Origin of the sequence: Kitasatospora sp. NPDC086801 (assembly GCF_044745805.1) — a bacterium.
GTDB lineage: Bacteria > Actinomycetota > Actinomycetes > Streptomycetales > Streptomycetaceae > Kitasatospora.
Genome location: NZ_JBIVAX010000007.1, coordinates 1 through 57,671, shown reverse-complemented (window position 1 = coordinate 57,671; position 57,671 = coordinate 1). Strand labels below are relative to the sequence as shown.

The 57,671-nt window shown below is 74.1% G+C and carries 23 protein-coding genes and 2 pseudogenes (1 of these 25 running past the window's edge); 17 read left to right on the top strand and 8 right to left on the bottom strand.

What is annotated here, in order from left to right:
* The 9 genes from ACIPLC_RS11325 to ACIPLC_RS11285 all read left to right on the top strand — a co-directional run.
* Nucleotides 1–21,611: the 3' portion of a non-ribosomal peptide synthase/polyketide synthase gene (locus ACIPLC_RS11325; protein WP_400472715.1), read on the top strand. Its footprint begins 2,362 nt before the window's first position; only the last 21,611 of its 23,973 coding nucleotides appear in the window; its start codon lies beyond the left edge, outside the window; its stop codon occupies nucleotides 21,609–21,611.
* 3 nt (nucleotides 21,612–21,614) lie between these two features.
* Complete coding sequence (locus tag ACIPLC_RS11320; RefSeq protein WP_400472714.1) at nucleotides 21,615–21,830, top strand: MbtH family protein; 216 nt, start codon at nucleotides 21,615–21,617, stop codon at nucleotides 21,828–21,830.
* A gap of 11 nt (nucleotides 21,831–21,841) precedes the next feature.
* Nucleotides 21,842–23,089, top strand: coding sequence for a cytochrome P450 (locus tag ACIPLC_RS11315; RefSeq protein WP_400472713.1), 1,248 nt, complete (start codon nucleotides 21,842–21,844; stop codon nucleotides 23,087–23,089).
* Nucleotides 23,090–23,118: 29 nt separating this feature from the next.
* The gene (locus ACIPLC_RS11310; RefSeq protein WP_400472712.1) at nucleotides 23,119–23,877 is read left to right on the top strand and encodes an SRPBCC domain-containing protein; all 759 of its coding nucleotides are present in this window, start codon (nucleotides 23,119–23,121) and stop codon (nucleotides 23,875–23,877) included.
* Nucleotides 23,877–24,077, top strand: a complete 201-nt coding sequence (locus ACIPLC_RS11305; RefSeq protein WP_400472711.1) for a hypothetical protein — start codon at nucleotides 23,877–23,879, stop codon at nucleotides 24,075–24,077. The genes ACIPLC_RS11310 and ACIPLC_RS11305 overlap by 1 nt, the downstream gene beginning before the upstream one ends.
* A 603-nt stretch (nucleotides 24,078–24,680) precedes the next feature.
* Complete coding sequence (locus ACIPLC_RS11300) at nucleotides 24,681–25,424, top strand: SDR family oxidoreductase (RefSeq protein WP_400472710.1); 744 nt, start codon at nucleotides 24,681–24,683, stop codon at nucleotides 25,422–25,424.
* Nucleotides 25,425–25,784: 360 nt separating this feature from the next.
* A complete protein-coding gene (locus tag ACIPLC_RS11295; protein WP_400472709.1) occupies nucleotides 25,785–27,065 on the top strand; it encodes an MFS transporter in 1,281 nt (426 codons plus the stop codon).
* A 161-nt stretch (nucleotides 27,066–27,226) separates the two neighbouring features.
* On the top strand, nucleotides 27,227–40,792 hold the full coding sequence (locus ACIPLC_RS11290) for a MupA/Atu3671 family FMN-dependent luciferase-like monooxygenase (RefSeq protein WP_400472708.1): 13,566 nt from the start codon (nucleotides 27,227–27,229) through the stop codon (nucleotides 40,790–40,792).
* Nucleotides 40,789–42,282: a condensation domain-containing protein gene (locus ACIPLC_RS11285; protein ID WP_400472707.1), complete on the top strand. Its 1,494-nt coding sequence runs from the start codon at nucleotides 40,789–40,791 to the stop codon at nucleotides 42,280–42,282. Before ACIPLC_RS11290 ends, ACIPLC_RS11285 begins: the two co-directional genes overlap by 4 nt.
* 300 nt (nucleotides 42,283–42,582) lie before the next feature.
* On the opposite strand, the gene ACIPLC_RS11280 is transcribed toward ACIPLC_RS11285, so the two are convergent.
* Both ACIPLC_RS11280 and ACIPLC_RS11275 read right to left on the bottom strand, forming a co-directional pair.
* Nucleotides 42,583–43,254 carry a DUF4232 domain-containing protein gene (locus ACIPLC_RS11280; protein ID WP_400472706.1) on the bottom strand — a complete coding sequence of 224 codons (672 nt, stop codon included), beginning with the start codon at nucleotides 43,252–43,254 and terminating at the stop codon, nucleotides 42,583–42,585.
* Between the two features lie 445 nt (nucleotides 43,255–43,699).
* Nucleotides 43,700–44,254, bottom strand: coding sequence for a hypothetical protein (locus ACIPLC_RS11275; RefSeq protein ID WP_400472705.1), 555 nt, complete (start codon nucleotides 44,252–44,254; stop codon nucleotides 43,700–43,702).
* Nucleotides 44,255–44,410: 156 nt separating this feature from the next.
* On the opposite strand from ACIPLC_RS11275, the gene ACIPLC_RS11270 reads away from it, so the two are divergent.
* The 3 genes from ACIPLC_RS11270 (at nucleotide 44,411) to ACIPLC_RS11260 (ending at nucleotide 46,595) form a co-directional block, all read left to right on the top strand.
* Nucleotides 44,411–45,154: a glycosyltransferase gene (locus tag ACIPLC_RS11270; RefSeq protein ID WP_400472704.1), complete on the top strand. Its 744-nt coding sequence runs from the start codon at nucleotides 44,411–44,413 to the stop codon at nucleotides 45,152–45,154.
* Between the two features lie 665 nt (nucleotides 45,155–45,819).
* The gene (locus ACIPLC_RS11265; RefSeq protein WP_400472703.1) at nucleotides 45,820–46,401 is read left to right on the top strand and encodes a hypothetical protein; all 582 of its coding nucleotides are present in this window, start codon (nucleotides 45,820–45,822) and stop codon (nucleotides 46,399–46,401) included.
* On the top strand, nucleotides 46,398–46,595 hold the full coding sequence (locus ACIPLC_RS11260; protein WP_400472702.1) for a hypothetical protein: 198 nt from the start codon (nucleotides 46,398–46,400) through the stop codon (nucleotides 46,593–46,595). Before ACIPLC_RS11265 ends, ACIPLC_RS11260 begins: the two co-directional genes overlap by 4 nt.
* Nucleotides 46,596–47,026: 431 nt before the next feature.
* On the opposite strand, the gene ACIPLC_RS11255 is transcribed toward ACIPLC_RS11260, so the two are convergent.
* The 3 genes from ACIPLC_RS11255 to ACIPLC_RS11245 are packed head-to-tail and all read right to left on the bottom strand — an operon-like array spanning nucleotide 47,027 to nucleotide 48,023.
* Nucleotides 47,027–47,377, bottom strand: coding sequence for a hypothetical protein (locus ACIPLC_RS11255; RefSeq protein ID WP_400472701.1), 351 nt, complete (start codon nucleotides 47,375–47,377; stop codon nucleotides 47,027–47,029).
* Nucleotides 47,374–47,742, bottom strand: a complete 369-nt coding sequence (locus tag ACIPLC_RS11250) for a hypothetical protein (protein ID WP_400472700.1) — start codon at nucleotides 47,740–47,742, stop codon at nucleotides 47,374–47,376. Before ACIPLC_RS11250 ends, ACIPLC_RS11255 begins: the two co-directional genes overlap by 4 nt.
* Nucleotides 47,739–48,023, bottom strand: a complete 285-nt coding sequence (locus ACIPLC_RS11245) for a hypothetical protein (RefSeq protein WP_400472699.1) — start codon at nucleotides 48,021–48,023, stop codon at nucleotides 47,739–47,741. The genes ACIPLC_RS11250 and ACIPLC_RS11245 overlap by 4 nt, the downstream gene beginning before the upstream one ends.
* A 916-nt stretch (nucleotides 48,024–48,939) precedes the next feature.
* On the opposite strand from ACIPLC_RS11245, the gene ACIPLC_RS11240 reads away from it, so the two are divergent.
* From ACIPLC_RS11240 to ACIPLC_RS11220, 5 genes and pseudogenes are all read left to right on the top strand, one after another.
* Nucleotides 48,940–49,359, top strand: a complete 420-nt coding sequence (locus ACIPLC_RS11240; RefSeq protein ID WP_400472698.1) for a Rieske 2Fe-2S domain-containing protein — start codon at nucleotides 48,940–48,942, stop codon at nucleotides 49,357–49,359.
* 27 nt (nucleotides 49,360–49,386) lie between these two features.
* Complete coding sequence (locus tag ACIPLC_RS11235; protein WP_400472697.1) at nucleotides 49,387–50,415, top strand: polyprenyl synthetase family protein; 1,029 nt, start codon at nucleotides 49,387–49,389, stop codon at nucleotides 50,413–50,415.
* Between the two features lie 232 nt (nucleotides 50,416–50,647).
* Nucleotides 50,648–51,532: pseudogene (locus ACIPLC_RS11230) on the top strand (flavodoxin-dependent (E)-4-hydroxy-3-methylbut-2-enyl-diphosphate synthase); the annotation flags it as partial.
* A gap of 571 nt (nucleotides 51,533–52,103) precedes the next feature.
* Nucleotides 52,104–53,348 (top strand): phosphatidylserine decarboxylase, encoded by a 1,245-nt coding sequence (locus ACIPLC_RS11225; protein WP_400472696.1) that lies wholly within the window; start codon nucleotides 52,104–52,106, stop codon nucleotides 53,346–53,348.
* A gap of 26 nt (nucleotides 53,349–53,374) precedes the next feature.
* Nucleotides 53,375–54,820, top strand: coding sequence for a hypothetical protein (locus ACIPLC_RS11220; RefSeq protein WP_400472695.1), 1,446 nt, complete (start codon nucleotides 53,375–53,377; stop codon nucleotides 54,818–54,820).
* A 373-nt stretch (nucleotides 54,821–55,193) separates the two neighbouring features.
* Here ACIPLC_RS11220 and ACIPLC_RS11215 read toward each other — a convergent pair whose 3' ends face one another.
* The 3 genes and pseudogenes from ACIPLC_RS11215 to ACIPLC_RS11205 all read right to left on the bottom strand — a co-directional run.
* On the bottom strand, nucleotides 55,194–56,168 hold the full coding sequence (locus tag ACIPLC_RS11215) for a 4-(cytidine 5'-diphospho)-2-C-methyl-D-erythritol kinase (protein ID WP_400472694.1): 975 nt from the start codon (nucleotides 56,166–56,168) through the stop codon (nucleotides 55,194–55,196).
* Nucleotides 56,165–57,406: a 1-deoxy-D-xylulose-5-phosphate reductoisomerase gene (gene dxr, locus ACIPLC_RS11210; RefSeq protein WP_400472693.1), complete on the bottom strand. Its 1,242-nt coding sequence runs from the start codon at nucleotides 57,404–57,406 to the stop codon at nucleotides 56,165–56,167. The genes ACIPLC_RS11215 and dxr overlap by 4 nt, the downstream gene beginning before the upstream one ends.
* Before the next feature lie 55 nt (nucleotides 57,407–57,461).
* A pseudogene (locus ACIPLC_RS11205) lies at nucleotides 57,462–57,671 on the bottom strand (2-oxoacid:ferredoxin oxidoreductase subunit beta); the annotation flags it as partial.

Genomic DNA, 57,671 nt, shown 5'->3' with positions numbered 1-57,671 from the left:
ACGTGCTCGACAGCGCGCTGCGGCCGCTGCCCGCCGGTGTGCCGGGCGAGCTGTACATCGCCGGTGCCGGGCTGGCCCGGGGCTACCTGAACCGGCCGGTGCTGACGGCCGGGCGCTTCGTGGCGGACCCCTTCGGGCCGGCTGGTTCGCGGATGTACCGCACCGGGGACCTGGTGTGCTGGAACCCGGACGGGAACCTGGAGTTCCTCGGCCGCACCGACGACCAGGTCAAGATCCGCGGCTTCCGGGTCGAGCTCGGCGAGATCGAGGCCGTGCTCGCCGAACACCCCCAGGTCGCCCGGGCCGCCGTGACGGTGCGCAACGAGGAGGAACCCCGGCTGGTCGCCTACGCCGTTCCCGTGGCGGGGCAGGTCGTCCAGCCGGACGACCTGCGGGCCCGGCTGCGCGAGCGGCTGCCGGCGTACATGGTGCCGTCGGCGTTCGTGGTGCTGGACGCACTGCCGCTGACGCCGAACGGCAAGCTGGACCGCCGGGCCCTCCCCGCGCCGGAGCAGACCGCCGCCGTCTCGGGCCGCGCCCCGCGCACCGCCACCGAGCACCTGCTCGCCGGGCTGTTCGCCGAGGTCCTCGGGGTGGCCGACGTCGGCTCGGACGACAGCTTCTTCGACCTCGGCGGGCACTCGCTGCTGGCCACCCGGCTGGTCGCCCGGGCGCGGACGACCTTCGGCGTGGAACTGCGGCTGGGCGACCTGTTCGACGCGCCGACGGTGGCGGAACTGGCAGCGGCGGTGGACGCCGCCGGCCGGGCACGGCCGGCCCTGGGACGGCGGGAGCGGCCCGAGGCGGTCCCGCTGTCCTTCGCGCAGCGCCGGCTGTGGTTCCTGCACCGCATGGAGGGCCCGAGTGCCACGTACAACATCCCGCTGACGCTGCGGCTTACCGGAGAGCTGGACCAGCGGGCCCTGGCGGCCGCCCTCGCGGACCTGGTCGAGCGGCACGAGAGCCTGCGCACGGTGTTTCCGGCGGTCGACGGCGTGCCGTACCAGCGGGTGCTGGACCCCGACGCGGCCCGGCCGCGGCTGCGGATGACCGAGGTCGGCGAGCGTGACCTGCCGGACCGGCTGGCCGAGGCGGCCCGGCGCGCATTCGACCTCGCCGCGGAGCCGCCGCTGCACGCCGAACTGTTCCGGCTGGGACGGGAGGAGCACGTGCTCCTCCTGGTGGTGCACCACATCGCCGGTGACGGCTGGTCGACGGGGCCGCTCTCGCAGGACCTGACGACCGCCTACGCGGCCCGCGCCGAGGGCGCGAAACCGGACTGGGCGCCGCTGCCCGTCCAGTACGCCGACTACGCCCTGTGGCAGCGGGACCTGCTCGGCGACGGCTCGGACCCGGACAGCCTGCTGAACGGCCAACTCGCCTACTGGCGCGCGCAGCTGGCGGACCTGCCCGAGCAGGTGGAGCTGCCGTTCGACCGGCCCCGGCCGACGGCGATGTCCTACCGGGGCGCCCAGCTGCCGGTGCGGATCGACGCCGAGCTGCACCAGGGCCTGCGCGCGCTCGCCCGGGACGGCGGGGCCAGCCTGTTCATGGTGCTCCAGGCCGGGCTGGCCGCGCTGCTGGGCAAGCTCGGCGCCGGTACCGATGTCCCGATCGGAACGCCGATCGCCGGACGCACCGACGAGGCGCTGGACGACCTGGTCGGCTTCTTCGTCAACACCCTGGTGCTGCGCACCGACCTGTCGGGCGACCCGTCCTTCACCGAACTGCTCGGCCGGGTGCGCGCCGACGCGCTCGCCGCGTACGCGCACCAGGACGTGCCGTTCGAGCAGCTGGTGGAGGCACTGAACCCGTCCCGGACGCTGGCGCACCACCCGCTGTTCCAGACCATGCTCGCCCTGCAGAACGCTCCGCTCGGCGCGTTCGAGCTGCCGGGGCTGCGGGTGGCGACCGATCTGGTCCCGACCGGGACGGCCAAGTGCGACCTGACCTTCGTCCTGGCCGAACAGCCCGACGGCCTCTCGGGCGTCCTGGAGTACAGCACCGACCTGTTCGACGAGGCCACCGCCTCCGGGATCGTCGAGCGGTGGCTGCGACTGCTGCGGGCCGTGGTCGCCGACCCCGGCCGGCGGATCGGCCGGGTGGACGTGCTGTCCGCCGACGAGCTGAGCGCCTTGCTGACGGCCGGCGAAGGCCGGGACGGCGAGCTGCCGGAGACCGGCATCCCCGCGCTCTTCGAGCGGCAGGTCCGGGCGAACCCGGCCGCCGTCGCCCTCAAGGACGGCGAAGTCGCCCTGAGCTACGGCGAGTTGAACGCCCGGGCCAACCGGCTCGCGCACGCCCTGATCGGCCGGGGCGTGGGGCCGGAGCGGCTGGTGGCGGTGGCGCTGCCGCGCTCGGCCGAGCTGGTGGTCGCGATCCTCGGGGTGCTCAAGGCCGGCGCCGCGTACGTGCCGGTGGACCCGGAGTACCCCGCGGCCCGGATCTCCTACCTGCTCCAGGACGCCCGGCCCGCGCTGCTCGTGACGACCGGCCGGACCGGCGACCTGCCCGGAGCGGACGGCGTGGACCGGCTGCTGCTGGACACCGCCGACCTGGACGGGAGGCCGGACACCGACCCGGCGGTCGCGGTCGACCCCGCCCACCCCGCCTACGTCATCCACACCTCCGGCTCCACCGGCGACCCCAAGGGCGTCGTGGTCCCGCACCGGAACGTGGTGCGGCTGTTCGACACCACCCGGGAGCTGTTCGGCTTCTGTGCCGAGGACGTCTGGACGCTCTTCCACTCCTACGCCTTCGACTTCTCGGTGTGGGAGCTGTGGGGCGCGCTGCTGCACGGCGGCCGGCTGGTGGTCGTGGACCACGAGACCAGCCGCTCGCCCGGCCGCTTCCTGGAACTGCTCGCCCGCGAGCGGGTGACGGTGCTCAACCAGACCCCGTCCGCCTTCCACCAGCTGATCCAGGCGGATCAGGAGGCGAGGCCCGAACTCGCCCTGCGCACCGTGGTGTTCGGCGGCGAGGCGCTGGAGCCCGCCCGCCTCGCGGGCTGGTACGAGCGGCACCCGGACGACGCGCCGCGGCTGGTCAACATGTACGGCATCACCGAGACCACGGTGCACGTCACCCACGCGGCGCTCGACCGGTCCGGCACCCCGGCCGGCCAGATCGGCACGGCGATCCCGGACCTGCGGACGTACGTCCTCGACGACGGCCTGCGTCCGGTCGCCCCGGGCGTCGCGGGCGAGCTGTACGTCGCGGGCCCGGGCCTGGCACGCGGCTACCTGAACCGGCCGGGCCTGACCGCCGGGCGGTTCGTGGCCGACCCGTTCGGGCCGGCCGGCTCCCGGATGTACCGCAGCGGCGACGTGGTGCGCCGGGCTGCGGACGGAAGCCTGCGCTACGTCGGCCGGGCCGACCAGCAGGTGAAGGTGCGCGGCTTCCGGATCGAGCTCGGCGAGATCGAGGCGGCCCTCGCCGCGCACCCCGGCGTCGCCCAGGTCGCCGTGCTGGCGCGGCAGGACCGCGCCGACGACACCCGGCTGGTCGCCTACCTGGTGCCCGCCACCGGCACCGCACCGCGCGCGGCCGACCTGCGCGCGCACCTGGCCGGGCGGCTGCCCGAGCACATGCTGCCGTCGGCCTTCGTGGTGCTGGACGCGCTGCCGCTGACCGCCAACGGCAAGCTGGACCGCCGGGCCCTGCCCGCTCCCGACCTCGCCCCCGCGGGCACCGGCCGCGCGCCGCGCACCCCGCAGGAGCAGGTCCTGTGCGAGCTGTTCGCCGAGGTCCTCGGCGCGGCGCCGGTGGGTGTCGAGGACGGCTTCTTCGACCTGGGCGGGCACTCGCTGCTGGCGACCCGGCTGGCCGCCCGGATCCGTGCCACGCTCGGCGTGGAGATGCCGCTGCGGACCCTGTTCGAGTCGCCGACCCCGGCCGCCCTGGCCGCCGCCCTGGCGGCGGCCGGACCGGCTCAGGCCGCCCTGGTACGGCGCGAGCGCCCCGAGGTGATCCCGCTGTCGTTCGCGCAGCGGCGGCTGTGGTTCCTGCACCAGCTGGAGGGCGCCGGCGCCAACTACCACATCTCCCTGGCCTGGCGGCTGTCCGGGGCCCTGGACCGGCGGGCCCTGGAGGCCGCCCTGGCGGACGTGGTCGGGCGGCACGAGAGCCTGCGGACCGTCTTCCCGGCCGTCGACGGCGTCCCGTACCAGCAGGTGCTGGACATCGCGGCGGCCCGCCCGCGGCTGCTCGTGAGCCGGACCACCGAGGCCGAGCTGCCCGCCCTGATGGCGGCGGCGAAGGACCGGCCGTTCGACCTGGCGGGCGATGCGCCGCTGCGGGTCGACCTGTTCGAGCTGGCGCCGGACGAGCACGTGCTCCAGGTGGTGCTCCACCACATCGCGGGTGACGGCTGGTCGCTGGGTCCGCTCGCGCAGGACCTGACCGCCGCCTACGCCGCGCGCTGCCGCGGCGAGGAACCGCAGTGGGAGGAACTGCAGGTCCAGTACGCCGACTACACCCTCTGGCAGCACGAGCTGCTCGGTGGATCCGCCGAGCCGGACAGCCTGCTCGCCCGCCAGGCGGCCTACTGGACACGGCAGTTGGCCGATCTCCCGGAGCGGATCCAGCTGCCCGCCGACCGGCCCCGCCCGGCGGTCGCCTCGCACCGGGGCGGCTTCGTGCACGTCGGACTGGACGCGGAGCTGCACCGCGGTCTGCGCGAGCTCGCCCGGGAACACGGCACCAGTCTGTTCATGGTCCTCCAGGCCGGACTGGCGGCACTGCTGAGCAAGCTCGGCGCGGGCGACGACATCCCGGTCGGCAGCCCGGTCGCCGGCCGGACCGACCAGGCACTGGACGAGCTGGTCGGCTACTTCGTCAACACCCTGGTCTTCCGCACCGACACCTCGGGCGATCCGACCTTCGCCGAGCTGCTGGCGCGGGTCCGGGACACCTCGCTGGCCGGGTACGCTCACCAGGACCTGCCGTTCGAGCACCTGGTCGAAGCCCTCAACCCGGCGCGGTCGCTGGCGCACCACCCGTTGTTCCAGGTGATGCTGGCGCTGCAGAACGCGCCCCGGGCCGACTTCGCCCCGCCCGGGCTGCACGTCGACGACATGCCCCTGGCGACGACCACCGCCAAACTCGACCTGATCTTCACCATGTCCGAGCGGCAGGCGCGGGACGGTTCCCCGGAGGGAATCGACGGGATCGTCGAGTACGCCGACGACCTCTACGACCCGGCCACCGTCGAGACGATGTTCGGGCGCCTGGAGCGACTTCTCCGCGCCGCGGTCGCCGACCCGCGGCGGCGGCTGAGCCGGTACGGCCTTCTCTCCGCGGAGGAGCGCGATGAGCTGACGGCACTGGGCACCGGACCGGAGGTGGAGCTTCCGGCCGCGAGCGCGCCGGAGCTGTTCCGGGCACAGGTGCGGGCGACGCCGGACCTGGTGGCCTTGGTGTGCGGTGACGTCTCGCTGACGTACGAGGAGTTGGACGAGCGGGCGAACCGGTTGGCGCACGCCCTGATCGTGCGGGGCGCGGGGCCGGAGCGGCTGGTGGCGGTGGCCCTGCCGAGGTCGGCCGAGCTGGTGGTGGCGATCCTCGCGGTGCTCAAGACCGGGGCGGCCTACGTCCCGGTCGATCCCGAGTACCCGGCCACGCGGATCGGGCACATGATGGACGACGCCGGCCCGGTCCTGGTGGTGACCGATGCCCGGACCCGGGACCGGCTGCCGGAGGCCCGCCCGGCCGGGTGGCTGGTGCTCGACGACCCGGCGACAGCCGCGCTGGTGGCCGGCTGCCCCGCGACGGACCCCCTGGTGGCCGTCGAACCGAGGCACCCGGCCTACGTGATCTACACCTCCGGCTCCACCGGCCGGCCCAAGGGCGTGGTGTCGACCCACGGCGGCCTGCTCAACCTGTTCGTCAGCCAGCGTCCGCTGCTGTTCCCCCGGGGGACGAAGGAGCGGCTGCGGATCGGGCTGACCACCTCGGTGTCCTTCGACGCCTCTTGCGACCAGCTGTCCAGCCTGTACGCGGGCCACGAGCTGCACGTCCTGGACGAGGCGACCTGGTCCGACCCGGACGCCTTCGTCGACTACGTCAAGCGCGCCGGCCTGGACTACGTCAACGCCACCCCGTCCTATCTGCAAGTGCTCGTCGGACGGGGGCTCCTGGACGACCCGGGGCGCCGTCCCGCGGTGGTCTCGATGGGCGGGGAGGCCGTTCCGGACCAGCTGTGGGAGCGGCTGCGGGCCGTCGACCGCGTGTCCTGCCTGAACTACTACGGGCCGTCCGAATGCACGGTGGACGCCGTCGTCGCACCGCTGGAATCGAGTCCGCGCCCGGTGATCGGCCGGCCGCTCGGGGGTATCCGGCTGTACGTCCTCGACAGCACGCTGCAGCCCGTGCCCGCGGGCGTGGCGGGTGAGCTGTACCTCGCCGGCGCGGGCCTGGCCCGCGGCTACCTGAACCGGCCGGCGCTCACCGCGGCACGGTTCGTGGCGGACCCGTTCGGTCCGCGCGGTACGCAGATGTACCGCACCGGCGACCTGGTGCGCTGGGGCGCCGACCGGAACCTGGAGTTCCTCGGCCGGACCGACGGCCAGGTCAAGGTGCGCGGCTTCCGGATCGAACTCGGCGAGATCGAGGCGGCATTGGCGGAACATCCGCAGGTCGCCCAGGTCGCGGTGACCGTCCGGGAGGACCGCGCAGGGGACGTGCGGCTGGTCGCCTACCCGGTGGCCGTCGCCGGGGCGGAACTCCGGCCGGACGAGCTGCGGGCCCACCTGCGCGAGCGACTGCCGGACTACATGGTCCCGGCTGCCTTCGTGCCCCTGGGGAGCCTGCCGCTGACCGCCACCGGCAAGCTGGACCGGCGCGCGCTGCCCGCACCCGTCCACACCGCGCCGAGGACCGGCAGGGCCCCGCGCACCCCGCAGGAGCAGGTCGTCGCAGAGGTGTTCGCCGAGGTGCTGGGCGTGGCCGAGGTCGGGGTCGACGACGACTTCTTCGAGCTCGGCGGACACTCGCTGCTGGCGACCCGGCTGGTGGCCCGGGCGCGCGCCGCCCTGGGCGTGGAACTGGAACTGCGCAGCCTGTTCGAGACGCCGACGGTGGCCGGGCTGGCCGCCGGACTCGGCCGAGCCGGCCGGGCGCGGCTCGCAGTGCGCCGCGTTGAGCGGCCCGACCGGGTCCCGCTGTCCTTCGCGCAGCGCCGGCTGTGGTTCCTGGACCAGCTGGAGGGCGCAGGTTCCGTCTACAACATGCCGCTGGCGTGGCGGCTCTCCGGCCCGCTGGACCGGGCGGCCCTGGAGGAGGCGCTGGCTGACGTCGTCAACCGGCACGAGACCCTGCGCACGGTCTACCCGCAGGTCGACGGGGTGCCGTACCAGGACGTGCTGGACGCGCGGACGGTCCGGCCGCAGCTGCCGGTCACCAGGACCGGCGGGACGGACCTGCCGGAGCTGCTGGTGGCGGCCGCGGCGCGCGGATTCGACCTCGCCACCGAACCACCCCTGCGTGCCGAGCTGTTCGAGACGGCACCGGACGAGCACGTGCTGCTGGTGGTGGTCCACCACATCGCCGGTGACGGCTGGTCGCTGGGCCCGTTGTCGACCGACCTGGCCACCGCGTACGCGGCGCGCTGCCGGGGCGAGGAACCGCAGTGGGCGCCGCTGCCCGTCCAGTACGCCGACTACACCCTGTGGCACCACCAGCTGCTTGGCGACGCGGCCGACCAGGACAGCCTGTTCGCCCGCCAGACGGCCTACTGGACACGGACGCTGGCGGACCTGCCCGAGCAGATCCGGCTTCCCGTCGACCGCCACCGCCCCTCCGCACCCTCATATGCCGGCGGCCACCTCGCGATCGACCTGGACGCGGAACTGCACGGCGCACTGGTACGCCTGGGCCGGGAGCACGGGGCCAGCGCCTACATGGTCCTCCAGGCCGCGCTGGCGGCGCTGCTGGACAAGCTCGGCGCGGGCGACGACATCCCGGTCGGCAGCCTGATCGCCGGCCGGACGGACCAGGCGCTGGACGACCTCGTCGGCTTCTTCGTCAACACCCTGGTGCTGCGGACCGACACCTCGGGCGACCCGTCGTTCGCCGAGCTGCTGGGCCGGGTCCGGGAGGACGCGCTCGGCGCGTACGCCCACCAGGACCTGCCGTTCGAGCACGTCGTCGAGGCCCTCAACCCGTCCCGGTCGCTCGCCCGTCAGCCGCTGTTCCAGGTGCTGCTCGCGCTGCAGAACGTGCCCCGCGCGGAGTTCGAGCTGAGCGGTCTGGGCGCCGAGATCCTCCTGGTCCGCACGCCCACGGCGATGTTCGACCTCGGCTTCCACCTGCTGGAGCGCGGCGGCACCGGCGGGCCGGCCGAGGGCATCGTCGGGCGGGTCGAGTACAGCACCGACCTGTTCGACCACGCCACGGTGGAGGCGCTGGTCGCCCGGTGGCTGCGCCTCCTGGCGGCGGTGGTCGCCGAGCCGGACCGCCCGCTGAGCCGGATCGACGTCCTCACCGCCGAGGAGCGGCACGAGCTGCTGGTGGCGCGCAACGACACCGCTCGACCGGTTCCCGCCGACGGCCTGCCGGCCCTGTTCGAGGCGCAGGTCCGGGCGACCCCGCAGGCCCCGGCGGTGGTGTTCGAGGACACTGTGCTGACGTACCGCGAGCTGAACCGCCGGGCCAACCGCCTGGCGCACGCGCTGATCGCGCGCGGGGTGGGGCCGGAGCAGGTCGTCGCCCTGCGGCTGCCGCGCTCCGCCGAGCTGGTGGTCGCCGTCCTCGCCGTGCTCAAGACGGGCGCGGCGTACCTGCCGGTCGACCCGGACTACCCGGCCGCCCGCATCGCGTACATGCTGGAGGACGCCCGGCCGGTCGTCGTCCTGGACGACCTCGCGGCCGTCACCCCGGCAGAGGAGCGGCCGGAGCACGACCCGGCCGTCGCCGTGGACGCGCGGCACCCGGCCTACGTCATCTACACCTCCGGCTCCACCGGCCGGCCCAAGGCCGTGGTGATGCCCGCCGCAGGGCTGTTGAACCTGCTGGCGTGGCACCACGAGGCCGTCGGCGGCGAACCCGGCACCCGCACCGCGCAGTTCACCGCGATCAGCTTCGACGTCTCGGTGCAGGAGGTGCTCTCCGCGCTGCTGTACGGCAAGACCCTGGTGGTGCCGACCGAGGAGCAGCGCCGCAGTGCCGAGCTGTTCGCGCGCTGGCTCGACCGGCACGAGGTGGGGGAGCTGTTCGCCCCCAATCTGGTGGTCGAGGCGCTGGCCGAGGCCGCCGAGGAGGCCGGGCTGGAGCTGCCGCACCTGCGGCTGGTCGCCCAGGCCGGCGAGGCGATGCGGCTGAGCGGCGCGGTGCGCCGCTTCCAGGCCCGCCGACCGGGCCGGACGCTGCACAACCACTACGGGCCCGCCGAGACCCATGTGATCACCGCCTACCCGCTGCCGGCCGACCCGGCGGACTGCCCGCTGCCGGTGCCGATCGGCCGGCCGATCGCCAACTGCCGGGCGTACGTGCTGGATCAGGCCCTGCGGCCGGTCGCCCCCGGGGTGACGGGCGAGCTGTACCTGGCCGGGGCGGGGCTCGCCCGCGGCTACCTGAACCGGCCCGGGCTCACCGCCACGCGGTTCGTCGCGAACCCGTACGGCCCGGCGGGCGCGCTGATGTACCGCACCGGCGACCTGGTCAGGTGGTCGGCCGACGGCGAGCTGGAGTTCGCGGGCCGGGTGGACCACCAGGTGAAGGTGCGCGGCTTCCGGGTCGAGCCCGGCGAGATCGAGGCGGAGCTGGCCGCGCACCCGGGCGTGGCCCAGGTCGCGGTGCTCGCCCGCGAGGACCGGCCGGGCGAGACCCGGATCGTCGCGTACGCGGTGGCCTCGACGCAGGACCCGGCCACCGCGGCGGCACTGGCGGCGTACCTGCGCGAGCGGCTGCCGGACCACCTGGTGCCGTCGGCCTTCGTGCTCCTGGACGCACTGCCGCTGACGCCGAACGGGAAGCTGGACCGGGCGGCGCTGCCCGCGCCCGACCTCGGCCCGGCCGGAGCCGGGCGCGCGCCGCGCACCCCGCAGGAGCAGATCCTGTGCGAGTTGTTCGCCGAGGTCCTGGGCGTGCCGCGGGTCGGGGTCGACGACGACTTCTTCGACCTGGGCGGGCACTCCCTGCTCGCCACCCGCCTGATGTCGCGGGTCCGGGCGACCCTCGGCGTCGAGCTGGAACTGCGCAGCCTGTTCCGGACGCCGACGCCCGCCGGGCTCGCGGCCGGGCTGAACGGCGCGGGCACCGCGCGGCAGGCCCTGGTGCCCCGGCCGCGCCGTGAGCCGATGCCGCTGTCGTTCGCCCAGCGCCGGCTCTGGTTCCTCCAGCAGTTCGGCGCACCGAGTGCCACCTACCACCTGCCGCTGGCCCTGCGGCTGTCCGGCCGCCTCGACCGGGCCGCCCTGAGCGCCGCGCTGGTGGACGTGGTGGCCCGGCACGAGACCCTGCGCACGGTCTTCCCGCACACCGGCGGAGTCCCGCACCAGCGGGTGCTGGAGGCCGCCGAGGCCGTCGTCCCGTTGACGGCGCGCGCGGCCGGCGAGGCGGAGCTGCCGGCCCTGCTGCGCGAGGCGGCGGTGCGCGGCTTCGACCTGACCTCGGAGGTGCCGCTGCGGGCCGAGCTGTTCGCGGTGGCGCCGGACGAGCACGTGCTGCTGCTGGTGATGCACCACATCGCCGGTGACGGCTGGTCCATGGGCCCGTTGGCCCGCGACCTGGCCGCCGCCTACACCGCCCGGCAGGGCGGTGGGGCACCGGAGTGGCCTCCCCTGCCGGTGCAGTACGGCGACTACACCCTGTGGCAGCACGAGATCCTCGGCGACGAGCACGACACCGACAGCGTGTTCACCCGCCAGGTCGCCTACTGGACGCAGGCGCTGGCCGGGCTGCCCGAGCAGCTGCAGCTGCCCGCCGACCGGCCGCGCCCGGCCGCCATGACCTACGGCGGCGACCTGCTCGAACTCCGGATCGACGCCGAACTGCACGCCGCGCTGGTGGAGTTGGCGCGGCGATCGGGTGCGACGCTGTTCATGGTGCTGCAGGCGGCGCTCGCGGCGCTGTACACGCGGCTGGGCGCGGGCACGGACATCCCGATCGGCAGCCCGATCGCCGGTCGCACCGACGAGGCGCTGGACGACCTGGTCGGCTTCTTCATCAACACGCTGGTACTGCGTACCGACACCAGCGGGGACCCGTCCTTCACCGAGCTGCTGGGCCGGGTGCGGGAGACGGCGCTGTCCGCGTACGCGCACCAGGACGTGCCGTTCGAACACCTGGTGGAGGCGCTGAACCCGTCCCGCTCGCTCTCCCACCACCCCCTGTACCAGACCGGTCTGGTCGTGCAGAACGCGCCCGGCGGCGACTTCGACCTCCCCGGCGTGCGGGTCTCCGGGATGGCCGTGCTCACCGGGACCGCCCGCCTCGACCTGACCTTCGGGTTCGCGGAGGAGCACGGGCCCGACGGCGCGCCGGCCGGGCTCGGCGGTGCGGTCGAGTACAGCACCGACCTGTTCGACCGCGCGACGGTCGAGACGTTGGTCGCCCGCTGGACCAGGTTGCTGGCCGCGGTCGCCGCGGCTCCGGAACGGCGGATCGGCGGGATCGACCTGCTGTCCGCCGAGGAGAGCGGTGAGCTGCTCGCCGCCGTGGAGGAAGGGGAGGCCGCGGCGAGCCTGCCGGCGCTGTTCGCGGCGCGGGTGGCGGCGGCACCGGATGCGGTCGCGCTGGTCTCCGGCGGTGTCGAGCTGACGTACCGTCAGCTGGGCTCCCGGGCGAACCGGTTCGCGCATGCCCTGATCGCCCGGGGTGTGGGGCCGGAGCAGGTGGTGGCGGTGGCGCTGCCGCGGTCGGTGGAGTCGGTGGTGGCGGTCCTGGGTGTGTTGAAGGCCGGGGCGGCGTATCTGCCGGTGGATCCGGTGTACCCGCAGGCGCGGATCGCGTTCATGCTGGCGGACGCCCGTCCGGCGCTGGTGGTCGACGATCCGGCGCTGGTGTCCGAGGGTGACTGGCCGGACACCGATCCGGTGGTCGTGCCCGACGTCCGGCACCCGGCGTACGTGATCTACACCTCCGGCTCCACCGGCCGCCCCAAGGGCGTGGTGGTGAGCCACAGCGGCGTGTCGGGCCTGGTGGCGGCGCAGGTCGAACGGCTCGGCATGGCGCCGGGCAGCCGGGTACTCCAGTTCGCCTCGCCCAGCTTCGACGCGTCCTTCTGGGACCTGTGTAGCGCGCTTCTCACCGGTGCCGCCCTCGTCCTGGCCCCGGCGGACGCCCCGCTGGAGGCGCTGACGGACCACCGGCTCGGCGTCACCCATGTGACGCTGCCGCCCTCGGCCCTGGCCGCGCTGGACGGCGCCGACCTCACGGCCACCACCCTGGTGGTGGCGGGTGAGGCGTGCCCGCCGGAGCTGGTGGCACGCTGGGCGCCCGGGCGCCGGATGGTCAACGCGTACGGTCCGACGGAGACCACGGTGTGCGCGACCATGAGCGACCCGCTGTCCCCGGGAGCGGGCGGTGTGCCGCCGATCGGCCGTGCGGTCGCCGGCTTCCGGGTCTACGTGCTGGACGAGCGGCTGCGCATCGTGCCGCCGGGGGTGGCGGGAGAGCTCTACGTCACCGGCCCCGGCCTGGCCCGCGGGTACCTCGACCGGCCGGGACTCACCGCCGAGCGCTTCCTCGCCTGCCCGTTCGGGGCGGTCGGCGAGCGGATGTACCGCACCGGAGACCTGGTGCGCCGGCGTGCCGACGGGGAGCTGGAGTACGTCGGCCGCGCCGACGACCAGGTGAAGGTCCGTGGCTTCCGGATCGAACTCGGCGAGATCGAGGCGGCCCTGGCGGGGCACTCCGCCGTCGCGCAGTCCGCGGTCCTGGCCCAGGACGACCGGCTCGTCGGCTACGTCACGGCTCGTCCGGACACGACCGTCCGTCCGGCGGAGTTGGCGGCGTACCTGCGCGAGCGCCTGCCGGACTACCTGGTGCCGTCGGCGTTCGTGGTGCTGGAGGTGCTGCCGCTGACGCCGAACGGGAAGCTGGACCGGGCCGCGCTGCCCGCGCCCGAGGCCGTGACCACGGCTGTGGGTCGGGCCCCGCGCACCCCGCAGGAGCAGGTCCTGTGCGAGCTGTTCGCCGAGGTGCTGGGTCGCCCGCAGGTCGGGATCGACGACGACTTCTTCGACCTCGGCGGGCACTCGCTGCTCGCCACCCGGCTGGCCGCCAGGGTGCGTTCGGTGCTCGGCGCGGAGCTGGGGCTGCGCGCGCTGTTCCAGGAGCCCACGGTGGCGGGTCTGGCCGGGGCGTTGATGGAGGCCGGCAACGCCCGCCCGGCGCTGACCGCGCGGGAGCGGCCGCAGGCCGTGCCGCTGTCCTTCGCCCAGCGCCGGCTCTGGTTCCTGCACCGCATGGACGGTGCGGCCGCGACCTACCACATCCCGCTGGCGCTCCAGCTGACCGGGACGCTCGACCGGGCGGCGCTGGACGAGGCGCTGGCCGATGTGGTGGCCCGGCACGAGAGCCTGCGGACGGTGTTCCCGGAGGTGGGCGGCGTCCCGTGCCAGCGGGTCCTGGACCCGGCCGAGGCCCGGCCCCGGGCCGGGTTGACCGAGGTCTCGCTGGCCGAACTGCACCACCGGCTCGCCGAGTTCGCCCGGCAGCCCTTCGACCTGGCGGCGGAGCCGCCGCTGCGGGCGGAGCTGTTCGCGGTGGCGCCGGACGAGCACGTGCTGCTGCTGGTGATGCACCACATCGCCGGTGACGGCTGGTCGACCGGCCCGCTGGCCCGCGACCTGGCCGAGGCGTACGCCGCCCGGAGCGAGGGCCGTGCGCCGAGTCGGTCGAACCTGCCGGTGCAGTACGCCGACTACACGCTGTGGCAGCGCGAGCTGCTCGGCGACGCCGCCGACCCGCAGAGCCGGTTCGCCGAGCAGCTCGGCTACTGGAAGCGCCAGCTGTCCGACCTGCCGGAGCTGCTCCGGCTGCCCGCCGACCGGCCGCGGCCGGCCGTCGCGGGCTGGCACGGGGACCACGTCGGCCTGGAGCTGAGCCCCGAACTGCACGCCGCTCTGACCGAGCTGGCGCGGAACACCGGCACCAGTCTGTTCATGGTGCTGCAGGCGGCGCTGGCGGCGCTGTACACGCGGCTGGGTGCGGGGACGGACATCCCGATCGGCAGTCCGATCGCCGGTCGCACGGACGAGGGGCTGGACGACCTGGTCGGGTTCTTCGTGAACACGCTGGTGCTGCGTACCGACACCAGCGGTGATCCGAGCTTCGCCGAGCTGCTCGGGCGGGTGCGGGAGACGGCGCTGTCCGCGTACGCGCACCAGGACGTGCCGTTCGAGCACCTGGTGGAGGCGCTGAACCCGTCCCGCTCGCTGTCCCACCACCCCCTGTTCCAGACCGTCCTGGCCGTGCAGAACGCGCCGATGGGCCGGTTCTCGCTGCCGGGCCTGGACGTCACCACCTACGCGGTCGCGACCGGAACCGCCAAGTTCGACCTCGGCCTGAGCATGGTCGAACAGTTCGGCCCGGACGGGAACCCGGCCGGGATCGTCGGCGCGGTCGAGTACGCCACCGACCTGTTCGACCGCTCGACGGTCGAAGCCCTGGTGCGGCGCTGGACGCTCCTGCTGGAGGCGGTCACCGCCGACCCGGACCGGTCGATCGGTCGGATCGACCTCCTCGACGTCGACGAGCGGCACCGGCTGCTGGAGAAGGGCAACGCGACAGCCCGGGACGTGGGCGCCGTCCCGGTGCCGCAGGCCTTCGCGGCGCAGGTGGCGGCGACGCCGGACGCGGTCGCCCTCGTCCGCGGCGACGTCGAGTTGACGTACCGGGAGTTGAACGCTCAGGCGAACCGGTTCGCTCACGCGCTGATCGCTCAGGGGGTGGGCCCGGAGCGGGTGGTGGCGGTGGCCCTGCCGCGGTCGGTGGAGTCGGTGGTGGCGGTCCTGGGCGTGTTGAAGGCCGGGGCGGCGTACCTGCCGGTGGATCCGGTGTACCCGCAGGCGCGGATCGACTTCATGTTGGAGGATGCCCGCCCGGCGGTGGTGGTCGACGACCCGTCCATGGTGTCCGAGGGCGACTGGCCGGACACCGACCCGCAGGTCGCCCTCGACGTCCGGCACCCGGCGTACGTGATCTACACCTCGGGCTCGACCGGCCGCCCCAAGGGTGTCGTGGTCGGCCACGGCGGTGTGGCGAGCCTGGTCGCCGCCCAGATCGAGCGGTTCGCGATCGAACCCGGCAGCAGGGTGCTCCAGTTCGCCTCGCCCAGCTTCGACGCCTCGGTGTCGGAGATCTACACCGCGCTGCTGCGCGGCGCGGCCCTGGTGCTGCCCCCGGCGGCGGACCCGGTGGCCGCGCTGACCGACCCGGGCCTGGCGGCCACCCACGCGACCGTGCCGCCGTCCGTCCTGGCCGCCGTGCCGGAAGGCTCGGTGGCGGTGTCGACACTGGTCGTGGCGGGGGAGGCCTGCCCGCCGGAGCTGGTGGCCCGGTGGGCGCCGGGCCGGCGGATGATCAACGCGTACGGTCCGACCGAGACGACGGTGTGCGCGACCATGAGCGACCCGCTGTCCCCGGGGGCGGGCGTACCGCCGATCGGCCGACCGATCACCAACGCCCGGGTGTACGTCCTGGACGACCGGCTGCGACCGGTGCCGCCCGGCGTTCCCGGCGAGCTCTACGTCGCGGGCGCGGGCCTCGCACGCGGGTACCTGAACCGGCCGGGCCTGACGGCCGGGCGGTTCGTCGCCTGCCCGTTCGGCCCAGCCGGTGCTCAGATGTACCGCACCGGTGACCTGGTGCGCTGGCTCGGCGACGGGCAGCTGGAGTACGTCGGCCGTGCGGACGACCAGGTGAAGGTACGCGGCTTCCGGGTCGAGCCGGGCGAGGTCGAGGCCGCGTTGGCCGAGCACCCGGCCGTCGCCCGGGTCGCGGTCCTCGCCCAGGACGACCGGCTCATCGGCTACGTCGTCCCGCGCCAGGACGCTGCCCGGGACGGCGCGTTGGAGGCGGACCACGTGGGCGAGTGGCAGGACATCTACGACGCCCTGCCCATCGCCCCGGAGGAAGCGGCCTTCGGGCAGAACTTCGTGGGCTGGAACAGCAGTTACGACGCGAGCCCGATCCCGGTCGAGCAGATGCGGGAGTGGCGGGACGCGACCGTGGCCCGCATCCTGGCCCTGCGCCCGCGCCGGGTGCTGGAGGTCGGCGTCGGCACCGGTCTGCTGCTCTCGCAGGTCGCGCCGCACTGCGAGACGTACTGGGCGACCGACTTCTCCGCCACCGCGATCGAGGCGCTCACCGCCCAGGTGGCCGGGCAGGAGGACCTGGCCGGGCGCGTGGTGCTGCAGACCCGGCCGGCGCACGACACCGACGGGCTGCCGGCCGGGGAGTTCGACACCATCGTGATCAACTCGGTGGTGCAGTACTTCCCGTCCGCCGACTACCTCGCCGACGTGATCGGGAAGCTGATGCGCCTGCTCGCCCCTGGCGGCGCGCTCTTCGTCGGTGACGTCCGCAACCTGCGGCTGCTGCGTCCGCTGGCCACCGCCGTCCAACTGCACCGGACCGGCGACGACGCCGACCTCGCGGCGGTGCGACGCGCGGTGGAGCAGGCCGTCCGGGTGGAGAAGGAGCTCCTGGTCGACCCGGACTTCTTCACCGCCCTGCGGGAGCACGGTGCGGACATCGGCGCGGTGGCTGTGGAGGTCAAGCGCGGCCGCCACCACAACGAGCTGACCCGCTACCGCTACGACGTGACGCTGCACAAGCCCCCGCTCGCCCTGGCGGCCCCGAGCCGGCCTGTCGAGCTGCGATGGGGGCGGCAGGTCGCCGGCCTGGCCGGGCTGCGCGAGCTGCTCGCCCGGCCGTCCGGCGGCGTGCTGCGGATCACGGGGGTGCCGAACCGCCGCGTGGCGCGGGAGGCCGCCCTGGCCCGCGCCGTGCAGAACGGGGACGGCTCGCTCGCCGAGCTGCTGGAACGGCTGCACGCCCCGGAGGACGGCGACCTCCCCGACCCGGAGGACTTTCACGCCCTCGGGCGGGAGTTCGACCGCGCGGTGGCCGTCACCTGGTCGGCCACCGAGGCGGACGCCGTGGACGTCGTCTTCACCGACCCCCGGGCGCTCCACGGCTCCCCGGTCGAGGCGTACCGGCCGGCCCGGGCCACGGGATCGTCGCTGTCCTCGCTGACCAACCGCCCGACCGGCAACCGGGGCGCCGGCGCCCTCCTGGGCGAACTCCGCGACTGGCTGCGGGACCGGCTGCCCGACTACCTGGTCCCCTCGGCGTTCGTGGCGCTGGAGGCGCTGCCGCTGACGGCCAATGGCAAGCTCGACCGCCGTGCGCTGCCCGCACCGGACCTCGGCCCGGTCGCGGCCGGACGGGCGCCGCGCACCCCGCAGGAGCAGCTCCTCGCCGAGCTGTTCGCCGAGGTGCTCGGCCTGGCCCAGGTCGGCGTCGACGACAGCTTCTTCGACCTGGGCGGGCACTCCCTGCTGGCGACCCGCCTGGCCTCCCGGGTCCGGGCGGTCCTCGGCGCGGAGCTGGAGGTCCGGACGCTGTTCGAGACCCCGACCGTGGCCGGGCTGGCCGCCAGCCTGGAGGGCTCCGGAGCTGCGCGGCCCGCACTGACCGCCCAGGCCCGCCCCGACCGGGTGCCGCTCTCCTTCGCCCAGCGCCGCCTGTGGTTCCTGCACCGGATGGACGGGCCGAGCGCCACCTACAACATGCCGCTCGCGCTCAGCCTGACCGGCGAACTGGACCGCCCGGCCCTGCACGCCGCGCTCGCGGACGTGGTCGCCCGGCACGAGAGCCTGCGGACGGTCTTCCGCGAGATCGACGGCGTGCCGTACCAGGTCGTGCTGAGCGCCGCTCAGGCGCGCCCCGCACTGCCGGTGATGGAGATCGACGAGAGCGCACTGGCCGAACGGCTGGCGGAGACGGCCCGGCGCGGCTTCGACCTGGCCGCGGAGCCGCCCGTCCGGGCGGAGCTGTACGCGCTCGCCCCCGACCGGCACGCGCTGCTGGTCGTGGTGCACCACATCGCCGCCGACGGCTGGTCGATGGGCCCGCTCTCCGGTGACCTCGCCGCGGCCTACGCGGCCCGCTGCCGGGGCGAGGCCCCGCCGTGGTCCCCGCTGCCGGTGCAGTACGCCGACTACAGCGCCTGGCAGCGCGACCTGCTCGGGGACGCCGCCGACCCGGACAGCCTGTTCGCCCGCCAACTCGCCTACTGGAAGGACGAGCTGGCCGGCGTCCCGCAACAACTGCAGCTGCCCGCCGACCGGCCCCGGCCGCCGGTGGCCTCCCAGCGCGGCGACCGGGTCGTGGTCCGGCTGGACGCCGACCTGCACCAGGCCCTGCGGGATGTGGCCGCCGCGCGCGGCGCTAGCATGTTCATGGTGCTCCAGGCCGGACTCGCCGCCCTGCTCACCCGGCTCGGCGCCGGCACGGACATCCCCATCGGCAGCCCGATCGCCGGCCGCACCGACCAGGCGCTGGACGAGCTCGTCGGCTTCTTCGTCAACACCCTGGTGCTGCGCACCGACACGACCGGCGACCCCGGCTTCGCCGAACTGCTCGGCCGGGTCCGGCAGAAGGCGCTCAGCGCGTACGACCACCAGGACGTGCCGTTCGAGTACCTGGTCGAGGTGGTCAACCCCGCGCGGTCGCTGGCCCACCACCCGCTGTTCCAGGTCATGCTGGCCCTGCAGAACGCGCCGCTCGGCGAGTTCGCCCTGCCCGGCCTGGAGACCGGCCACCTGGAGGCGCCGACCGGGACCTCCCGGGTCGACCTGACCTTCAGCCTGGCCGAGCAGTTCCGCCCGGACGGCACCGCCGACGGCCTGGTCGGCGCCGTGGAGTACGCCACCGACCTGTTCGACGCGCCCACCGTGGAGCTGCTGTTCGAGCGCTGGGCCCGCCTGCTGCGCGCGGCCGTCGCCGACCCGGACCGGCCGATCAGCCGGATCGACCTGATGTCCGGCGCGGAACGCCACCGCCTGCTGCACGGCTTCAACGACACGGCCGCACCGCTGTCCACAGCCTCGCTGCCGGAGCTGTTCACCCGCCAGGTGCGGGCCACCCCGGACGCGGTCGCGGTCGTGGCCGGCGGCACCGAGCTGACCTACGCGGAACTCGACCGGCGGGCCGACCGCCTGGCCGGGGCACTGATCCGCCAGGGCGTACGGCCGGAGACGCCGGTCGCGGTCATGCTGCCCCGCTCGGCGGAGCTGGTCGTGGCGATCCTGGCGATCATCAAGGCCGGCGGCGCCTACGTGCCGCTGGACTCGCGCTTCCCCTCCTCCCGCATCGACCTGATCATGCGGGAGAGCGGAGCCGCCCTGGTGCTCACCACGGAGGTGCTCGCCGCACTGGTGCGGTCCGAGGCCGCCGATCCGTCCGACGTCGAAGTCCCCTGCGAACCCGGGCAGTTGGCGTACATCATGTACACCTCCGGCTCGACCGGCCGACCGAAGGGCGTGGCCGTCACCCACCGCGACGTGGCGGGCCTCGCCCTGTCCCCCGAATGGCGGGGCGGTGGACACGAGCGGGTGCTGATGCACTCCCCGACGGCCTTCGACCTCTCCACCTACGAGCTCTGGGTGCCGCTGCTCAACGGCGGCCGGGTCGTCGTCGCCCCGCCGGAGCAGCTCGACCTCGACCTGCTCCAGCACACGATCGCCACCCACGGCGTGACCGGACTCTGGCTGACCGCCGGCCTGTTCCGGCTGGTCGCCGAGGAACGCCCGGGCCTGCTCGCCGGAGTGCGCGAGGTGTGGACCGGCGGCGACGTGGTCTCCCCGGCCGCCGTCGCCCGGGTGCTGGCGGCCTGCCCCGGCATCGAGGTGGTCAACGGCTACGGGCCCACCGAGGCCACCACCCTGGCCACCCGCCACCCGGTGGGCGACCTCCCCGAGAACGCCGCGACCGTGCCGATCGGCCGGCCGATGGCGAACATGCGCGCCTACGTGCTCGACGACCGGCTGCAACCGGTGCCCACCGGCATGGTCGGCGAGCTGTACCTCGCGGGAACGGGCGTGGCCCGCGGCTACTTCGGCCGCCCCGGCCTGACGGCGGAGCGATTCACGACCGACCCGTACGGGCCGTCCGGCAGCCGGATGTACCGCACCGGCGACCTCGCGTCGTGGCGGACCGACGGCACGCTGGACTTCGCCGGACGCGCCGACCACCAGGTCAAGCTGCGCGGCCTGCGGATCGAGCCCGGCGAGATCGAGGCCGTCCTGGCGGCCTGCCCCGACATCGCCCAGGCCGCCGTGGTCGCCCGCGAGGACCGGCCGGGCGACAAACGCCTGGTCGCCTACCTGGTGCCCGCCCCCGAGGGCGCGCCCGAAACGGCGGAACTGTCCGCCCGGCTGCGCCGCGACCTGCCCGACTACATGGTGCCGGCGGCGTTCGTCACCGTGGACGCGCTGCCGCTGACCGCCAACGGCAAGCTCGACCGGGCCGCCCTGCCCGCCCCCGAGTACGGAGCCTCGGACGCCGGACGCGGCCCCCGGACGCCGCAGGAGCAGCTGCTGTGCGGTCTCGTCGCCGAGGTCCTCGGCCGGGAGCAGGTGAGCATCGACGACAACTTCTTCGACCTGGGCGGGCACTCGCTGCTGGCCGCCCGCCTGGCCTCCCGCGTCCGCGAGACCCTCGGCCTGGAGCTGGGGCTGCGGATGCTGTTCGAGGCACCGACCGTGGCCGGTCTCACCGAGCGCCTGGCCATGAACGACCCGGCCGACGCGCTGGATGTCCTGCTGCCGCTGCGCTCGACCGGGACCGGCACACCGCTGTTCTGCGTCCACCCCGGCGGCGGCATCAGCTGGTCGTACAGCGGGCTGCTGAACCACCTCGGCCCGCAGCACCCGGTCTACGCGCTCCAGGCGCGCGGCCTCGGCCGGCCCGAACCCCTGCCGGCCTCCTACGAGGAGATGGCGGCCGACTACGCCGACCACGTCCAGAAGATCCAGCCCGAGGGCCCGTACCTGCTCCTCGGCTGGTCCGCCGGCGGGCTGATCGCCCACGCGCTCGCCTGCGAACTGCAGGCGCGCGGCGAACGGACCGCACTGCTGGCGATCCTCGACGCCTACCCGGTGAAGGACGTGCGCTTCGAGGAAGAGCCCGTACCCACCGTCCGGGACGTGCTCGTCGGCGTGCTCGACGTCGACCCGGCCGAGCTGGGCGACCGGGAGATCACCTACGCCGAGGTCGCCGAGGTCCTGAACCGGCGCGGCAGCGCGCTGGCCGGCCTGAACGAGCGACAGATCGAGGTGATCGTCCAGATCATGATCAACAACGCGAAGCTGGCGGTCGACTTCGTCCCCGGCCGGTACGACGGGGACCTGCTGCTGTTCAACTCCACGATCGACCGGGCCGAGGACAACGCGGGGCCCGCAATCTGGCGCCCGTACGTCGCCGGCCGGATCGAATCCCACGAGATCACCACCCGGCACGACCAGATGACCCAAGCCGGCTCGCTCGCCCAGATCGGACCGATCCTGGCCGCCAGGATCGCCGGGGCCACCGGCGACGCCCACGACTCCGAGGCCACCGGTGACACCGGTGCCGCCACCCTTTCCCACCAGGAGGACTGACCCATGACCAACCCCTTCGACGACCAGGACGGCACCTTCCTCGTGCTCGTCAACGACGAGAACCAGCACTCGCTCTGGCCCCAGTTCGCGGACGTCCCGGCCGGCTGGACCGTCGCCCACGGCCCCGACACCAACGCCGCCTGCCTGGAGTACGTCGAGAAGTCCTGGACCGACATGCGGCCCAGGAGCCTCGCCGACGCCATGGACTCCCAGCGGTAGCGCGGCCCGTAGTGAATCCGACCGACACCACGGACGAGGCCCGCCCCGCGGCGGGCCTCGCCCCGCCCCACGACTTCGCCGCGGACCTGCTCACCCCCGAGGCCCGGCGGGACCCGTACCCGTTCTACGCCCGCATGCGGCGTGAGAGCCCCGTCCACCGCAGCGCCCAGGGCATCTGGTACCTCACCCGGTACACCGACGTCGAGGCGGCCCTGAGCGACCTGCGGCTGTCCAACGACCGGGACCGGATGACCCGCGCCTACGGAGCGCTCGGCGGCGACCTCAAGGCCTTCAGCCGGCTCACCGACCGACTCGGCCGGGTGATGACCAACACCGACCCGCCCGACCACGCCCGGCTGCGCAAGCTCGCCAACCGCGCGTTCACCGCCCGGCGCGTCGAGGCCCTGCGCGACGGCGTCCAGCGCATCGTCGACCGGCTCATCGACGAGGCGCTCGCGGCGGGCCCGGCCATGGACCTGATCGAGGCGGTCGCCTCCCCACTGCCGATGTCCGTCGTCTGTGAGCTCTTCGGCATTCCGGACGAGGACCGCCCGCAGGTCAAGACCTGGTTCCGCCGCTTCGGCCGGCTGGGCGAGGACATCGACAAGTCCGAGGAGGCGATCGGGCAGTACGAGGAGTACCTGTCCGGGCTCATCCGGCAGCGCCGGCGCGAACCGGGCGACGACCTCATCAGCGCCCTGGTCGCCACCCAGGCGCAGGACGACCGGCTCACCGACTCCGAACTGCTGTCCACCTGCTTCGTCCTGATCACCGCCGGCGACGAGACCACCACCCACCTGATCAGCAACGGCACGCTCGCCCTGCTGCGCCACCCGGACCAACTGGCCCGGCTGCGCGCGGACCCGCACCTGATCCGCGACGCCGTCGAGGAACTGGCCCGCTACGACACGGTCACCCAGGCGATCGTCCGGGTCGTCGCGCAGGACCTGGAGATCGGCGGACGGACGCTGCGGGAGGGCGAGTTGGCGTACCTGTTCCTCGGCGCGACCAACCGCGACCCCGAACGCTTCGAGGACCCCGACCGGCTCGACCTGACCCGCCCCGGCAACCGCCACCTGAGCTTCGGCCACGGACCGCACTTCTGCCTCGGCGGCCCACTGGCCAAACTCCAGGCCGAGGTCGCCATCGGCACGCTGGTGCGCTGGCTGCCCGGACTGCGGCTCGCCGCCGGGGCGGAGCTGGACTGGCGGCCCAACCCGCTGCAACGGCGGTTGTGCACCCTCCCCCTCACCTACTGACCATGAACCACGACGAAGGAGAACCGACGATGGCCCGAGAGTTCGAGGTCCGCCGGGAACAGGACCTGCCCGCCACGCCCGAACAGGTCTGGGACGCGGTCGCCACCGGCGCCGGCAACCTCGGCTGGCTGTACCCGATGGAGGTCGAGCCGCGCGTCGGCGGAAAGGCCACCCGGGGCGACGCCACCGTCGTGGCCTGGGAGCCGCCGCGGCACTTCGCCGTCCGCGCGACCCAGGACGGCGGGTTCTCCAACACGCTCAGCTACCACATCGAGCCGGCCGACGGCGGAACGAGCCACCTGCGGATGGGAATCCACTGGGTGCACACGGGCGTCGTCGACGAGGCCTGGAGGTGGGACGCCAAGTCGGACGCGGCCGAGAAGCACGTCGACTTCTACCAGCACGGCCTCGCCGAGTACCTCCGGCACTTCGCCGGCCGCCCCGCTACCTACGTCAAGGCCCAGCAGCCCGAACCCACCGCCGACCCGGCCGACTTCGCCGCCCTGCGCCGCCGCCTCGGCCTCCCCACCGACGCAACCGTCGGCGACCGGCTCACACTCCGCGCCCCCGGCCAGGAGCACGACCCCGAGGAGGTGGTCGTCGACTGGATCAGCACCGACTTCCTCGGCCTGCGCGGCCCGGACGCGCTCTACCGCTTCTTCAACGGCAGCACCTGGAACGTGCCGACCTGGCTCGGCCACCACCTGTTCGGCGCGGACACCGACGAGCAGCGGGCCACCGAGGCATGGACCGCCTGGCTCAACGACACCCATGCCCAGGAGCGTTGATGGAAACCTCCACAGAAACCCTGCTCTACGCCGCCGAACTCGTCGAGGAGAACGGCACCTACAGGCTCGTCGTCCAGGACGTGCGGCGGGACACCGTCCAGACCACCCCGGTCCCCAAATCCATGGTGGACAAGCTCCCGACCTTCCTCGCGGCGCTCGCCTCCAGACTCAACTCCGCACCCTCGCGCAGCCGTTGGTAGCCGTAGGACAGTCGGCCACCGAGCTCTCACCCGGCAGGAGGAGCCCCTGCGCCTGCCCCTGTCCGGCCGCAGGGCGCGCTCGGCGGTGGCCCACGCGGTCGCCCTGCGGCTTGACGGCCGAGGCCTCACGCCCACCCGGCTCCTGGTCTCCGGCCGCGGCGCGCCGCACCGAGCCGCACGCCGGCGACGACGAGACGCTGATCGCGGACGTCCGGCAAACCAGTCGGCCTCGGGACAGCGGCCTACGACGACCCGGAGCTGCGCTCGCTCACCCTCCCGGAGCCGCGCGTCGACCACCGGCTCATCGAGGCGTACCTCCCCGGCAGGCGGATCCCCTGTGCACGCCCATCACCGCGTACGCGGGGGAGATGGACCCCGACCGCCCGCCGGACGGCATCCGCGTCCGGTGCCGGGGAGTGGCTTCGCGAAGGGGGTGGGTGCGCCAGCGGTTGCCGGCCGTCCACCTCCTGGTCCTGGGAGCCGCCTGATCCTAGGAGCGGCGCACCGGGGAAGAGCCGTCCTGCCGCCGGTGCGCGATCGGGCACATGCTGGCAGCAGCGGCCGCCGCACCACGCGGCCGTCGACATCGCGAAGGGGCAGCACATGACTCACCCGTCCACGCCGGCCGTCCCGAGGGTGGTCCTGATCACCGGGGCCAGCAGCGGCATCGGCGAGGCCACCGCCAGACGGCTCGCCGCCGCGGGCCACCACGTGGTTCTCGGGGCACGGCGCACCGACCGCCTCGCTGCCCTCGCCGAAGACATCGGGGCCCGGGCGGGCAGCGCCTTCCCGCATGCCCTGGACGTGACCGATCCGGCGAGCGTCCGGTCCTTCGTCGCGGCCGCGCAGGAGCGGTACGGGCGCGTCGACGTCCTGGTCAACAACGCCGGGGTGATGCCGCTGTCGCGTCTGGACGCGCTGCGGGTCGACGAGTGGAACCGCATGATCGACGTGAACCTGCGCGGGGTCCTGTACGGCATCGCCGCCGTCCTGCCGGTCATGCGGGCCCAGCGCAGCGGGCACGTCGTGAACATCTCCTCCGTCTCCGGGCTGAGGGTCGACCCGACCGCGGCCGTCTACAGCGCCACCAAGCACGCCGTCCGCGCCCTGTCCGAGGGCCTGCGCCAGGAGAGCCGGGAGCTGCGGGTCACCGTGATCAGTCCGGGCCTGACCCGGAGCGAGCTGACCGGGTCCATCGCCGACACGGGCGTCAAGGAGGCGGTGGAGGAGCAGATGGGCATCGCGATCCCGGCTGCCGCGATCGGCGAGGCCGTCCTCTACGCCATCACCCAGCCGGCCGAGGTGGACGTCAACGAACTCGTCGTCCGGCCCACGGCCCAGGGATGAGCGCACGCACACGCGTCCCGTAGGAAGAGGGGGCAACCAGGTCTGAGCCGTCTCCGGCCGCCGGGAACAGGCGCTCGGGCGCCACCCGGCCCGGCGGGCGCAGGATCCACGCTCCCCTCACCCGCACGCCCTGCTCGCGCGCGACGCCGGCACCGGGCCCGCCCCGGTTCCCTACCGCCGGGTGATGGGGCGTACCGACAGCAACTCGCCAGTCTGGCCGGAAAGATGGTTCCGGGTCGGCCGAACTTTCGATCTTTCGGACAAGCAGGCGATCAAGGTCTTGATCTACTGCCCGGATCACCCCTAGATTGCGGTGCAATGTCACACTGAACCGACCGACACGGCGTGCCTGGGGGACCGGTGCCGGACACTGCACAGCAAGTACCGCACCAGACCACCGAGAAGCTGCCCCGGGTGTTCTACCGGCTGGCGCTGGGCGACGCCCTGTCCACGTACGGGAGCCAGCTCGACCTGGTGGCGCTCAGCCTGTTCGCGTACGAGGCGGCCGGGAACGCGCTCGGCACGGCCGGGTACCTGATCATCCGACTGGCCGGTGGCCTCGTCGGCGGGCTGGTCTCCGGGCGCCTGGTGGCCCGGACCGACCGGCGGCGGCTGATGACGGGCTGCGCGCTGGCCCAGGCACTGGCCCTGGTCGTGGTGGCCTTCGCCCCGGTCTCCGCGCGCATCCCGGTGCTCTACTCGCTCGCGCCGGTCTTCGGCGGCGCGGCCGCGGTGTGCGCCGTCGCGCTGCGGACCAGCATCCCGGAGATGGTCGGCTCCGAGCGCCGGGCCCGCGCCAACAGCCTGATGGCCAGCTGCCGTTCGGCCGCCATGGTGCTCGGCTTCGCCTCCGCCGGCGTGGTGGTGGCCTGGGCCGGGTTCCGCGCGGCGCTGCTCATCGACGCGTCCAGCTTCCTGGTGTTCGCGGCGGTGGTGGTCCGGCTGCCGCTGCGCACCCGGGCCGAGCCCGTCGAGCAGCCCGCCGCGGACCCCGCCGATGCCGCGGACCCCGCCGGTGCCGCCGGGGGGACGAAGCGGCGCGGGAGCCGGTGGCAGGCGCTGATCGTCCTGCGGGCCGCCCCGGTGGTCGGCGCGATGGCGGCGATCCGGCTGCTGGACGCCTTCGGCTCGGCCGCGCACAACATCAGCCTGCCGGTCTTCGCCAACCAGCACTCTCCCGGCAACCCGGCCGCGCTGCTGGGCATGTTCTGGGCCACCTGGGCGGTGGGCAACCTCGGCGCCCAGCAACTGGTCTCCCGGCTCCTGCTGCGCCGGGGCATCGAACCGGGCGAGCGCGCCTTCGCCCTGGGCACCTGTCTGATGTCCGGCTGTTTCATCCTGGTCTTCACCGGGTTGCCGACCCCGCTGTTCCTGCTGGTGGCGATCGGCGCCGGGCTCGGCGACGGCTTCACCGAGATCTCGTACACCACCCGGATCCAGGCCCTCGCCGACGAACGGCGCGGCCAGGCCTTCGGGTTGCTGACCTCCGCCGAGAACGTCGGCATGGGCACCGGGATGCTGCTGAGCGGATCACTGCTGGCGCTGCTCAGCCCGCTGACCGTGGTCGGCGTCTCGCACGCCGTCCCGATCGTGCTGGCGCTCGGCTTCCTGGTCCTGGTCGCCCGGTCCCGCAAGCGCTGACCCCCACCCCGCCGTAGTCACCCCACCCCACCCCGTCGCAAGCACCGCGCCACCGGATCCGCCGGCGCCCACCGGGCCGCAGGCACCACCCGATCCGCTCACCCTCCGCACCCCGGGGCGGCCGTACCCGCGCCCCGGCACCGATCCGAAAGGTGCCGTACTTGACGAGCTCCACCGGTCCCGACCGCGCCCGGCTGCGTGCCCTGGAGGCCCGGCTGCTGCTGCGTCCCGAGGTCGCCGACTGCGCGCTGCTGCCGGTCGAGCGCGCCGACGGCCGCCGCGGGCTGCTGGCCCACCTGGTGCCCGCCGCCGACACCGACACCGTCGCGCTGCGCCGCCGGGCCACCGCAGCCCTGCTGGACGCCGACCCGAGCGCCGAGGTGCACCTCCTGGACGGCATCGTCCGCACCTCGGAGGGCGAGCCCGACCGCGCCGCACTGGCGGCCGCCGCCGCCCGGCCGCCCGCCGAGCCCGGTCCCGCCCTGCGTCACCTGCGCGAACTCACCGCGCAATGGCGGCCGTTCGGCGACGCCGGGGCGGCGACGGGCCCCGCCCCGGACGGCCCGACGGCCGCCCCCGAGGGCGCCGGGACGGAGGCGGTCGGCGCCCCGCTGCCCGACCCGGCGCCGGACGCGCCCCGGACGCTGCCCGAGGCGCTGCTGCGCGCCGCCGAGCGGCACCCCGGGCGCGGCCTGCACCTGGTCCGGGCCGACGGCGGGGCGACCCGGCTGACCTACCGCCGGCTGCTGGAACAGGCCCGGGAGACCCTCGCCCTGCTGACCTCCGCCGGGCTGCGGGCGGGCGACCGGGTGATCCTCCAAGTCCCCGACCCGGAACGCTACTTCCCCACCCTGTGGGCCTGCCTGCTGGGCGGGGTGCAGCCGGTCACGGTGGCTCGCCCGCCGGCCTACGACGAGCGCAACCCCGTACTGGAGAAGCTCTGGCACGCCTGGCAGACCCTGGAGGAGCCGCCGGTACTCGCCTGCGGCCCGGCCGTGGCGGGCCTGGCACGGCTCGGGGAGCTCTACCCGGCGCCCGGGCTGCGGGTCATCGCGGTCGACCACCGGCCCGCCGATACCGGTGCCGCCACCGTCACCGGCCCCGCGCTCGACACCATCGGCGTGCCAGGCGCCGAGCACGCCCCGGACCCCGGCGACGTCGCGATCCTCCAGCTGTCCTCCGGCAGCACCGGCCGGTCCAAGGCGGTGCAGATCACCCACCGCGGCATCCTGGAGTACGTGGCCGGAGCCACCTCCCAGGGCAGCTCGCCCGAGGACGTCACCGTCAACTGGCTGCCGCTGGACCACGTCGCCGGGCTGCTGATGTTCCACCTGCGGGACGTTGCGCTGGCCGCCGACCAGGTGCAGGTGCCCACCGAACTGGTGCTCGCCGACCCGCTGGTCTGGCTGGACACGCTGGAGCGCTACCGGGGCGCCCACTCCTGGTCGCCCAACTTCGGCTTCCGGCTGGTCGCCGAGGCGGTCCGGGCCGCCGGCCCCGGCCGGCACTGGGACCTCTCCGCGCTCAAGTCGCTGATCAACGCCGGGGAGCAGTGCACCGAGGCGGTGCTGGACGAATTCCTCGCCGCCACCGGGCCGTTCGGCGTTCGCGCGGACCACGTCCTGCTCGGCTGGGGCATGGCCGAGACCTGCACCGTGATCACCTACAAGCGCTACCACGAGGACGGCGCCCGCCGCCTGGTGCGCACCGACTCGCTGACCGGACGGCTGGAGCCCGCCGACCCGGCCTCGCGCGAGCGCGGCACCGGCTTCCTCAGCATGGGGCGTCCCGCGCCCGGCACCCGGATGCGGGTGGCGGGCGAGGACGGCCGGGCCCTGCCCGAGCACTGGGTCGGCCGGCTCCAGGTCAACTCCGGCCGGGTGACCCCCGGTTACCTGAACAACCCGGCCGCCGACCGGGAGTCCTTCGTCGGCGAGGGCTGGTTCGACACCGGGGACCTGGCCTTCCTGGCCGACGGAGAGGTGGTGCTCACCGGCCGTCGCAAGGAGATCATCATCGTCAACGGGGTGCACTACTTCTGCCACGAGCTGGAGGACGTGGTCGCGTCCGTGGCGGGGGTGCGCTCCGGGCACGTCGCCGCCTTCGGGGTCCCGGACGAACGCACCGGCACCGAGCAACTGGTGATCGCCTACGTGCCGAACGACCCGGACGCCCCCGCACCGCCCGTGGCCGCCGAGGTCCGGCAGCTGCTGGCCGCCCGCCGACAGCCCGCCCCCGCCCTGGTGCTGCCGGTGCCGCCGTCGGAGTTCCCGCGCACCACCAGCGGCAAGATCCAGCGCACCGCGCTGCGCCGACGGCTGCTCGACGGCGAACTCGACGAGCACCTCGTGGCCCTGGACCTGGCGGAGGCCAACTCCCGGACCCTGCCGGACTGCGTGCGCCGACTCGTCTGGGAACCCCGCCCGGTACCGGAGACCCCCGCGGCCCGGGCGGCCCCGGTCGACGGGGCCCCGCAGGGACCGACCCTGCTGCTCGGCCCGGCCGGCCCCGGCACCCTCGCCGAGGAGCTGAGCGCCGCCCTGCCGCAGGCCGTGGTGGTGGACGGGCCGCCGACCACCGACCCGGGGGAGTGGCTGCGGGCCCTCGGCGAGGAGCGCCCCCGGCGGGTGGTGCACCTGTGGGGCGCGGTGTCCGATGGCGCGGTGTCCGAGGACGCGCTGCGGCCCTCGGACGCCGCCGCGCGGGACGAAGCGCTGCTCGCCCTGCTGCGGGCCCTGGCCGATCGGCCGCCGACCGGCGAGCTGGTCACCGTCAGTGCCGGACTGCACGCCGTGCTGCCCGGTGAACTCCCGGACCCCCGTGCGGCGTTGACGGCGGCACTGACCGCCGGAGCCCGGGCCGAGCAACTGGTGCCGGCCGCCCGGCACATCGACCTGCCGACGGGCGTACCGGCCGCCGAGCAGGCCGCCGCACTGCTCGCCCTGCTGGCCGAGCCCCGGCCGGAACCGGAGTGCGCCTGGCGCGAGGGCCGCCCGTGGGTGCCCCGGCTGGGACCGGTCGGGCCCATGACAGGGCCCGCCACCGGGAACGCCACTGGGAACGCCGCCGAGCCCGCCACTGGGAACGCCGCCGAGCCCGCCGCCGAGCCCGGCACCGAGCCCGGCACCGAGCCCGGCACCGGGAACGACACCAGGAACGACACGGGGAACGACTCCGGGCCCGCCACCGAGAGCGAGCCCCAGGGCTGCTCACTGCTCACTCCCGGCGCCCGCTACCTGGTCACCGGCGGCCTCGGCGGGATCGCCGCCGAGCTGCTGCCCGGCCTGCTGCGCGACCACGGCTCCCGGCTGCTCGTGATCGGCCGTACCGACCTGGACGCGCCGACCGCCGAGGCGGCCGAGCGCCGCGCCGCGCTGCACCGGCTGTCCTCCTACGGCGGCCGGATCGACTACCGCCGCGCCGACGTGACGGACCCCGAGCAGCTGGCGGCGGTGGTCGCCGAGGCCGAACGGGACTGGCAGGCGCCGCTGGACGGCGTGCTCCACCTGGCCGGCAACTACCGGATCGCGCTGCTCGCCGACACCGGCCCCGACGCCTGGCGCGAGGCGGTGCGCGCCAAGACGGTCGGTACGGACCACCTCGTCGAGCTGGTCCGGCAGCGGCCCGGTGCCCAGTTCGTCGGCTTCTCCTCGATGGTCGGCTTCCAGGAGGCCGTCGGCTCCACGGCGTACGCCGCCGCCAACCGCTACCTGGAGAGCGCCGTCGAGCGGCTGCACCGGGAGACCGGGGCCCCGGCCTGGACGATCTCCTGGGGCCTGTGGAGCGGGATCGGCATGAACCGCGCCACCGACCACGAGCAGGCCGCCGCCGACCGGGGCATCGCCGTGCTGAGCGCCGCGCACGGCCGCCGGCTCGCCTCGCTGCTGCTGGCCGCCGCCCCGGGCCGCTGGTACGCGGGGCCGGACCCGAGCGCCCCCGCCGCGCGCCGCCGCCTGCTGGCCACCGCGCCGCGACCGGTCCCCGAGGCGCCGGCCGGCCGGCCGGCCGGCGAGCGGGCCCCGCAGCGGGCCACCGAGCCGCCCGCAGCCGTACCGTCCGCCGCCACCGGGCCCGCCGGCCCCGTCCACCCCGCCACCCCTGCCACCGCCGAGCTGCGCCGGGCCGTCCTGGACGCCTTCGAGGCCGTCCTCGACACCCCGCTCGACCCGGGCCGCCCGCTCGCCGAACTCGGCATCGGATCGCTGCAGTTGATGCGGGTGCACGGCGCGCTCAGCGCCGCCCTCCCGGCACCCCCGGCGCCCACCGAGCTGTTCCGCCACCCCACCGTGGACGCCCTGATCGCGCATCTGGCCGAAGCGCCCACCGCGCCCACGGCCGCCACCACGGCCGCCACCACGGCCGCCGCCACCGCCGCCACCGCGCCCGGTGCCCGGGACGGCGGCCCGGACGGCGGCGACCGCCGAGTGGCCATCGTCGGCCTGGCCCTGCGCTTCCCCGGCGCCGACACCCCCGAGCAGTACTGGCGCAACATCGTCGACGGCGTCCGCAGCACCACCCGCTTCACCGAGGACGAACTGGCGGCGGCCGGCCTGCGCCCGGGGGAGTACCGCCACCCCGACTTCGTCCCGGTGACCGGGGCGCTGCCCGACACCGACCGCTTCGACGCCGAGGCCTTCGGCATCAGCGGCACCGAGGCGGCGCTGATGGACCCCCAGCAGCGCCTGCTGCTGGAGATCTGCCGCCAGGCCCTGGAGGACGGCGGCTACGACGCCCCCGACCCGCGCCGCCGGGTCGGGGTCTTCGCCGGCACCGGGATGACCCTGTACGCGCTGCGCAACTACTACCAGCACGCCCTGGCCGCCACCGCCGACCCGGCCGAGCCGGTGGCCGCGCTGCAGACCGCGATCGGCAACCAGGCCGACTTCGCCGCCACCCGGGTCGCCTACCGGCTGGGCCTGACCGGGCCGGCGATCGGCGTGCAGACCGCCTGCTCCACCTCGCTGGTCGCGGTGCACCTGGCGGTGCAGTCGCTGCTGGCGGGCGACTGCGACCTGGCCCTGGCCGGGGCCGCCGCCCTGCACATCCCGCAGGCCGCCGGTTACCGCTACGAGGAGGGGTCGATCCTCTCCCCGGACGGCGCCTGCCGGGCCTTCGACGCGGCGGCCGGCGGCACCGTCGGCGGCAACGGCGTCGCGGCCGTCCTGCTCAAGCGCCTGGACCGGGCGCTGGCGGACGGCGACACCGTGCACGGCGTGATCCTCGGCTCGGCCGTCAACAACGACGGCGGGCGCAAGGTCGGCTACACCGCGCCCAGCGTGGACGGGCAGGCGGCGGTGGTCGGCCGGGCCCTGGACCTGGCCGGGGTGCCGGCCGAGAGCGTCGGCTACATCGAGGCGCACGGCACCGGCACCCCGCTCGGCGACCCGATCGAGTTCCGGGCGCTGGCCCAGGCGTTCCGCGCCCGGACCGAGGCCGCCGACTTCTGCTCGCTCGGCTCGGTGAAGCCCAACATCGGCCACCTGGACACCTGCGCGGGAATGGCGGGGCTGATCAAGGCCCTGCTGGTGCTGCGGCACGGCACGATCCCGCCGTTGGTCAACTTCAGCCGCCCCAACCCCGCGCTGGAGCTCGCCGGAAGTCCGTTCCGGCTCTCCGCCGAGCGCCGGGACTGGCCGCCCGGCCCCACCCCGCGCCGGGCCGGGGTCAGCGCGCTGGGCGTCGGCGGCACCAACGCCCACCTGGTGCTGGAGGAGGCGCCGGAGGCCGCGCCCGGCACCGCCGACCCGTGGCCCGCCCCGACCGTGCTGCCGCTGTCCGCCCGCACCGAGCAGGGTCTGACCGCCCTGGCCGGCCTGCTCCGCGACCGGCTGGCCGCCGGGCCCGCCCCCGCCCCCGGCGACCTGCCGCTCACCCTCGGCGGCGGCCGCCGTGCGCTGCGCCACCGCCTCGCCGTCACCGGCGCCGACCCCGACGAAATACGCCGGGGCCTGGAGGCCCACCTGGCGGGCCGCACCTCGGGCGTCACACCCGTTCACCGCGAGGCCCGGCGCGGCGACGTGCAGCCGGTGCTGCTCTTCACCGGCCAGGGCGCCCAGTACCGGGGCATGGCCGCTGAACTCCACCGCGCCTTCCCGGTCTTCCGGGCCGTGCTGGACGAGTGCGACCGGCTGCACCGCGAGGCCTGGGGCGAGCCGTTGCTGCCGCTGCTGCTCGACGCCGTGCCCGAGGGCGCCGACGACGGCTGGACCACCGAGGCGGCGCAGCCCGCGTTGTTCGCCCTCCAGGCGGCCTACCTGCGGCTCTGGCAGGAGCTCGGGATCCGCCCGGCCGCGGTCGCCGGGCACAGCGCCGGCGAGTACGCGGCCTTCCACGCGGCGGGCGCGCTCGACCTCGCCGACGGGATGTTCCTCACCGCGCTGCGCGGCCGGCTGATGCACCGGGCGACCGCGCCCGGCGCCATGACGGCGGTGATGGCCGGCCCGGAGCGGCTCACCGGACTCGGCGACTGGCTGCCCGGGGTGGAGCTGGCGGTGGTCAACGGCGCCGGCCAGTGCGTGCTGGCCGGCCCGCCGCGCGAGATCGCGGCAGCAGAGGCCGTGCTGGCCGCCGACGGCGTGACCACCGAGCGGCTCGCCACCGACCGGGCGTTCCACTCCCGCCTGCTCGACCCGGTGCTCGACCCGTTCCGCGCGCAGCTCGCCCGGCTGCGCCTGCGGCCGCTGGCCGTACCGCTGGTGAGCAACCTGGGTGGCGAGGTGCTGGCCCCCGGCACCGTGCCCACGCCCGACTACTTCGTTCGGCAGACCCGGGAGACCGCGCGCTTCGACCTGGTCCTGGCCGCTCTGGACGGGCAGGGCCACGAGCTCTTCCTGGAGCTCGGCCCGCACCCGACGCTCACCGGCATGGGCCGCCGGGAGCTGCCGCACCGCCACTTCGTGGCCGGCGCCCGGCGCGGCGCACCGCCGGAGCGGCAGTTCGACGCCGCGGCCGCCGCGGTGTGGTCCCACGGCGTCCCGCTCGACTGGGCGCGCTTCGCCGCCGCCCGCGACTGGCCGGACGGCCCGGCCAGCCGCGTCCCCCTGCCGACCACCGTCTTCCAGCGCCGCCGCCACTGGTTCACCGCCCCCGACCGGCCGACCACCGAGGACTCCGCCATGCACCAGGCACCGCCGCCCCAGCAGACCGCTCCGCCGTCGGCCGTACCCGGGGCCGTATCGACGCCAGGCCCGGTGCCCGTCGTATCGGCACCCGCCGCAGTGACGCCCGCAGCGAGCCCCGAGCAACTGGCCGAGGAGGCCGTGCTGCGCCAGGTGCTGGAGCAGACGGCCCGCCAGCTCGGCCACGACGAGGGGTCGGTCGGAGCCGACGAGCCCTTCTTCGACCTCGGCGCCGACTCGCTCTCGATGATCAACATGATCCGGGACCTGGAGCGGACCTTCCGGGTGCGGGTCTCGATGCGCGAGCTGTTCGAGGCGGCGGACACCCCGGCCCGGCTGGCCGGGCTGATCGCCGGCCGGCTGGAGCCCGCCGTCCGGGACGCGCTGGCGCCGACCGCCGGGCCCGAGCCGATAGCGGCTCCGGCTCAGGCACCGGCCCCTGCCTCCGTCCCGGCAGCGGCCCCAGCACCGGCATCGGCGCCGGCGCCCCAGGTGGTCGCGGCGGCCGCCGTCCCCGCGCCGCTCGCTCCGCCCGTCGACCTCGCTCCGCCCGTCCCGCCCGTCCCGCCCGTCCCGCTCGCCCCGCCCGCGCCTGTGGTACCGGCCGCGTTCGCCCCGGTGGCCGACGGCACCGGCCTGATCGAGCGCCAGCTCGCCCTGCTCGGCCAGTTCTCCGACCTGATGCGCGACCAGCTCGGCCTGCTGGCCGGGACCGGGGCGGCGCCGCCCGCGCTCCCCCTGGTCGCCACCCCCGCCACCCTGCCGCCCGCCGTCGCCCCCGTCGCCACGCCGGCCGCCGCCCCGACCCCCGCAGTCGCCGCCGCACCCGCGCCCGCACCCGCGCCGGCCACCCCGCAGGTGCACGGCCCCCGGGTGACCGTCTCCCGGGAGTCCGGCATGGCCTCCGGCGGCCTGACCGAGCAGCAGCGCGCCCACGTGAACGAGCTGGTCGCCCGCTTCACCGCCCGGACCGCCGCCTCCAAGGCGGTCACCCGCCGCCACCGGCGTACCCTCGCCGACAGCCGCGCCGTGGTCGGCTTCCGCTCCGCGACCAAGGAGATGCTCTACCCGCTCGCCGCCCGCCGGGCCCGGGGCTCCCGCCTGGAGGACCTCGACGGCAACGCGTACGTCGACATCACCATGGGCTTCGGCGTCCTGCTCTTCGGCCACGACCCGGAGTTCGTCTCCGAGGCCGTCCGCGAGCACCTGGCCGGCGGACTGCGGCTGGGCCCGCGCGGTCCGGAGACCGGTGAGGCCGCCGAGCTGCTGGCCGAGCTGACCGGCACCGAGCGGGTCGCGTTCGCCAACTCCGGCACCGAGGCGAACGCCGGGGCGATCCGGCTGGCCCGCGCGTACACCGGCCGGGACAAGATCGTCATGTTCGAGGGCTCCTACCACGGCCACTTCGACCACACGCTGGGCCGGACCGTGGGCCGCGGCGCCGACCGGGAGACCGTCCCGGTGTCGACCGGTATCCCCGGCAGCGCGGTCGCCGACCTGGTGGTGCTGCGGTACGGCGATCCGGAGAGCCTCCAGGTGATCGAGGAGCTCGGCGACCGGATCGCCGCCGTGCTGGTCGAGCCGGTGCAGAGCCGCCACCCGGGGCGCCAGCCGGTCGAGTTCGTCCGCTCGCTGCGCGAGCTGACCGCCCGCCGCGGCATCGTGCTGGTCTTCGACCAGATGCTCACCGGCTTCCGGCCCCACCTGCGCGGCGCCGAGGGCTTCTGGGGCGTGACCCCGGACGTCTCCACCTACGGCAAGGTGCTCGGCGGCGGCTACCCGATCGGCGCGATCGCCGGGCGCGCCGACATCCTGGACGGCATCGACGGCGGCCACTGGGACTACGGGGACGACAGCTACCCGCCCAAGGACACCACCTTCTTCGGCGGCACCTACATCCAGCACCCGCTGGCGATGACCGCGGCGGGAGCCGTGCTGCGCCACCTCAAGGAGGCCGGCCCCGGCCTCCAGGAGCGGCTGAACGCCCGCACCGACGAGCTGGCCGCGACCCTCAACGGGTTCTTCGAGGAGGAGGAGTTCCCGCTGCGGCTGGCCCACTTCGGCTCGCTGTTCCGGTTCGAGCCGCGGGCCGACATGGAGCTGCTCTTCCCGCAGTTGCTCACCCGCGGGGTCTACGTGTGGGAGTGGCGCAACTTCTTCCTCTCCACCGCCCACACCGACGGCGACCTGGAGTTCGTGGCCGACGCGGTCCGCGACTCGCTGCGCGACCTGCGGCGCGGCGGCTTCTTCCCGGCCTCGCCCGGGGTCCGGCTCCCCGCCCCGCGCCCGGCGGCCGCGCTGCCGGAGCCCGCGGCGGACGACCGCACCGGCACCGGCAGCACGGGCACCGGCCGCACCGGCACCGGCACTGGCACCGGCCGCACCGAGCCCGCCGGGACGCCGTACCACCCGGTCAGCGACCCGCAGCGCCCGGTGGACTTCAGCCTCTACTTCTTCGGCGACTACCCCCAGGACTCCCCGGAGGACGAGAAGTACCGCATCGTCCTGGAGAGCGCCCGGTTCGCCGACCGGCACGACTTCCACGCCGTCTGGCTGCCGGAGCGCCACTTCCACTCCTTCGGCGGGATCTTCCCCAACCCCTCGGTGCTGGCCGCCGCGCTGGCCCGGGAGACCACCCGGATCCGCATCAACGCGGGCTGCGCGGTGCTGCCGCTGCACCACCCCGTCCGGGTGGCCGAGGAGTGGTCGGTGGTCGACAACCTCTCCGGCGGCCGGGTCGGCCTGGGCTGTGCCAGCGGCTGGCACCCCAACGACTTCCTGTTCTTCCCCGAGAACTACGGCGGCCACAAGGAGCTGATGCACCGGCAGATCGACACCGTCCGGGCGCTGTGGCGCGGCGAGCCCTACCGGGGCCGCAACGGCAAGGGGGAGCCGATCGAGGTGACCCTGCACCCGCGCCCGTTGCAGGAGCAGCCGCCCATGTTCACCGCGATCGTCGGCAACCCGGACAGCTTCCGCGAGGCCGCCCGGCACGACCTGGGCATCATCACCAACCTGATGACCCAGGACGTCGCCCAGCTCGCCGAGAACGTCGCGCTGTACCGGCGCACCCGGGCCGAGCACGGTCTCGACCCGGAGGCCGGCCGGGTGGTCGTGCTGGTCCACACCTACCTGGGCACCGACCTCGCCACCGCCCGCGAGCAGGCGTACCGCCCGTTCTGCCACTACCTGCGCTCCTCGCTCTCGCTGTTCGGGCAGATGGCCAACAGCCTCGGCCTGACCCTGGACTTCGAGAACACCCCCGAGGAGGACCTGGAGTTCGTCCTGGAGCGCGCCTACGAGCGGTACTGCGCCTCCCGCGCGCTGATCGGCACCCCGGAGAGCGTGCGGTCCGTGCTGGCCGAGCTGCGGGCGGCCGGCGCGGACGAGATCGCCTGCTTCGTGGACTTCGGGCTCGCCCCCGACCTGGTGGCGTCCGGCCTGCCGCAGATCGACGCCCTGCGCCGCTCCGCCCAGCGCGGTGCCCCGCTGTCCTACGCGCAGCAGCGGATGTGGTTCCTGCACCGGATGCTGCCCGACGCCGGGCAGTACAACGAGGTCAAGGCCATCGAACTGGACGGCCCGCTCGACCCGGCCGCGCTCGACGCCGCGCTGCGCGCGCTGGTCGAACGGCACGTCGGGCTGCGTACCGTCTTCCGGGAGCAGGACGGCGAACCGTTCCAGCAGGTGCTCGCGGCGCCGCAGGGCCCGGTGCTGGAGCGGGTCGCCGCCGACGGGCCGGCGCAGGAGGCGGTGGCCGCGCTGGTCGCCGCCGAGGGCGTCCACCGCTTCGACCTGGCCGAGGGCCCGCTGTTCCGGGCCCGGCTGCTGGAGACGGGGCCCGACCGGCAGGTCCTGGTGCTGTCGATGCACCACATCGTGATCGACACCCTGTCCACCGTGGTGATCACCCGGGAACTGGGCGAGCTGTACCGGGCCGCCCGGGAGCAGCGGCCCGCCCGGCTGCCGGTGCTCACCACCACCCCGGCCGCCGAAGCCGCCCGGGAGCGGGCCGCGGTGGCCGCCGGGGCGTACGACGAGAGCCTCGCGTACTGGCGCAAGGTGCTCGGCGGCGACCTGCCGGTGCTGGCCCTGCCGACCGACCGGCCGCGCCCGGCGGTACCGGACGGCCGGGGCCGCGCCCACGTCCGCCACCTGCCCGCGGAACTCTCCGCCGGCCTGCGGGACTTGGCCCGCAGCCGCCGCTCGACCCTGTTCATGGTGCTGCTGACCGCCTTCGCCGGGGTGCTCCAGCGCTACAGCGGCCAGGACGAGGTGGTGCTGGGCACCCCGGTGGCCAACCGGACCGAGGGCACCGAGGACCTGATCGGCTTCTTCGTCAACACACTGGCGCTGCGGCTGGACCTGTCCGGGGAGCCGGACTTCGCCGAGGCGCTGGACCGGGTCCGCTCCAGCGCGCTGGATGCCTACGAGCACCAGCAACTGCCCTTCGAGGTCCTGGTGCAGGAGCTGAACCCGCAGCGGGACACCAGCCGCAACCCGCTCTTCCAGGTCCTGGTCGAGTTCGAGAACCACGCGGTGTTCGAACTGGACCTGCCCGGGGTGACGGCCCGTCCGCTGGACCAGGTGGTGGACCGCTCCGCCTTCGACCTGTCGCTCTTCCTCACCAACCTGCCGGACGGCATCCGCTGCCACGTCGAGTACGCCGAGACCCTGTTCGACCGGGCCACGGTGGACCGGCTGTTCGACGCCTTCGAGCGGCTGCTCACCGCCGCCGTCGCCGACCCGGCCCGACCGCTCGCCGAGCTGACGGCCACCCCGGCCGACCCGGCCCTGGAACGCGGGCCCGAGGCGCAGCGGGCGCCCGCGCACCCGCTGGCGGCGGTGGCCGCCGTCGCGGCCGCCCGCCCGGACGCCGTCGCGGTGGTGGCCGCCGACGGCACCGGGACCGACTACCGGACGCTGCACGCCCGGGCCGGCGAGCTGGCCGGCCGGCTGCTGGCCGCCGGGGTGCGGGAGGGCAGCCGGGTGGGCGTGCTGCTGCCGCGCTCGGTGGACCAGGTGGCCGCGCTGCTGGCCGTGCTGCGGCTGGGCGCCGTCCACGTGCCGATCGACCCGGTGCAGGGCCCGGAGCGCTGCCGGCTGATCGCCGCGGACAGCGCACCGGCCGTGCTGCTCACCGCCTCGGACACGGACCTGATGGGCCTCTCCCTGCCGACCGTCCGCACGGACGCCGGGGCCGACACCGACACCGACACCGGGGCCGACACCGGGCCCGGGGCGGGCGCCGCCGCCGAACTGCCGCCGCTGCCCGCCCCCTCGGCGCAGGCCCCCGCGTACCTGCTGTTCACCTCCGGCTCCACCGGCCGCCCCAAGGGCGTGCTGATGCACACCCTCGGCCTGGCCGCGCTGGTGACCTGGAACGTCGCCGAGCACCCGGCCGCCCGCACACTGCAGTACGCCTCCTGCGGGTTCGACGTCAGCGTCCAGGAGGTGCTGACCACGCTGGCCGGCGGCGGCACCCTGCTGCTCATCGAGGAGGAGACCCGCTACGACGTGACGGCGCTGGCCGCCGTGGTCCGCGCCACCCGGGCCGAGCGGCTGCACCTGCCGTACACCCCGCTGGCCGCGCTGGTCGACGCCCTCGGCGACGAACCGGTGCCCCACCTGCGCGAACTGATCACGGGCGGCGAGCAGTTGCTGCTCACCCCCGGGCTGCGGGCCTTCCTGGCCCGCAACCCCGGCTGCCGGCTGGTGAACCACTACGGCCCCACCGAGACCCACGCCGTCACGGCCGGCGAGATCGCCCCGGACGGACCGGACCACGCGGCGATCGGCCGCCCGGTGCCGGGCACCCGCATCCTGCTGCTGGACGCCGCCGGGCGCCCCGTCCCGCCCGGGGCCGTCGGCGAGATCCACGTGGTCAGCGTCCAGGTCGGGCTCGGCTACCCCGGCCGGGAGCCGGAGAGCGCCGCCGCCTTCACCGACACCCCGGACGGCCGCCGCTACCGCACCGGCGACCTCGGACGCTGGCGGCCGGACGCCGTCCTGGAGTACCTCGGCCGGGCCGACCGCCAGGTCAAGGTGCGCGGCTACCGGGTCGAGCCGGGCGAGGTCGAGACCGTGCTGCGGTCCGTCCCGGGCGTGCGCGGCGCGGCGGTGACGGCCCGCCGCACCGAGACGGGCACCACGCTGGCCGGGTACGTGCAGTGCGCGGCCGACGAACTGCCCCGGGTCCGCGACCACCTGGCCGACCTGCTGCCCGAGCACATGGTGCCGGGGCTCTGGGCCGCGGTGGCGGCGCTGCCCTTCACCGCACACGGCAAGCTGGACGCCGCCGCCCTGCCGGAGCCGCTGCCGCTGGGCGCGGGCCGGGCGGCGGCCGCCCCGGCCACCGCACTGGAACACACCGTGCAACGACTGTGGGAGGAGGAACTCGGCCGCCCCGCAGGCGTGGAGACCTCCTTCTTCGACCTCGGAGGGCACTCGCTGGCCGCCACCCGGCTGCTGAACCGGGTCCGCGAGGCCACCGGGATCCGGATCGGCGTCCTGGACTTCTTCCGCCGCCCGACCATCCGGGCCATGGCCGCCCAGCGGCCGCAGACCGAGGACCGCCCGGCCCCGGCCTACGAGGAGGGCACGCTGTGACCCCCGCCGCACCCCCCGCCGCGTTCCCCACCGAGGAAGGCTGGGACCGGCTCGTCCACCTGCTCGACGAGCGCGAGATCGTGCTGCGCACCACCGGCGACCGGCTCGGCTACCTGGCCCCGCCCGGCGCGCTCGACGAGGAGGCGACCGGGCTCGTCCGGGCCCACCGGGAACGGCTGCTGGCCACCCTGACCGGCTCCGGCACGGCGCTCGCCGCCGCGCCGGCCGGGGTGGCGCAGCGGCGGATGCACCGCGCGCACGGCCGGGCGGCGGACCCGGCGGTGTGGAACATCACCCAGCGGATCGCCCTGCGCGGGCCGCTGGAGCCCGAGCGGCTGGCCGCCGCGCTGACGGCGCTGACCGGGCGTCACGAGAGCCTGCGCACCCGGTACCGGGACACCGACCTGGGCCTGCTCCAACAGGTGCTGCCGAACGCCCCGGTGGAACTCCCGGTCGCCGACCTGCGCGCGCTCGCGCCCGGGGCCCGGGAGGCGGCGCTCGCCGAGGCCGCCCGGGCCGAGAGCGACCGCCCGTTCGACCTGGCCGCGGCCCCGCTGCTGCGCGCCCGGTTGCTGCGGCCCGCCGACGACGCGTGGGTGCTGCTGCTGACGCTCCACCACATCGCGGTCGACGGCTGGTCGCTGGCCACCCTGCTGGCCGACCTGGGCACGCTGTACCGCCCGGACGGCCGGCTGCCGGAGGACCCCGGCCGGATGACCGACCACGCCTGCTGGGAGCGGACAGTGGTCACCCGGGCCGCCGTCGCCGCAGCCGCCGACCACTGGGCCAAGGCCCTGGACGGCGTTGCGGCGGCGGCGGAGCTGCCCACCGCCCGCCCCCGCCCCGCACAGCGCTCCGGGCAGGGCGGCACGGCCGCCTTCCGCCTCCCGGCAGCACTGGCCGCAGCGGTGGGCCGCTACGCCGCCGGGCGCTCCACCACCGCCTCGGCCGTCCTGCTCGCCGCCTACGCGCGGCTGCTGGGCGAGCTGAGCGGGGCGGCGGAGACCCTGGTGGTGCTCTCCCACGCCAACCGCACCCGGCCGGCCGACGAGCAGGTCGTCGGCCTGCTCACCTTCGGCCTCCCGATCCGGCTGCCCACCCGCCCGGCGGGCGGGTTCGGGGAGTCGGTCGACGCGGCCGCGACGGCGATCGCCACCGCCCTCGACCACGCCACGGTCCCCTTCGGCCTGCTGGTCGAACCGCTGCGCGAACGCGACATCCGGCTGCCGGCTTCGTACCCGCAGGTCATGCTCACCGTGCAGAGCACCCCGCCCGCCGTGCTCGACCTCCCCGGCCTGACCGCCGAGGTCGAGGACGTGCCGGGCCCCTCGGCCCGCTCCGACCTCCTGCTGGTCCTCACCCCGGACGCGGACGGCTACGCGGGCCTGGCCGAGTACGACGCCGACCTGTTCGACCCGGACACGGTGCGGTCCTGGCTGGACGCCCTGGTGGACGGCCTGGCCCGGCAGCTGACGGACCGGCCGGGCTGACCGGGGGCGGCGGCGGCCCCGGCCGAGGGGGCCGCCGCCCGGGGCGCCGCCCGCTTGGAGCGCTGATCCACAGGCCGACGGACAGGCCGACGGACAGGCCGAGGGATGGCCGGTGGTTCCCGACGGGCTTCCAACTGGTGGGCCGGTGCGATCGGAGACCAGGATTTTCCGTGGAAAATCCTCCAAGCACGACGGCAGGCGGTCAGGGTTCGAGGTCCAGGGCGGAAACGCGCGAAACGGCCTACCTCGGAGACGGAGTCGTCCACGAGATCACGCCGAGGAGAATCACCGGCGACCCGCTCACGGACGGCTGTCCTCCCGGGCCCAGGCGCCGACGCCGAGCCGTCCCGTGGTACCCAGGTCGAGTTCCGGGACGACCATCACCGGGGCCGCGTCAGGGGTGGCCCGGACCCGCACGTAGGGGGCGTTCACCGGGCTGCCGGCCTCCACGGTGTTGCGCCACACCAACGCGGACCGGGCACCCTCTCCCGGGCGCAGCACGAGCTCCTGCGGCGGGTCGTCCGCGCCGGTGCCGGTGGCGATCCCGGCACCGCCGGACAGGAGCCGCACCCCGTCGATCGGCCGGTGCTCCACGTCGAGCAACTGCAGCTTCGGGTAGCCGTTGACGGACACCGGGGACGTCCCGCAGTTGCGCAGGTGCAGGCCGACCACGCGCAGGCCCATCGCGGCGTCGCCGTCATCCGCGTACAGCCGCACCCCCGAGGCCGGACACGGGCCGCCCGGCTGCGAGGCCTCGGCGCTGGGGACGCTTCGGACCTTGACGATCTTCACCTGCGGTCCGGCACCCGGCCGCGCCTGCCCGTGCCCGTCCAGCTCGACCCGCCCCTTCGCGGTGGCCCCCGGAGCGAGCCCGGCGACGACCTGCGTCACGTTGTCCAGCACGCCTCCGGCCGCCGAGAGCCGGCTGAACACCGTCGTGACATCGGAGACCTCGTCTCGCTGATTGGTCACCTCGTACTCCGCGCAGGCCGCACCGACCGCCGTGATCCGCACCCCGCCCTGCGCGAGCCCGGGCGACTCCTGCCCGTCGGCGGTCGCCGACGGCGACGGCTTCCCGCACGGCCCGGTACTGCCGGATGCCGCCGGGACCCCGGTCGTCCGGTCTCCGCAGCCCACGAGCAGGGCTGCGGAGAGCGCGACAACCACGACGGCGGCAGCCGGCCGGCGGGCCGTCAGACGATTCCCGACGTTCTCAAACTGATGCATCAGCCGATGCGATCACGCCCCACCCGGAACGGCTGTGAGCTGCGCCACTGCCCACGCAACAGGACCGCAACGATCCGGCAGCCTGCGGTCCTGCGGTCCTGCGGTCCTGCGGTCCTGCGGTCCTGCGGCACGAACCCGATCCACCCGAGCTGACCACCGGCCTACCCGGCGGCGCGCAAGCTCAGACCCCCTACAGCGAGCCGAACCTCTCCAGCAGCTCCCGTCGTCTGCCGATCGCCGGCGTGGGCTGGGGGCGGCCGATGTCGAGCAGGCCCCAGTCGGGGACGCCGCCGGTGAAGATGCGGGTGGCGTCCCGGACGGCCTGGACCTCGGCGTCCAGGACCCCGACGAACACGGTCTTGGTGAGGGTGCGCTGCTGGAAGGCCCGCACGAACGCGGTGGTCATCGGGACCCCGAGGTACGCCGTGGCGGTGCCGTCGGGCCAGGTCGGATCGAGCGCGGCGCCGTCGGGGCCGGCGCACCAGGCGTGCGGGTGCGTCGTGCCGCGGACGGAGGCGTAGCCCTCCACGTAGGCGAAGCCGGTCAGCCGGGCGATGCGCAGCGCGTTCGGGTGGCAGCGTCCGAGCAGGCCGCGGCGGGGTGCGCCCCGGGGCCACGCGGCCGGGACGAACGTCCGGCCCTGGGCGAGGACGACGTTGACGGCCGACAGGGCGCCCGGTTCGGCCCGGGCCTCGATCACGGTCAGGAGGGCGCGTTCGGCGGGGGTCGGCTGGTCGACGGGCACGTTCCCAGTGTGCGCCGGGTCGTGGCAGCCGGCCAGCAGTCCTGGGCCGGACCGGGGATCTCGCGTGGGCGGGGCGCGGTCCGAGTGGCCGCGCCCCCATGGGCCGGCGACCCCCTACGCGTGTGGGTACGTCAGGTCCGTGGTCGCGACGGGCCTGTGGTCGCGACGGAAGGGGTCTTCGCGGACGCCGCGACCGGGCTGCGCGCCCGCCTCGGGCTGCCCGCCGGCGCGCCCTCGGCAGCGGCGGACATCCGGCCGGTCTTCCACGGCTTCAGCCCACTGGTGGTGCCGCGCCCCGAGGACTGGCCGTCCCGGGTCGAAGTGGCCGGCTACTGGTGGCCCGCGCGGCCGGACGGCTGGCAGCCCCCGACCGAACTGGTCGACTTCCTCCAGGCCGGTCCGCCTCCGGTGTTCATCGGGTTCGGCAGCATGGCGCCGGAACAGGGGGAACGGCTCAGCGAGCTGGTGGCCGCAGCGGTGAAGCGGGCAGGCGTGCGCGCGGTGGTGCAGGAGGGGTGGGCCGATCTGGACGTCCGCGGCGACGACGTCCTGGCCATCGGCGACGTCCCGCACGACTGGCTGTTCCCGCGCGCCGCCGCCGTCGTCCACCACGCCGGGGCGGGCACCACCGCAGCCGGCCTGCGGGCCGGAGTGCCCGCCCTGCCCGTACCCGTCATGGCCGACCAGCCGTTCTGGGCGTCCCGGCTGCGCAGGCTGGGAGTCGCCCCCCGGCCCCTGCCGTTCCAGGACCTCACCGCCGAAGCCCTCGGCGACGCGATCACCGCCTGCCTGTCCGAGCCGGCCCACCGCCACCGCGCGGCCGAACTCGCCCGCGGGATCGCCGCAGAGGACGGCGCCGCTTCGCTGCTCGCCCACATCGGCGCACAGGGCCCCGGGTGAACCCGGGGGAGCTCTTCGACCTCCTCCGCCACCGCATCCTCCTCCACCGACCACCACGCCAACGCAATCACCGATTGCGGGACAGAGTCGTTCACTGGACACACCCGAGCGAGCCGGGTATCCGACCGCGGACAAGACGGTGAGCGTCGGGGTGGCGGGGTGCTGTTGCTTCGCCCCGGGGATGCCGGCGACGCCTTCACCGACCGGGCCGGCATTTCGGCGGCGGGTTTTTGAATCGCGACCGGGCCGACGGATGCCGGCGTCCGGAATTGCGCCCCGGCGATTCCCGATCCGGTCTGCCGCCCGGCTTTCGCCGTTCATTTCGCGCGCGCATTCGCATGGCGGAACGCAGGCCGCTCGGGTAGGGGTACCGATCGGGGGACGGCGAGTGACCGCCCCGGCACCTGACGGCCGGGCGGACGCGGACCGTCAAACGGGTGTCCCTGTCACCCTGACGGGTGGTTAGTCCTTGTCGGGGAGCACTGTCGACTCTCGTTCGGACGCGATCGGCTGGACCGATGTGGTCCAGCCGCATACACGAGAGGCGTGATCCGAATGGTGGGCAGGACGAGCGAGGGACGGGAGCCTGCGGTGCCGGCTCCGGCATGGGCCGTCGACCGCGGTGACGGCACCTGGACGGTGGACTGGCAGGTGCCCGGTGCCCGGTGCCACGCGCTACGCGCTACGAGATGCGGCGGGTGCCCGCCTATCCCGAGCGGGACCGCGAGCCGGCCGTCGTGGCCCAGGGCGCCAGCCCCGAGGAGCTCACGTTCACCGTAGGCGTCGGCGCGGGCGTGCTGGTGGTAGTGGCCTTCGGTGCCGGGAGCGAGCTGCCCCTGGCGGTGTCCGCGGTGGGTTTCGGGGAGGCCGACGACAAGGCCGATGTGGGCAAGCACCTGCGGGAATGGGGTGAGTGGTCGAAGCTCCACCCCTACAAGCCCGACGCCAAGACCGCGGTCGGCGACCCGCAGGTCACCACGGTCAAGGGCGTCAAGCGCACCAAGCAGACCTACCGCCTGACGAAGAACCCCGACCAGGTGGTCACGTTCAACCCGAACACGAACACCTGCTTCCCCGGGGCGATCGTCCAGTCCGGCCCCGCCATCGAGCACGGCTACCTCGTGCCCGCGCAGATCGAGGACGCCGACCGGGCGGACCTGGCGGTGACGGTCGACCGGCTGACCGGACGCATACGGGTTTTCCCGTCGTGGTCGACGGCGAGAAGTTCACAGTCCCCGGGTCGGTGAACGGCACCTTCACCCCGGACGGGTCCGGTGACCCCTTCCACATCACCGAGATCGGCTTCGGCGTGACGATTACGGTGGACTGGAACCTCAGTCCCAAGGACCTGGGGTGGTTCAGCGGTAGCCACACCGTCGAGGAAGGCCGTGTCCCCAAGGACGGGAAGCTCTGGCTCAACTACACCGCGACCAGGCAGTAGTAGCCGACCCCAGCCCGCATGGGCCGGGCCTGGGCGGGGACGCGAGAACGTCCCGCCCAGGCCGCGGCCGGCAGTGGTGCCGATGCGTTCACGAGGGTGGACGGGACGAGTCCAGTGGTGGCGTGGGCGCCGTCGCCCGGGTCCTGGCGCCGGCCGAGCCGTACCCGAGGGACTGAATCCGCGGTCACGACGACCGGTCTCGACCGCGGCCAGTCTCTGCAGGGTGGTGCCTGCACGCAGACGCTGCGGGACGACGACAACCTGGGGCGATGCGGTGGTCACTCGGCGGGCCTGACGCGACGCAAGCTGCAAGCCCTCCTCGCACAGGCAGGTCGAGTCCGGGGCCGGTGACGGGAGAGGTCCGGCCCGGGGAGGTGCGCTCGCGGGACGTACTCGGCGTTCGCTGTCCATTGTGGTGACCGGGAGCGGGGTCATCTTCGGTGCCTGGCGGCCCAGATGATGGCGGCGGCGAGGATGAGTGCGGCGTGGGTGTGGCTGTGGTCCGGCCGGTCCGGGGTGTTGGCGATGCGGAGGGTGGGGTCGTTGTCGGCGAGGTTGCGCAGGATGTCGCGTCCCTGTTGGAGGGTGCCGGGGGTGGCGATGATGAGTTCGAGGGCGGTGCGGGCGGCTTGCTGTTCGGAGAGGGTCTCGCGGGCGAGGCCGAAGATGATGGTGCGCAGGTTGTCGGTGAAGACGTCGGTGATGGAGGAACATGCGCGGCCACCGCGCGAAGAGGGAGCCGGGTCGGTCCTGCTCCGCCCGGGTACCGGACTGCGCTTCACCCGCTCCCTGTCCGGTGTCCCACGTCGTCCGGCCGGTGGGCAGAGCCGTCGCGGCCGGTGGTGGACACGAGGCCCGCCGTCCCCGGCAGTGCGCCCGCCACCGGGCCGGACGCGAGCGCGGCCAGGAGGACCTGGACCAGGACCTGATAGGTGCACTCGCCACCGCTCGCGCGTTCCCGGGCCTGGAACCGGCGCCCGTTGCGCATATCGTCGGCCAGCTCCGCCAAGGAGACCCGTCGGCCGGTGAGCGAGTCCGCCAGAAGCCCGTTCTCCTCCCGGATCAGGCGGCGCTCCGCGTCCGTGCCCGTCGACGGACCGGGCACACCACGGCGGTCGTCCCCGTCGCGGTTCTCCGGGTCAGTCACGTACCCGGAGAAGTCTTGGACAGGCGGGTGAGTTCTTCCCGCAGTGCGGCCAGTTCCGCCCGCAGGCCCGCCAACTGCGCCGCCTCGCCCACGGGACGGGCGGGGATGTCGCGGGCGGGTCCGCTCCCCGTGTTCTCCTTCAGCAGGTCGATGATCGCGTCCCGGAGGTTGCACTCCAGCTCCGCCGCGCGCTCGATGAGCTCGCCGACGATCTCCTTGGCGTCGTCGACGAAGGTGCGCAGGGAGCGGATGATGCCGCGTCGCGTCCGGGGCTCACTCATGAGGGGGTGTTCCTCCCTGCTGGGGTGCGAGCACGCGAAAAGGCCTGATCGCCAGCGATCCTCCGGGCCGGTGGCCGAAGGTTCGGACGGAAGGCGTTCAGTTCTCTGAGTGCACGCCAGGACGCACGTCGGCGGCAACCCCGTGTGCGGGGGCTCGGGAGGCAACGAGCCCCGGACGCCCGCGCCGATGGCGCCGTACCCGCGCCCGCTGCCCCGGTCGGGACCGTTTTCCCGCCGCCCCGGCACCCGCGGGAAGTCCGTGGAACGGTGCGGTGCCGCGAAGGCGTCGAGCGGTGCCACCTGGGCGCCCGCACCGCAGGGCGGTGCGAGGGCCGTACCCGGTCCTGGTGGTCGCCGCCGGCTCCGCAGGCCCCCGACAGCGGCCTCGCCGCGGCGCTTCAGGGCGGCCCCGCCCCGCGGGACTGTCCCTGTGGCCGCTGACCTGCGACGTCATGGAGGCAGGCGTGAGGGGAGAGGGGCGAGGGCGCGGACCGGAGGATGCCGTGCTCCGACGTGAGGGCCGCGCGCCGTTCCGGGACGGCCCTTCATCTGTTGGTATAGAGACCGTCGTCGGCCGTTCACCCGAGCGGCCGGCAGGGACCCGACGTGCCCGGCCGACAATCGTCGAGCCGAACCTGTGCCGTGACACCCTCGCCACCCGGGCCCGCCCCAGCGATCACCCTAGGCCCGGTCCGTACGTTGCGCGGCGCCGTGCGGACCGACCGACACCCGCCCCGAGAATCCGGGGACACCGCACCGCGGCCGGCGCGTCCACCAGCCAACGGTGCTGACGCCCGCTCCGGTACGGGTGCCCACGCAGGACCCGTACGGCCACCGCGGCACCGGACGGCCCCGCGCATCACGCAGGTCCGGCCAGGACAGCCTCACCCAGACGAGCCCGTCACCACAACGACCAATGAGGTGCGTTGTGATCCCTTGGACCCCGGCACCGCGAACAGCGCAGGCGACAGCGCCCCGTCTTCCCTACCCCGACGGCTGGTTCGCCCTGGCCGCCAGTCACGAACTGAAAGCGGGGAAGGTCCTCACCCGACGTCTGATGGGCGAGGACGTCGTGCTCTACCGCACCGCCAGCGGCGCGATGCGTGCGGTGCGGCCGTACTGCCCTCATCTGGGGGCCCATCTGGGCCACGGGGCAACGGCGCAGGGGGACAACCTGCGCCCCGACGGTCCTGCGGGAAGAGACACCCGAACCTGCGAAGGACCTCGGGGCGCAGCCCACAACGACCGGCCGCAGCCCCGTGTGCCGCCCGGCCCGAAACCTTTCCTGGGGCGGCCGGGGGACAGGCCCGGCCCGCCGCTTCCTGTCCGAACCTGACGTACCGCCACCCGAAGGCGAGGCCCGGTGTCCGACGAACCCCGTGACTGCGAACGCATCCTGGCGCACAGCGCGCACGCCGTCAGGCCGCTGATCCGCTCCCAGGTCAACCGCCTGCCCCCGCACATCCGGCACCTCGCCGGTCTGCACTTCGGCTGGTGGACCGACGACCGCGTCCACGTCGACCACCCGGGCGAGGGCAAGGCGCTGCGTCCTGCCCTCACGCTCCTGGCCTGCCGGGCCGTCGGCGGTGGCGCGGAGGCCGCCCGTCCCGCGGCCGTGGCCGTGGAACTGATCCACAACGCCAGCCTGTTGCACGACGACATCATCGACCGCGACCGGATGCGTCGCCACCGACCCGCCCTGTGGGCGGCCAAGGGGATCCCGGCGGCGATCCTGGTCGGCGACGCCCTGTTCTTCGCCGCCGTGCAGACCCTCACCCAGGCCCCCCGCGCCGAGTTGACGATCCCCGTCCTCCTGGAAAGCGTCCAGTTGCTGATCGAGGGCGAGTACCTCGACACGCTTCTGGAGACCGGTACCGACGTCAGCGAGGACCGGGCCCTGGCGGTGGCGGTGGGGAAGACCGGCGAGCTCCTCGCCTGCGCCTGCGCCTGCGCGCTGGGCGCCATCGCCGGCGGCGCCGACGCGAAGCGCACGGAGCACCTGCGGGCCTTCGGCCGGCACCTGGGCATCGCCTTCCAGTGCGCCGACGACCTCCTCGGCATCTGGGGCGACGAAAAGAGCACCGGCAAACCCGCGTTGTCGGACCTGCGCCGGCGCAAGGTCTCCCTGCCGGTGGCCGCCGCCATGGCCGGGCACACCCCGCAGGCCGAGGCCCTGCGCGCCCTCTACCGCGCAACGCAGGCCCCCAGCGAGGAGGAATGCCGTCACGCGGCCAAGCTGATCGAACAGAGCGGCGCCAGGGACTGGACCCTGCACCGGGCCCGACGCCACAGCGCCGACGCCCTCCACCGCCTCGCCCTCGCCGAACCCGCACCCCTGCCCGCCGCCGAACTCACTGCCCTCGCCGAGATGATCAGCCACCGCGACCACTGAAGCGGGACTCCACAGCAGGACCGTCCTTGTCGCCGCCGGACCGGTCCTGTCCAAGACCCCGCCATCAGTAACCGGACACCGCCAGGCCGTGAGCCACCGCTCCGCTCTCACCGGGCGCCCTGCCGCCCTCACCCACTCGCCGCCCGCACCCGCCCGCACACCCCAGCCGCCACCAGGGACCGTCCCCAACCCTCTCGCCGGCACCACCTCTCCCGAGACCGGAGGAACAGTCATGGCCCTGACCGATCTGGGGCTTCCCCAACCGCCCCCGTCTGCGCGCACGCCGAAGCGTCGTCGCTCGCGGCAGATCCTGGTCGGCACCGTCCCCTCCCAGGACGACGCCGACGCCCTGCCCGCCATCGTCGCCACGTCGAAGCTGCCCGTCATCGCCGACATCCACTTCCAGCCCCGCTACGTCTTCGCCGCCATCGACGCCGGGTGCGCGGCCGTGCGCGTCAACCCCGGCAACATCCGCAAGTTCGACGACAAGGTCCGCGAGATCGCCCACGCCGCCCGGGCAGCGAACGTACCGATCCGCATCGGCGTCAACGCCGGCTCCCTCGACCCCCGCCTGCTCGCCAAGCACGGCGCCGCCACCCCCCAGGCCCTGGCCGAGTCCGCGCTGTGGGAGTGCTCGCTGTTCGAGGAGCACGGCTTCACCGATCTCAAGATCGCCGTCAAGCACCACGACCCGCTCACCGTCATCGCCGCCAACCGCCTCCTCGCCGCGGCCTGCGACCACCCCCTCCACCTCGGCGTCACCGAAGCCGGCACCACCCTCCAGGGCTCCATCAAATCCGCCGTCGCCTTCGCCGTCCTCCTCACCGAAGGCATCGGCGACACCATCCGCGTCTCCCTCTCCGCCCCACCCGTCGACCAGGTCAAAGCCGGAACGCACATCCTGCAGTCCCTCGGCCTGCGCCCCCGCAAGCTGGAGATCGTCTCCTGCCCCGGCTGCGGCCGCCTCCAAGTCGACATCCACACCCTCGCCCAGCGCGTCGAAGCCGCCTTCGACGACTTCCCCCACCCCCTGCGCGTCGCCGGAGTCATCGTCCTCCTCGTCGTCGTAGGGTTCCTCGGGCGGGGGCGCGAGCACCATCGGCCAGTCGTCGTAGGTCGCGATCAAGTCGTCCAGTGGAATGTCCAGGCCGGTGGTGAAGACGGCGGTCCCCTCGGACAGTCGTACGGACGCATCCGGAGCGGCTGCTGTCTGCGCACGCAGGACCACCACGGCCTCCGGGTCGGCGGCCGACCGGTCGGTGAAGCCGGCGGGGTCCACGCGGACCGCGAGCAACGTGCCCGGGTAGAGGGCGACGGTGACCGCCAGTTGGCCGCCGTCGCGTACGTGCTCGACCCAACCGTCGGTCTGCAACAGGCAGGCCCACCCGTTCACCTCGTGGCAGTAGGTGTCGAGCCGGGCCACGGCGCGCTCCCGGCATCTCCACCCAGCTCGAAGCTGGCACCCTGTGATCCTCGGCGAGCACCGCACCAACGGACCTCGCGGCCCAGGACGCGGCTCGTCAGCTGATCAGAAGCTCAGCCGAATCCAGGTCGGTCAAGGAGTCCCGCCACGCGGGTGGTTGTTGCGTATGAACGGAGTAGCCGTAGGCGCGTTCGCATGCGAATCGGGAACTGAAGGCGTGAGGTGCAACCACACCGAGGACCCCTCGCACGGAAGGAAGCGGGACGTGAGCCCGATCACCGACTCTTTTTCAAAGACCATCAAGGAGTTTCTCGATAACGTCAGGAGGCTGTACAACGACAAAACCAGCGATTTCAAGGACAAGTTCGAGAAGGCGATCGAGGGCGTACAGTTACGCCCGGATGGCACGCCGGACGACGTCTGGAAGGACTGGCGGGGAGCGGATATTGAAACCCTGTGCAGCTTCTTCAAGGAGTGGTACGACTGGGGACTGAAGCAGGGCGTCCACGAGGGGCTGAACTACATCGAGAAGTTCAGTTGGATCAATTACCAAAACCCCGCCGGAATGGAATTCGTGACCAGCGGGTCGGGGCGCGACGTGCTGGCCGACTTCACGAATCTGCAGGGCCTTCAGATGGATGACCCGTCGTCGGCGACCCTCGTCCAGAAGTGGATCAAGGACCTCGGGCCGAAGACGCTGGCCGACTACGAGAAGGGGGACTGGTCGACCTTCAACAAGTTCTTCATCAGGGAACTGGCGCCTGGCGCGCGGCCGATCGACGGCAGGCTCGACCCCAGCGTGGTGGTCGCCCCGACCGACTGCGTCGTCAACATGATCGTCGACGAGCTGACGGATGAGACACCGATCCCGGTCAAGACGGTGACCATGAACGTCCGTCAGCTGCTCGGCGGCTCCAAGTACGCGGAGCACTTCACCCGCGACAAGCAGGGGAAGCCGGGCGGCGGTACGGCCGTCTCGTGCATCCTGATGCCCGACACCTACCACCGGTACCACGCTCCGGTGGGCGGTGAGGTGGTGGAGGCCCGCGACGACATCGGTGGTGTCTACTACGGGATGCGGGACTTCCCCGCGCTGCTCGACAAGGGGAACGTCGGCTACGGCTACGACTACGGCCCGTTCGCCGATTTCCGCCGCGGGTACGTCGTCATCAGGACGCCGTACGTGGATCACGAGGGGAACCCGGACGGCGACGGCTATGTCGCCCTGGTGCCCGTCGGCCTCAACTCGATCGGCTCCGTGAAATTCGTCGAGAAGTTCAGGAACATCACGGGGGACGCGGTCCCGGTCGAGGTGAAGAAGGGCGAGGAGATCGGCTGCTTCCAGTACGGCGGGTCGCTGAACATCCTGCTGTTCGAGAAGGGGCGGTTCCCCGCACTGCAACTGCTCATGGGGCAGCGCATCGGGGTCCTGGAAGAGGTGAAGCGGGCCGAGCGCCTGTTCGAGAACTTCCGCCGCACACAGCCCCGGCGCATTCCGCCGGTTTCCTGACCCAGCCCCCGAACGGAAGGTGAACCATGTCCCGCAGTCCCGTGTACGGGATCCCGGCCAACATCCCCGGCACGCAGGGGATCGACTTCTACCCCGACCCCGAGAAGCACGAGGAAGGCGAAGTCCAGAAGAAGGTCCGCTCCTACGCCGGATACGCGGACGTCGACGGCCCGGGCCCGGCGAAGAGCCATCTGTTCTACTGGTTCTTCGAAAGCCAGACCTGCGACCCCAACGCCGACGCCACGGCGCAGCAGGAGCTGATCGACGCGACGCCGCTGCTGATCTGGCTCAACGGCGGGCCCGGCGCCTCCTCCTTGCTGGGGCTGTTCCTGGAGAACGGGCCCCTGCGCGTCGGCGACGACGCCGCCGGGACCGTGTCGGTGAGCCCCGACACCTGGAACCAGGAAGCGCACGTCGTCTACTGGGACCAGCCCATCGGCACGGGGTACAGCTACTGCGACACCCCGGATACGTACGTCGAGGACGAGGAAACCCTCAGTCAGATGTTCTGGCAGGCCCTGCAGCAGTTCTTCACGACGTACCCGGAGTACGCGAAGTGCCCTCTGTACGTCTGCGGTGAGAGCTATGCGGGCAAGTACGTGCCGGCGATCGCCTTGGAGATCATCGAGCAGAACAAGCGGCAGGACGGGCGCCCCATCGAGCTGAAGGGGATCGCCGTGGGCAACGGCTGGATCAAGCCGGAGCTGTCGGTCCGCGTCATGATCGACAGCGCCTACGCGTCCGGGTTCATCGGCGTGAACCAGAAGAACACCCTGTACGACCGCTACGCCGCGTTCCAGAGCGTCCTGCAAGAAGGGGAGAAGACCCAGGACCGCCAGAAGCTGAAGCAGGCCACCGACCTCGGCAACGGCCTGGTGAACGCCGTCCTGGCCTACGGGGGCAACTTCGACGTCTACGACGTACGGCGCTGGGACGACCTGTCCATGGGAGCGCTGCGCTCGTACCTCAACAGCGCGGACGTCAAGAACGCCCTGCACGTCGACCGGGACTGGCAGTGCCAGGACAACGCCGGCCCGGTGGCCACGGCGCTGAAGTGCGACAACATGGCCGACGCCTCCCCCTTGTACGCCGAGCTCATCAACAAGGGCTGCAAGACCCTCCTCTACACCGGGAACTTCGACACCGCCTGCGGATACCAGAGCACCGAGGAGATCCTGGACGGCATCATGATGGTGTCCAACGACTGGCGCGGAGCCAAGCGGCTGATCTGGAAGCAGGCACAGGGGAACCCGAAGGGCTTCGTCCGCACCCTCAAGAACAAGAGCATCGACGTGACCCAGGTGTCCGTACCCGGCTCCGGACACCAAGTACCGGCCTACCAGCCGCAGATCTGCCGGGAAATGCTCTACAACTGGCTCTTCGAACGTCCCGTCCCCGGCCAGAACCCCGAGAGCGTGGCCCAGAGCATCCTCGACAAGGCCGAGGAGGAGGCTGAACACGAAAAGGGATGAGCGCACCCGTGCGCAGCCGACGAGCCCGCGGGCCGCAACCGGCTGCGCACGGCGCTCTCAGTCCTTCGTCCACCCCCTGCTCCTCCACCCGGGGTGTCCGGCACAGCAGATCCCGCAGCGCCAGCCCGTCCGCATCCTGGAGGTGGAGCAGGGGGCACGGGCTGAGCCGGGGGGACCTCGTACGTGAGGCCGATCGGGCGGAGCAGGCGCGAGTCGTGGAGCTGAACGAAAGCGAGTACCGCTGACCAGCTCTTCCCGGTGAGCCACGGCGGAGCATGATGCCGAGCTTTGCGCGGCATCATGCTCCGCCGATTCCTCTTCCCTGACCGCCAGGGCTCCCGGACCGCCCGGCGGACCAGCGGCATCGTCTTCTTCACGTCCGGCCAGAGGTAGGACGGGTTCGGGGAGGGACGAGGTGTGCACCTTGGGCGGGGCCGTCGACGGTGCGGACGCGGCGGACGGCCCTGGAGGCGGCGAGGGCGCGGGCGACGGACTGGGCCGCGCGGGTGTCCGTGGTCAGGAAGGCGCAGGTGGGGCCGGAGCCGGAGACGATCGAGCCCAGGGCGCCGGCGGCTGCGCCGATGCGGAGGGTGGCGGCGAGTGCGGGGTGGAGGGAGAGGGCTGCCGTTTGGAGGTCGTTGACGAGTGCTGCGCCGAGTGCGGTGGCATCGCCGGTCTTCAGCGCGGCGAGCAGGGCCGGATCGGCGGGAGGTTGCGGCCTGGGGCGGGCGTCGGTGGGGCGCAGGGCGTGGAGGCGGTCGTGTTCCGCGTAGACGGCCGGGGTGGCGAGTTCGCTGTGGGCGAAGGCGAGGACCCAGTGGAGGGGGCCGATGACGGGCAGGTCGGCGAGGATCTCGCCGCGGCCCTGGCCGAGGGCGGCGTGGCCCAGGAGGGCGAAGGGTACGTCGCTGCCCAGTTCGCTGGCGAGGGCGTGGAGTTGGGCAGGGGGCGTCCGGGTGTTCCACAGGGCGTCGCAGGCGAGGAGGGTGGCGGCGGCGTCGGCGCTGCCGCCGGCCATGCCTCCGGCGACGGGGATCCGCTTGGTGATGTGCAGGGCCACTCCGGCGTCGGTCCCGTGGTGTTCGCGGAGGAGCTGTGCGGCGCGTACGGCGAGGTTGGTGGCGTCCGTCGGCACCCGTTGTGCGTCGGTGCCGATGACGGTGACGGCGGTTCGCCCGGGGGCGGCGAGTGTGGCCGTGACGGTGTCGTGGAGTGCGACGGCGAGGAACACGGTGGTGAGTGCGTGGTAGCCGTCGGGGCGGCGGGCGCCTACGGAGAGCTGGACGTTGATCTTTCCCGGCGCCGTCGCGGTGACGCTACGGGGCGTTGGGGGCGTGGCCGTGTTCATGCGGTCGACAGCTCCCTGGCCTGGGCGCGGGCCCAGGTCTCGGCCGTGCGGACGTCCGCCAGGGTGAGGGCGGCGCTGGGGACGGGGCGGGAGGTGGCGTGCAGGACGCGGCGGACGGTGTCCACGATCGCGGTGAACGGGATGCGGCCGGTCAGGAAGAGACGGACGCATTCCTCGTTCGCGGCGTTGAGGACCGCCGGGGCGAGGCCGCCTTCGTCGCCTGCCTGGCGGGCGAGGGAGACGGCGGGGAAGGTCTCGGTGTCCAGCGGGAAGAACTCCCAGGTGGCGGTGGTGGACCAGTCGCAGGCGGGGGCGGCGTCGCGGATCCGGTCGGGCCAGCCGAGGCCGAGCGCGAGCGGGATGCGCATGTCGGGCGGGCTGGCCTGGGCCAGGGTGGAGCCGTCGGCGTACTCGACCATGGAGTGCACGACGGACTGCGGGTGGACGACGACGGCGATGCGCGACAGCGGCACGTCGAAGAGGAGGTGGGCCTCGATGACTTCGAGGCCCTTGTTCATGAGGGTGGCGGAGTTGACGGTGACCAGCGGGCCCATGGTCCAGGTGGGGTGGGCGAGGGCCTGGTCGACCGTCACCCGGTCGAGTCGGCTCCGGGTGTAGCCGCGGAAGGGGCCGCCGCTGGCGGTCAGGATGAGTCGGCGCACCTCGCGGCGCTGGCCGCCGCGCAGGCACTGGAGCAGCGCGGAGTGCTCGGAGTCCACGGGGATCACCTGGCCGGGGCGGGCGAGTCTGCGGACGAGGGGGCCGCCGGCGATCAGGGACTCCTTGTTGGCCAGGACGAGTCGTGCCCCGGATTCCAGGGCGGCCAGCGTGGGGGCGAGTCCGATCGAGCCGCTGATGCCGTTCAGGACGCGGTGGCAGCCGATGGCCGCGACCTGGGTGGCGGCCTCCGGCCCGGCCAGGACGCGGGGCAGCCGCCGCCCGTTCGCCTGGGACTTCAGGGCCAGGCGCAGGGCCGGTGCGGCCTCGCGCCGGGAGGTGGCCACGGTCTCGACACCGAGATCGAGGGCCTGGCGGGCCAGCAGCGGCAGGTTGCGCGTGCCCGCGGCCAGTGCCACGGCGCGCAGGCGGTCGGGGTTGCGTCGGATCACGTCGACGGCTTGGGTGCCGATCGAGCCGGTGGATCCCAGGACGGCTATGTCGCGCCGCCCGAGCGGCGGATCGCCGGGGAGGTGGGTGTCGGCGATGGCCATGGGGGCGTGGGTCCCGGGGACTGCCATGGTTCTTCGTCCTGTCTGTTCGTGCTGTGCCGGGGTGATCGGGTGTGCTTGCTCTTCAGGCGACGGTCCAGGAATCCGTTCCGGTGAGCAGCGTGGTGAGGCAGCCAGTGCCCATCTGCTGTGAAGCAATGGCAAGTTGGCTCGTCATCAGTTCGTCGTAGACGGGCCGTCGGACGTCGCGCAGGACGCCGATCGGGGTGTGGTGGAGGGTGTCGGCGTCGGCGATCCGGGAGAGCGCGAAGGCGGTGGCCGGGTTGGCCGCGTG

Excerpts from the sequence above, each read along its gene's own strand:
- ACIPLC_RS11300 (WP_400472710.1), top strand. The coding sequence starts at position 24,681 with ATGACTCACCCGTCCACGCCGGCCGTCCCGAGGGTGGTCCTGATCACC.
- ACIPLC_RS11215 (WP_400472694.1), bottom strand. The coding sequence starts at position 56,168 with ATGAACACGGCCACGCCCCCAACGCCCCGTAGCGTCACCGCGACGGCG.
- ACIPLC_RS11320 (WP_400472714.1), top strand. The coding sequence starts at position 21,615 with ATGACCAACCCCTTCGACGACCAGGACGGCACCTTCCTCGTGCTCGTC.
- ACIPLC_RS11310 (WP_400472712.1), top strand. The coding sequence starts at position 23,119 with ATGGCCCGAGAGTTCGAGGTCCGCCGGGAACAGGACCTGCCCGCCACG.
- dxr (WP_400472693.1), bottom strand. The coding sequence starts at position 57,406 with ATGGCAGTCCCCGGGACCCACGCCCCCATGGCCATCGCCGACACCCAC.
- ACIPLC_RS11245 (WP_400472699.1), bottom strand. The coding sequence starts at position 48,023 with ATGAGTGAGCCCCGGACGCGACGCGGCATCATCCGCTCCCTGCGCACC.
- ACIPLC_RS11240 (WP_400472698.1), top strand. The coding sequence starts at position 48,940 with ATGAGGTGCGTTGTGATCCCTTGGACCCCGGCACCGCGAACAGCGCAG.
- ACIPLC_RS11305 (WP_400472711.1), top strand. The coding sequence starts at position 23,877 with ATGGAAACCTCCACAGAAACCCTGCTCTACGCCGCCGAACTCGTCGAG.
- ACIPLC_RS11220 (WP_400472695.1), top strand. The coding sequence starts at position 53,375 with ATGTCCCGCAGTCCCGTGTACGGGATCCCGGCCAACATCCCCGGCACG.